Raw genomic sequence first — 57,006 nt, forward strand, 5'->3', positions numbered from 1 at the left:
GGTCAGGCAACGCGCGGGGTGGTCGGCGTTGCAGAACGTGGGGTACATCGTGGCGCCCGCGGCGGCGTGGACGTCGATGCCGGCGTGGTCGCGCTGCATGACGGGGCCGGCGGCCAGGAAGCGGAAGCCAAAACCAAAACGCACGGCGGCGTCCACGTCTTCGGGCGACGCAATGCCACGGTCGATCAGGTCAAACGCTTCGCGCGACAACGCATGCTGCAAGCGGTTGGCCAGAAAGCCCGGCAGGTCCTGCTTGACCTTCACCGGCACGCTGCCGCAACGGCGCATGAAGGCAATCAAGGAATCGGCGCAGGCGTTGTCGCTGGCTTCGCCCAGCACCACTTCCACCAGCGGCACCAGGTGAGCGGGCATGAAGAAATGCAGGCCCAGCATGCGGCCGCGCGTGTCCAGGCCCTGGCTGATGGCGCTGATCGGAAAGCTGGAACTGTTGCTGGCCAGGATGGCGTCGGGGCGCGCGCGCTGCGCCAGGTCCGCGAACAACGCTTGTTTGATGTCCAGGCGTTCCGGGATGCATTCGATGACGAGGTTCACTGTGGACCAGTCCACCTCGTCCAGGCTGGCGGCGGTGGCCAGCAGCGGGGCGTTGGCCTCGCGCCCGATCGTCTTCAGGTTTTCCGCTACGCGCGCGGGCAGGCCCAAAGCGCGCTCCGCATTCGATTCGATCACGGTGGTGCGGCAGGCGGCGCGGGTCAATACCACCGCCACGTCCGCGCCCATCGTGCCGCCACCCACCACCACTGCATGCGCCGCGCCCGGGTTGGGCAGCGCTGTTGCGTCCGTCTGCATGGTTTGCTCCTGTCATTGCATCGTCGTTGGGGGCGAGTGTAGAGAAGGGCGTTTGATAGATGAATCAGATTTTTTGGATAGAATGATCGACAAAACAGATCAATATGACCGGGGTGTAGAGACATGCAGATCAACCTTTCGATGCGCGACATCGATACCACGCTGGTGCTGGGCCGCACGCTGAATTTCCGGCAGGCGGCGGCGCAATTGCACTTGTCGCAATCGGCGCTATCCACGCAAATACAGCGCATTGAAGAGGCCTTGGGCGTGCGCCTGTTCGACCGCACCACGCGCACCGTGCGGCTGACGGCGGCGGGCGAAGTCTTCATGCAGCAGGCCGCGACTTTGCAGGCGGCGTTTCGTGATGCCATCGCGGCGGTCAGCAGCATTACCAGCGCCGAGCAGGGGCAGGTGTCGGTCGCCGCGCTGCCCTCGCTTGCTGCCCGCTTGCTGCCGCGCGTGCTGATGACCTATCGCCAGGCGCACCCGCATGTCGCCCTGAAAGTGCGCGACACCTTGTCGGGCCCGGCCTTCGACCTGGTGCGCGCGGGCGAAGTCGACTTCGCGCTCACCGCCGCCGACCCGCAGCACGCCGACCTGCACTATGTGCCGCTGATGTCCGACAGCTTTCTGCTGCTGATCCCCGAGTCGCATCCGCTGGCCAAGTCCCGTGGCCCGCTGCGCTGGGCCGACACCGCCACGGCCGAGCACGTGTCGATGGTGCAACCCAGCAGCGTGCGGCAATACACGGAATGGGCCTTCCTGCAAAACCGAATCCGCTTCACGCCCGCGTTTGAAGCCGAACACCTGACCACCATTGTGGCCATGGTCGAATGCGGGTTTGGCGTGGCGGCGCTACCCGAGATCGCGGCGGGCGCCGTGGCGCAAACGGGAATCGTGCAACGCCCGCTGATCGGGCCGGTGGCGGAAAGGTCGATTGGGTTGGTCACGTCGCGCAACCGTAGTTTGTCGCCGGCGGCGGCGGCGTTGGTGGGGACGTTGAAGGAATATCTGGCGTTGCAGGGGCGGTGAGTTTGCCACGTCAGCATCCTTGGCCTATACGTACCTTCGTACATCCAAGGAGAAGCTCACATGCGAGTCTTTAAGTTCGGTAGCGGTCTGGCCTTGCGTCTGCCTGACAACGTAGTCGATGCGTTGAGATGGGTAACGCACGCTCATTCTTGCCAGCGCTGAATAATCTATTAAGCACTGCGGAATTTCACGCCCGCAACCGCGTCTGCTCCGACGCCAGATAGGCGTCTCTTGACGGCAGCAAATGATCCCGGCAGATCGCCATCAGCGCGTCCCGGTCGCCCGCGCGTAGGGCCTGGATCATGGCCCAGTGTTCCTGCCTTGCGCGTTCGCGGTAGGCGGGCGCGACCAGCGTGCCGAAACGTATGGGGTGGGTGCGGCGGGCGTATTCCTCAATGGCCTGGCCCAGCACGGCGTTGTCCAGCAGGCCGAAGAACTCGTGGTGAAAGCGTTGGTTGCTGCGGAACACGCGGCGTGCGTCGCCGTCGGTGACGGCTGCGTCGTGTTCGCGCTGCACCATGACCAACGCCGCCAGCCTCGCTTCGGGCACGGGTAGCGGGATCTGGCTGGCAGCGTGTACTTCCAGCACTTCGCGCAGCGCGTACAACTCCATGACTTCGCGCGCGGAAAACGTCCGCACCACTGCGCCGACGTTGCGCTTTTTTTCCACCACGCCCAGCAATTCAAGCTCGGTCAATACTTGCCGTACCGCATGGCGCTTCATGGAAAAGCGCGCCATCAGCTCGTCTTCGGTCAGGCGTTCGCGTGGGTGCAGCCGGCCGAAGACGATGTCTTCTTCCAGGGCCGCCACCGCGGATTGCGTGGCGTCGGGGGCCTCTGCTTGCAGGGCGTCGGGCGTGATGGCGTTCATGTTGGCGGCGTTTGCTTAGTCGGCTTGCTTTGAATCGATTTACTTCTTCGGCACCGTATCATGCGTGACACCAGCGCGCAGGAAATCAAAATCAACGCCCTGGTCGGCCTGCGTCACGGTTTGCAGGAACAGCTTGCGGTAGCCGCGGTCGGCGGTGGGCCGGGTGATGGGCTTTTCCGCCGCGCGGCGCGCCAGTTCGGCATCGTCCACCAGCAGGGCGATTTCCCGGTTGGCGACCGACAGCCGGATGCGGTCGCCATTTTGCACGTAAGCCAGCGGGCCGCCAATCGCGGATTCGGGCGTGACGTGCAGCACGATGGTGCCGGCCGCCGTGCCGCTCATGCGACCATCCGAAATGCGGACCATGTCCTTCACGCCCGCGCGCGCCAGTTTCTTGGGGATCGGCATGTAGCCGGCTTCCGGCATGCCGGGTGCGCCGGTCGGGCCGATGCGCTTGAGCACCAGGATGTCGTCGGCGGTCACGTCGAGCGCGTCGTCGTCGATGCGGCGTGCCATGTCCTCGGCGTCTTCGAACACCACGGCGCGGCCTTCATGCTCCATCAGCTTGGCGTTGGCGGCCGACTGCTTGATGATGGCGCCGCCCGGCGCCAGGTTGCCGCGCAGCACGGCCAGTCCGCCCACGGGGTAGATGGGCTGCTTGGCGGTGCGGATCACGTCCTGCTTGAAGGGCGCGGGGGCGTCGTCCAGTTCCTGGCCCAGCGTGCGGCCGGACACGGTCATCACATCCAGGTGCAGGTAAGGGCGCAGTTCGCGCAGCAGCGCCAGCATGCCGCCCGCGTCGTGGAAGTCTTCCATGTAGTGCTGGCCCGACGGCTTCAGGTCCACCAGCACGGGGGTTTCACGGCTGATGCGGTCCAGGCCCGCCAGGTCGATGTCGATACCCAGGCGGCCGGCAATGGCGGTCAGGTGGACGATGCCGTTGGTGGATCCGCCAATCGACAGCAAGACGCGCAAGGCGTTTTCAATGGACTTGCCGTTGATGATCTGGTCGGGGGTCAGGCGCGATGCCGCCATGGCCACGGCGGTGGCGCCGGTGCGTTCGGCCACGCGCACGCGGTCGGCGGTGACGGCCGGGGCCGACGCGCCGCCCGCCACCATCATGCCCAGCGCTTCGGTGATGCAGGCCATGGTGCTGGCCGTGCCCATCACCGAACAGGTGCCCACGCTGGCGACCAGTTGGTTGTTGACGTCGGCGATTTCGGGGGCGTCGATCTCGTCGGCGCGGTAGCGGCCCCAGTAGCGGCGGCAGTCGGTGCAGGCGCCGACCCGTTCGCCACGGTGCGAGCCGGTCAGCATCGACCCGGTGACCAATTGAATGGCGGGCACGCCAGCGGATGCCGCGCCCATCAATTGCGCGGGCACGGTCTTGTCGCAGCCGCCGATCAGCACCACGGCGTCCATGGGCTGCGCGCGGATCATTTCCTCGGTGTCCATGGACATCAGATTGCGCAGGTACATGCTGGTGGGTTGTGAGAAGCTCTCGTGCACCGAGATGGTCGGGAAGTCCATGGGCAGGCCGCCCGCCAGCATGACGCCGCGCTTGACCGCTTCGATCAGTTGGGGCGCGTTGCCGTGGCAGGGGTTGTAGCTGCTGCCGGTGTTGACGATACCGATGATGGGGCGGGCCAGGGCGTCGTCGGACAAGCCCGCACCCTTGATGAACGCCTTGCGCAAGAACAGCGAAAAGCCCTTGTCGCCGTAGTTCGTGAGCCCGCGCGCCACGCCCTGCGCGGTGGCGCTGTCGCTATCAAAAGGGCCCATCGCGGGCTTGGCGCCCTTGGTCTCGTCCGTCATGTTCAGTCCCGATAATATTATTGATAATCCAGGTCCAAGATCATATCCAGCCTTTGAAAGCGACGGCAAGCGGTTTCTACCTGCGTGAATATTGATCTAAATAAACGATCAGTCGATAGAAAAATTCTGATTCTTCTATCAAGTTCACGCTCCTAAACTGGCGCGGTTGACGAGCCGGGCGTCCGTCCATTCCTATACTCATCCCGGCTGGAGAGAGACCTTATGTCAGACCTGCGTCTGCGGCCGCGCCGTGCCGTCCTGCTATCCCTGCTGGCCTTGTGTGCCGGTGTGTCCGCCCCGGCCATGTCCGCCGATGCCTACCCGGACAAGCCCATCCGCCTGATCGTGCCGTACCCGCCCGGGGGCGCCACCGATGTGATCGGCCGCGTGCTGGCGCAGGAGCTGACGGGCGCGCTTGGCCAGTCCGTGATCGTGGAAAACCGCGCGGGCGCGGCGGGCAACATCGGCGCCGACCAGGTCGCCAAGGCGCAGCCGGATGGCTACACCTTGCTGATGGGCGCGCTGACCAGCCACTCCATCAATGCCGCCTTGTACCGTGGCCGTGTCACGTATGACGTGGAGAAGAGCTTCGCGCCGGTATCCATCGTGGGCACGGTGCCGCTGGTGTTCGTGGTGAACCCGTCGGTGCAGGCCAAGACCTTGTCCGAGTTCATTGCCCTGGCCAAGTCCAAGCCGGGCTACATCACCATGGCGTCGGCCGGCAACGGTTCACCGCAGCATCTGGCGGGCGAAATGTTCAAGCGCGCCGCCGGCGTCGACATCCTGCACGTGCCCTACAAGGGCAGCGGCCCCGCCATGACCGACCTGATGGGCGGCCAGGTGTTGAGCATGATCGAAACCGTGCCTGCCGCGCAGGGCAACATCAAGGCGGGCAAGCTGCGCGCGTTGGCGGTGACGTCTCCCACGCGCGTGGACGCGCTGCCGGACGTGCCGACCGCGGCCGAAGCGGGCCTGAAGGATTTCGAGGTCAGCTCCATGTTCGGCATCGTGGCGCCCGCCAATACCCCGGCACCGGTGATCGACCGCTTGAATGGCGAATTGAAGAAGATCCTGGCCAAGCCAGAGGTGAAGGCGTCGTTGTTGAATCAGGGCGCCATCGCCACCTGGACCACGCCGGCCGATGCAGGCAAGCGCGTGTCGGCGGAAGTTGCCCGCTGGACCAAGGTGATCGACGAAGCCGGCGTGAAGCCAGAGTAAGCCTGATCGCTGCGCCTCTCGGCTGAACCCTTTAAGCCACACGCCGAAGATTTCCGTACGGAGTCTTCGGCGATATTTTTTGTGCATGGGTAAAAGCGGTGGCGCAACAAGACGTTCGTTGCACGGGAACGCGGCGCATCAAAGGGCTCGGCGAAGCCGGCGGGAGGTCTGCCGCCGCAAACTGCCGATGCAATAATCCGTAATACTGGGGTTGTTGCACTGCACATGGGTATTGACCCTGTCCTGCCTAGGCCGTAATGTTCCTTGCGGTCCAGCCTAGGACAGTGGGGGGATACCACGATGACAGAGAATCAAGACGAAAAGTCGATCCTGTACACGCAGTTCGGTACGCACAGCCCTTATTGGCGTCTGTCGGCCGATAGCGACGCCATACAGTTGGCCGCCATCAAGGGGGCGACCAACATCGCATTGGCGCTGCGGCCGGATCAGGCAGACACGGTTCGATCGCTGACGGGGATTACCTCCAGCGTGCGCATCGACATCATGCTGTACGGCGATCTGCTGCGCTTGCACCTGGTGGGCCGCAAGATCAACCCGAACGAATGGGCCGGCACCGCGTCCGCCTATTCCGATACCGAATCCGTCGCCAAGGACCTGGTTGAAGGCCTGTCGTTTGCCGAGACGGTGGTGTCCGAGGCCAATTCGGTGATCGTCATCGTGGACCAGAACGGCCGCGTACAGCGCTTCAACAAGCTCAGCGAGGAATACACGGGCAAGCGCGAACAAGACATCGTCGGGCGCAGCGTGTTCGAAATGTTCATGACGCGCGAAGAAGCCATCGCATCCCGCCGCAATATCGCGGAATTCTACAAACGCGGGCAGTCGTATGAGGTCGAACGGCTGATCAACACGGTCAAGGGCCCGCGGCTATTCCTGTTCCGCAACAAATTCGTCACCAGCGGCAGCGGTGAAAAGCGTGTCTACCTGATCTGCTCGGGCACCGACATCACCGAAGAACGCCAGGCGCAGGAACGGCTGCGCGTGCTGGCCAATACCGACATGCTGACCAACCTGCCCAACCGGCATGCCATCACGTCGCGCCTGAAGGCAGCGTTGGCGGCGGGGCAGGACGGGCGCGGCGGCGTGCTGTTTCTGGACCTGGACAACTTCAAGCGCATCAACGACCACTATGGCCACGGCTTTGGCGACCGCCTGCTCAAGGCCGTGTCGGTGGCGATTTCAACCTGCCTGTCGCCGGGCCAGACGCTGGCCCGCCTGGGGGGCGACGAATTCATCGTGTTGCAGGAACAGGCGCAGGCCTGGGAATTGGAAGCCACCGCCGAACGCATCATCGAACGGCTGCGCGAGCCGTTCCGCCAAGGTTTGATCGAGGTCTACACCAGTTGCTCGATCGGCATCGCCATGTACCCCGACCACGGCGCCGACCTGGACAGCGTGGTGCGCAGCGCCGACATCGCCATGTATGTGGCCAAGGAAGCCGGGCGCCATACCTATCGCGTGTTCCAGCCCGACATGGACCGCCGCAACGCCGACTACGTGTGGCTGGACACGAACCTGCGCAAGGCCTTGGCCGAAAATCACCTGATGCTGCATTACCAGCCCAAGCTGGTGGGCCGCACCGGTGAAGTCCACAGCGTTGAAGCGCTGTTGCGCTGGCGCTCGCCCGATCGTGGCATGGTCTGCCCCGGCACCTTCATTCCTTATGCCGAAGAATCCGGCCTGATCTCGCCGCTGGGCGTGTGGGTGATGCGCGAAGCCGCGCGCCAGGCCGCGGCCTGGAAGCGCGACGGCCTGAACATCCGCATCGCCATCAACATGTCGGCACGGCAGTTGGACGACAAGGGCGTGGTCAGCGACTTCATGCGCGCCATTGGCGATGCGGGTCTTGAGCCCTGCATGCTGGATATCGAGCTCACCGAAAGCTGCCTGATCGAAGACGAGGGCGCCGCCATCGACCTGATCAAGCAGTTCCGCCAATTGGGCGCGCGGGTGCACCTGGACGATTTCGGCACGGGTTATTCGTCGCTATCGCAACTGGCGCGCATTCCGCTGGACGCCATCAAGCTGGACGCCAGCTTTGTGCGCGGCGTGAACGAGAACCCGGTGTCGCAAGCGCTGGCCCGCGCCATCGTGGCCGTGGCCCGCACGCTGGAATTGAAGGTGATTGCGGAAGGCGTGGAAACGCTTGAGGAAGCCGCCTTCCTGGATACGCTGGGCGTGGACGCCAAGCAGGGCTATCTGTATGCCAAGCCCATGCCCGCGACCGAATTCGTTTCCTGGCTGGCCCAGCGGCGCCGGCTGCATCTGATCGCCTGATGCAGCCAGCGCGAGGCGCGGGCGTGTTCAGTGCATGGTGGCTTCCTGCACGGCTTCGCTGCTGACGGCGCTGCGGCGGTTCTGCGCCAGCACCAGGCGCTCCATGTAGGCGCGGTCCTTCGGGTCGATCGAGAACGCGGCCTCGACCCAGTCCTCGGTGATGTCCATCAGTTCGGAACGCGACAGGTTCAGCACGCGCTGGCGGGCGCGCAGCATGGCGCGCATGCCGTTGAGCTTGGGCCGCATCACGTCGATGAAGGTACGCGTGGCACGGTAGGCCTCGCCCGGTTCGAACAGGGTGTCGACCAGCCCCTTGCCGTGGAACCATTCGGCGGTGTGCGATTCGCCCGAGCTGATCAGCTCTTCAGCCAGCTTCATGCCCGAACGGCGCGCCACCAGCGAATAGCCGCCCATGCCCGGGAACAGGTTGAACGCCATTTCCGGAAAGCCCATGCGCGCATTGTTCTGCGCCAGCACGAAGTGGTGCGCCAACGCGGCTTCAAAGCCGCCGCCCAGCGCCGTGCCTTCGATCATGGCCAACGAGATCGCGCCGGTATCGAAGCCGCGCGAGGCCGCATGCACGCAGTCCACGCAAGCGCGCGCATAGGCCCGCAGCGCTTCGCGCTTGCCGGTGCGGATGGCTTCGGCGAAGAAGTTCAAGTCGCCGCCCACGTTGTAGATCTGGGGCACCAGCGAGCCCGTGACCCAGAAATCGATGGGCAGGCCCGAATCCTTCGCGGCGCGCGCCAGGGTCATGATTTCGTCGATGAGTTCGTGGTTGAAGCACGGTCGCGGTTGTGCACGCAGCATCATCCACATGACTCGGCGTCCCTCCTCATAAAAGGCCGAGATTTGCTTCATGTTGCCCGCGGCGGTGAAGGGGTGGCAGTCGGTATGAATGAGTTGATTCATTTGCTTTCGTCCAATCGATCAAGGTGAGTCGGAGTACTGCCGGCTCAGCCTAAACCAGACCTTCCGGGTGCCGTCTCATGCAAACCTCGTCCGGCTGGCCAGACTTGGCCGTAGGTCGAACTGCCGAGTGATTAACGAAAATGTCTTGACGTCAGGGCCAGGGTCTCGGCCGCTCGGGCGAGACGCGCATCGCCGCAATGGATGAGCAAGCTCGCAAATTCGCGAGCTTGCGGGCGATAGGCCAAACGCCTCTCGGGCGGCTTGCCGTCATGCGTTCGGATGAGGATGTTGCAGCACTGCAACAAGATTGAGTCTCATTTGTAAATAGAATCAATTCTCGATAGCATCGCGCCTTTCATTTTCCTGAACCGACGTAAAGGTCTTGCGATGCATCCGCCGTTTGTCCCACGCTCCCTCTCTTTGGCGGTAGCGTTCGCCCTGTCATCCGCCTTGCCGCAGGCAATGGCCCAGACCGCCCAATTGCCCGCCATCAGTGTCGAAGGCACTAACGCCGACGACCCGCGTGTGCCGGAAGTCACCACCGCTACGCGTACGCAGACGCCCGCCCGCTACGTGCCGCAGACCATCGACACGGTCAAGGTCGAAAACGTGCAGAACTACGGCGTCTCGACGATCAGCGATGCGTTGTCGGGCATGCCCAACGTATCCAGCGCGCAAGACACGCGCTTTGACTCGGTGCGTATCCGCGGCTTTGACGCCAGCAGCGATTTCTATCTGGACGGCATCCGCGACGACAGCCAGTACGTGCGCGACCTGCGCAACATTGAACGCATCGAGGTGCTGAAGGGGCCGGCCGCCGTGCTGTACGGGCGGGGCAGCCAGGGCGGTATCGTCAACCGCATCAGCAAGGCGCCGCAGCCCGGCCGGGAATCCAGCATCGAAGCGCAGACCGGCAGTTGGGATTTGCGCAGCGTGTACGGCGACCTCAGCGCCGACCCGAGCGATAACGTCAGCGTGCGCCTGAACCTGGGCCAGGAAGACAGCAACAGCTTTCGCCACAAGATCGGCGGCACGCGTCAACTGGTGGCGCCCGCCATCAACTGGCGCATCACGCCCAACCTGGACTGGCTGGTGCAGTACGAATACAGCCGCTATGACCGCACGCCCGACCGTGGCATCCCCAGCGTCAACGGCCGGCCCGCCGACGTGGGCCGCAGCACCGTCTACGGCGATCCCGACCGCGACTACATCGACGACCGCGCGCAATCGTTCCGCTCGCGCCTGGCCTACACACTGGCGCCCGATTGGCAATTGCGCTACACGCTGGGCGTGTTCAAGCTGGACAGCGATTTCGACAACACCTACCTGACGGGCTACAACGCCGCCACCGGCAAGGTGACGCGCACGCGCTGGCAGCAGGACCTAAGCACGCGCAACATCACCAACAACCTGGAAACCGAAGGGGTGTTCCGCACGGGCAGCGTCGAGCACCGCGTGTTGTTTGGCGTTGAACTGGCCCATCAGGACCGGTCGCCCACCTTGTATTCCGCCGCCACGCGCGGGCCGGGCGCGCAGCCCGTGCCGGCGCTGGATCTCTACGATCCGGACTTGTCCCAGCAGCACAACGGCGCCATGGCGCTCAGCAGCGATGCGCGGCACAAGGTCAAGAGCCAGGGCTACTACGTGCAGGACCAGATCCGGCTGAACGACGACTGGCAGATATTGCTGGGCGTGCGCATGGACCGCTTCAACATCGATTCCACCAACCGTCTGCTGGATGCCTCGGCGTCGCATGACAGCAGCGGCGTCAGCCCGCGCGTGGGCGTGGTGTGGTCGCCGCTGCGCGACCATTCCTTCTATGCCTCGTACAGCAAGACGTTTTCGCCCACGGGCGGCGGCACCATCGGCATCACGCCGAACGCGCGCGGCAACACCAACGAGCTGGCCCCCGAACACACGCGCCAGACGGAAGTGGGCGTCAAGAGCGATTGGCTGGACGGGCAGTTGAGCACCACGCTGTCGCTGTACCAGCTTGAACTCTATAACCGCCGCACTACCGACCCCAACGACCCGACGCTGGTGTTGCTGACCGGCAAGCAGCGTTCACGCGGCATCGAGCTGACCGCCGCCGGCCGGCTGACGGGCAACTGGTATCTGCGTGGCGGGATCGGCCTGCAAAACGCCGCCATCATCGAAGACAACAACGGCATGGCGGGCAACCGCGTCAGCAACGTGGCGCGGCGCAACGGCAGCGTGTTCCTGACCTACAAGCCGGCCGAGGGCCTGTATGGCGAAACCGGGCTGACCTTTGTGGGCGAACGCTACGCCGACAACACTAACCTGACGACGCTGCCGGGCTATGCGCGCTGGGACGCGCTGGTGGGCTATCGCACCGGCAAGTGGGACTGGCGCCTGGCCATGCGCAACATCACCGACAAGACCTACTACGGCTCGGCCACCAGCGCCGGGCAGATCCAGGTGGGCGAGCCGCGCACCGTGGTGGCCACGGCGCAATACCGGTTCTGATACCGCGTTCAGGCCATGCCGCCATTGGCGCGCAGCACCTGCCCATTGACCCAGCCGCTGTCGTGGCCGGCCAGGAATGACACGATGCCGGCGATGTCTTCCGGTTCGCCCAGCCGTTCCAGCGGCGGCATCTTGGCAAAGTGCTCGATCAGTTCGGGGCTCTTGCCTTTCAGGAACAGTTCGGTGGCCACCGGGCCGGGCGCCACGGCATTGACCGTGATGCGGCGCCCGCGCAGTTCCTTGGCGAACACATGCGTCAGGCTTTCCACCGCGGCCTTGCTGGCGATGTAGATGGCGTAGCCCGGCAGGTTGGTCGCCACGGTGGTGCTGGACACGTTGATGATGCTGCCGCCATCGGCCAGCCGCGTGGCGGCTTCGCGCAGCGTGTTGAAGGTACCCCGGGTATTGATGTCGAAGGTCTGGTCGTAGTCTTCGTCGCTGGTCTGCGCCAGCGGCTGCACCTTCAATACCCCGGCGCTGTTGACCAGCGCGCTGATGCGGCCCAATTCCGATTCCACCTTGTCGAACAGGGCGCGCACCTGGGCGGGCTTGGCCACGTCGGCCTGTACCGCCAGTGCGCGGCCGCCGGCCTGGCGGACCTCGTCGGCCAGGGCGTCGGCGTGCGTGGCGCTAGCCGCGTAATTGATGGCGACGGCATAACCGTCCTGGGCCAGGCGGCGCACGATGGCGGCGCCAATGCCGCGCGACCCGCCGGTAACCAGGGCGACGCGTTGCGATGCGTGATCAAGGGCTTGCGTATTCATGTGATGGCTCCAATGAAAGGGGAAGGCAAGGCAGGAAGAAAACCTGCATGGAACGAATCATGAACTATTCCAAACCGAAAATAATTACCCTATATTCGCTAAGTTAATTTCATCTGCATTAATAATCGCTAATAATCGCTACCCGAATCCCAACCCGAATCTCATCCGTAATCCCAGCCCCCATGGACCGATTTCAGGAAATGCAGGTATTCGTCCGCATCGCCGAGCGGCGCAGTTTTTCGCAAGCGGCGGAAGACCTGCGCATCCCGCGCGCCACGGTCACCAACCTGATCAAGCGCATGGAAAAGCGCCTGGGCGCGCGGCTGCTGGAGCGCACCACGCGCCAGGTGCGCTTGACGCATGACGGCGAGGCCTATTACCAGCGTTGTGTGCGCTTGCTGGCGGACCTGGAAGAGGCCGACGGCGCGTTCCTGAACACCGCGCCCAAAGGGTTGCTGCGGGTCAATGCGCAAGGCACGCTGGCCAAATACTTCCTCATGCCGGGCGTGCCCGGCTTTCTGGAGCGCTATCCCGACATCGTCCTGCACCTGGGCGAAGACGACCGGCTGGTTGACCTGGTGCGTGAAGGCGTGGACTGCGTGCTGCGTTCGGGCACCTTGCAGGATTCATCCCTGGCGGGCAGGCAGATCGCCTTGATGCCGCAGGTGACGGTGGCCAGCCCCGCGTATCTGGCGCGCTTTGGCGAACCCACCGGCCTGGACGATCTGGCCGGCCACCGGGCCGTGGACTACATCTCAAGCGCCACCGGCCGCGCCATGCCCCTGGACTTCATGGTGGACGGGCGCAACGTCACGGCGCGGCCGGCGTCGGTGGTCAGCGTGACGGGCGCCGAACTCTACACCAGTGCGGCGCTGGCCGGCCTGGGCCTGGTGCAGGTACCGCGCTATCGGGTCGAGCGCGAATTGGCGGCCGGGCATCTGCGCGTCGTGCTGCCGGATCTGCCGCCCGCGCCCATGCCGGTGTCGGTGCTGTATCCGCAGAACCGGCAGGTGTCGGCGCGGGTGCGCGTCTTCACGCAGTGGCTCACCCAGGTGTTCGCCACCGCGTTCGATCAGACCATGCCGGTCAGGTAGGGCGTTGCGATCGCCATGCAGGCCGCCGGCTGTGGCGGGTGGCAAACATCGGCTTTGTCTTTCTTACGACCCCGCCATCAGCGCCGCCGCCTTGCGAGCCAGGCGCGCCACGCCGAAGCTGCTGGCAAGCTCGTGGCCTTCCAGGTCGGGAAGCGCAATCCAGCGCGCGTCGCGTGCGTCGTCGCCGGCCACCGGTTCGCCGGACTGCCAGCGGCACAGCATGGCAATCAGGATGAAATGACGGCGCAGGGCGCCGGTGTCGTCGCGGTCGAAGACGTCCACCGCGTCGAACACGTGCAGGGGCTCGGCCACGACGCCGGTTTCTTCCAGCAATTCGCGCGCGGTCGCGGCTTCGAGGGGTTCACCGGCGTTGATCTTGCCGCCCGGAAAGGCCCAGCAGTTTTCGTCGGGTGGGTTCGCGCGGCGCACCAGCAGCACGTGGCCGTCGCGGATGACGGCGGCGATGGTGGCGGCAATGGGGGAGGTCATGCGGAAATCTCCAAGGGGTGGCGCTCATCCTAACGTATCGGGCGAGGCCACCCCAAGGCGCTTACTTCTTCACCAGCGGGCAGGTGGATTTGGACAAGGGCATGAAGGCCTGGTCGCCCGGCAGGGTGGCCACCAGCTTGTAATAGTCCCACGGCCGTTTGGATTCAGACGGTTGCTTGACCTCGAACAGGTACATGTCGTGCACCATGCGGCCGTCCTCGCGGATGCGGCCGTTGGTGGCGAAGAAGTCGTTGATGGGCATGGACTTCATCTGCTTCATCACGGCTTCGGGCGCATCGGTGCCGGCTGCCTGCACCGCCTTCAGATAGTGCATGACCGACGAATACGTGCCCGCCTGGCTCATGTTGGGCATTTTCTTCAGCTTGTCGTAGTAGCGCTGCGACCAGGCGCGCGTCTGGTCGTTCATGTCCCAGTAGAACGCTTCAGTCAGAGTCAGGCCGGCGGCGGTGTCCAGGCCCAGGGCGTGGATGTCATTGATGTACAAGAGCAGGCCGGCCATCTTCTGGCCGCCCTGGGTCAGGCCGAATTCGCGGGCCGCCTTGATGGCGTTGACCGTGTCGCCGCCCGCGTTGGCCAGGCCCACCACCTGCGCCTTGCTGGCCTGGGCCTGCAGCAGATAGGACGCGAAGTCGCTGGAACCCAGCGGATGGCGCGATGCGCCCAACACCGTGCCGCCGTTGGCCTTGACCACGTCGGTGGCGGATGCTTGCAGCGTGTGGCCGAAAGCGTAGTCGGCCGTCAGGAAGTACCAGGTCTTGCCGCCTTTTTCGACGTTGGCGCGCGCCGTGGTGTTGGCCAGCGACCAGGTGTCGTAGGTGTAGTGCACGGAATAGGGCGAGCAAAGATCGTTGGTGATGCGTTCGGTGCCGGGGCCGCTGAACACGACGATCTTCTTCTTTTCGCGGGCCACTTCCAGCACGGCCAGCGCGGGCGCGGAACCCGCCACGTCCATGATGGCGTCCACCTTCTCGGTGTCGTACCACTCGCGTGCCTTGGCGGCGGCGATATCGGCCTTGTTCTGGTGGTCCACCACCATCATGTCGATCTTCTTGCCCAGCACCGTGCCGCCGAAATCGGCGATGGCCATCTCGGCCGCGGTGGCGCTGCCCTTGCCGGTCACGTCGGCGTAGACGCCGCTCATGTCCAGGATCAGGCCCAGGCGGACGACGTCGTCAGAGACGGCGGCAGGCTGCGCCCAGGCGGGAGTGGCCGTGACCGCCAGCAGGGCGGATGCGGCGAATAGACGGGTAATCGTGCTGCGGAATTGCATGGAAATCCGGGGCGTGTTGGCGTAAGCCATGGTTTGTCTCCTCTTGTGCCGGATCGGTCTGGAACCTGCTGGCGCTTCAATGGCGCTCTGGTGTCTGGGGCGGCGAAAGTGGGCGTGGCGGTGGGATGGGCTCCTTGGATGGGTCGGAAAGGCGGGGGGTCAGCGTTGGGCCAGCAGGTCGAATTCCATCCGCACTTTGCGAAACGGAAATTCCAGCCGCGCGAAATACACCACGCGGCCGTCAATGCAGGCATAGCGGCGCAGCTCGGCAACGGGCGACGACACGGGAATCTGCAAGGATTCGGCCGATTCCTGACCGGCTTCGATCACGTTCAGCACCTGCCGCGCTTCGCTGATGCGGGTGCCGTAGAACTGGTCCAGCACGGGCGCCACCGTGCTTTTCTGAATGCGGGTGCGATGCTTGCGAAACAGCCCGCTTTCCAGGAACACTTCGCTGTAGCAGAAGGGGCCGGCATCCGTGGTGTGCACGCGTCGCAGGTACTGGAACAGCCCGCCGCGATCCGCCTCGCAAGGCATGCCCAGTGTGTCGGGCAGCGGGGAATCGGCGCTGGATTCCACCAAGGACACCGTGCCCAGCTGATTGCTCAGTTCCACGGTTTCGGCCCAGGTCTTGGGGATCAGCAGCGTGGGGGTTTCCGGCAGTTCCGCATTCACGAACGTGCCCGACCCGCGCGAACGCCGGATCAGGCCGTCCTGCTCCAACAGGCCGAACGCCTGACGGATGGTCGCCCGCGAGATGCCATAGGTTTCCATCAGCGACTCAAGCGGCGGGATCTGTTGCCCTGGCCGCCACGTGCGGTTCTGGATATGGCTGCGGAACAGCGCCGCCGCTTGCAGGTAAAGCGGCTGGGGGCTGCGCGAAAAGAGCTTGCGGGCGGGCATGGGTCAGGGCGTGGGCGGTAAGGATGGATCCGAGAGCATAGCCTCAGCCATGTCGCGCAGCCGGTGTTTCTGGATCTTGACCGAATTGGCGCTTTCCACCGACGGAAAGGCGTCCAGCACGGTGAAGCCGACCGGGGCCTTGAAGCCGGCCATGGTGGCCTTGCAGGCGGCGGTCCAGCCGGCGGGGTCGGCTTGGGCGCCGTCATGCAGCAGCACAAAGGCGTAGGGCACGATCTTGCCGTCGCGCGTGGCCCCCACCACCTGGCAGGCGCGCACGCCGGGCAGGGTTTCGACCACCTGCTCAATTTCCACGGGGTTCACCAGAAAGCCCGACAGGCGCAGGGAATCTCCCATGCGGGTCTGGAACACAAACTGTCGATCGGTCAGTGTGTAGCCCAGGTCACCCGTCTTGAAATAGCCGTCATCCGTGACGGCGTTGCGGGTGGCCTCGGGGTTGTCCAGATAGCCTTGCATCAGGCTGGGCGACAGGATTTCAATTTCGCCCGATTGGCCGTGCCGCAGCACCTGGCCGGTTTCGGGGTCGCGGGCGCGTACCCGCGCCTCGGGGTAGATCAGCGTGCCACCGGGTTGGTGGCGGGCGGACACGTCGCCGTCAGCCGGGTCACGGGGTTGGCCCGCCACCAGCGCGATCAATTCGCTGGAGCCGTACAGGCCGGTCAGCGGCACGCCCGCTTCGCGCGCCAGGTCCAGCATGTTGTCCAGCGCCGGCGTGAAGCTGGCGAAGCCGAACAGCCGCGCCGAGGCGAAGGTGCTGGCGGGCGCGCTTTGCATCATGCCTACCAGCGCCTCGTTATTGGCATAGGTGTGCGTGACTTTGTAGCGTGCTGTCGCGTCGGCCGATTCGGCGGCGTTGAACACCGGCGCGCAGACCACGGGCACGCCTTGCGCCAGACCGCCCGCCAGGGTTGCAAAGCCGAACGCGCCGCAGAACGGCGCGCTGGCCAGCACGCAACTGTGGTCGTCATAGCCAAACGCTTGCGCCACCGTGGCGCCGTGCCGCAGCAGCGTTTGCTGGTCATGCAGCACGAACTTGGGTTTGGACGTGGTGCCCGACGTGGTGAAGCACAGCACCCGGGTGTTGCCCTGCGCGGCGGGCGGCGGCTCCTGGCCTGCCGTCAGGTCAGCGTAGCGATGGGTCGGCTTGCCAGGGATGAATGCGGCGGGCGACGCGGCGGAGGCGTTCGCGATGGCGTCGTTCAGGGTGGTGTCGTTCGCGGTGGTCTCGTTCGGATCCGGCGCGGCGACGGCGATCACGCCTTGCAGGCGTGTCAGTTCCGACGACGGGACGGCGGCCAGGATGCCCGCGAAGTCGATGCCCTTGAAGCCCGGCCAAAACACCAGCCAGTCGGCCTGGCCGCGCCCCAGGATGTCGGCAACCTCTAGTGCGCGAAAGCGCGTGTTGACGGCGAGCACCAGCGCGCCCAGATGCGCGCAGGCCAGGAATGATTCCACCCAGGCGGCGCAGTTGGGCAGCCAGACCGCCACGCGGTGGCCGGGACGCACGCCGATGCGCGCCAGTCCCGCAGCCAAGGCGCGGCTCTGGGCGCGCAGGCGAGCGGCGCTGATGGGCTGGTCTTGGTCGATCAACAGGGTCGCTTCGGGGCGACGGACCGCCAGCGCGTCCAGATGTTCGGCGAAGGTCGAGTAAGGCAAGGACATGGCTTACACCGTGGCGATGGGCGTCACGGGTGAACCGACCGCGCCGGGCATGCGCAAGGGCGGGGCGGTCAACAGGAAGCGGTTGCGTCCGTTGGCATGCAGCCAGTCGGCCAGGTCTTTCAAATACCACAGCTCGGCCAGCGGCACGCCCAGTTTGAAGAGGCAATGGTGGTGCAGCGGCAGGATCGAATGGCCGGGGCCGGAGGTGCGTGCCGGGTAGGATTCCACCGCGTAGTTGTCGGCGCAAATGGCGGCCACGCCGCTGGCGGAGATCCAGTCCAGCAGTGCGCTATCGGCGCCGTCCAGCACCGCGCCGGTCTGCTCCAGCGCGTGCGGGTCCGGCTGCCCGTTCATTTCCACCACGCGCTCGGCAAAGCCCGTGCGCAACACCAGCATGTCGCCGGTTTCCACCACCACGTTCTGTTCGCGCATGGCGGCTTGCAATTGCTCGTGGCCCACCAGCGTGCGGCCGGGGCCGAAGGCGCGCGCCAGATCCACCAGCACGCCGCGCCCCTGCATGCCTTTTTCGGCGTAGCGGCTGACGCTGAGTTTGCGCGCATATGAGCCGCCGGGCGGGCAGCAGGCCTCTGGCGACGTGTCGGGGTCGGCACCGCCAAACACGTCCACCCCGGCGGCATAGCCGTTGTAGTAAACGCGGCGGGCTTCGCCGTCACCTTGAATGTCGAACAGCGCGCCCACGTGGCAAAGGCCGTCCCACTGCGTGGAATATTGCATCGACAGCGTGACCTGGTCGTCGGACAGCACGTCGACGGCCTCGGGCTGCACCTGCGACATCGCAAAGTTCAGGTACGGCGTGCCCTCGCGGAAGGTGGGCTTGAGCGTGGGCGCGTGACGGCGGGGGTTGAGCACGTTGCCGCCCGGCAGGTCCAGCGGCAGCGACAGGCAGAACACCTTGCCCGCCTGCACTTCACGCACCGCCTGCAACACCTTTTCCTCGGTCAGCAGGTTCAGCCGGCCCAGCTCATCGTCCGGCCCGAAGTCGCCCCAGGTGGATCCTTCAGGGCGTTGCGTCCAGCGTTTCATTTGCTTGTCTCCTATCCGATTTCTGTGTTTTTATAACTATAGTACGTATTTACGTACTTTGAGCAGTGATCCATTTCAAGAAGAAATCCGCATGCAGCGGATTCAACAGGAGACAAGTTCATGACCTCATTCGTACCCCCGCGCGCCGGGCGGCGCAGGCTGGCTTTGGCCGCCCTGGCCCTGCTGGCGCTGCCCGTGGCGCATGCCGCGGGCTATCCCGATCATCCCGTCACAGTGGTGGTGCCGTACCCGCCGGGTGGCGGCGCCGACATGTTCGGCCGCGCTATCGCCAATGCGCTGCAACCCGGCCTGAAGCAGACGGTGCTGGTTGAAAACAAGCCCGGCGCGGGCGGCAACATCGGCATGGCTTACGTGGCGCGCGCCAAGGCTGACGGCTACACGCTGGGCCTGGGCACGATCGGCACGCAGACCATCAACCAGTTCCTGTACAGCAACATGGCGTTCGACCCCGAAAAGGATCTGGTGCCGATCGCGCTGGTGTCCACCACGCCGAACGTCATCGCCGTCAGCGCCAAGTCGCCCTACAAGACGGTGGCCGACATCATCAAGGCCGCCAAGCAGTCGCCCGACAAGAAGCTGACCTACGCATCGCCGGGCATCGGGTCGTCGGTGCACCTGACGGGCGCGTACTTCGAGTCGATGGCGGGGGTGACGATGCTGCACGTGCCGTTCAAGGGTACGTCCGCGTCCTTGCCCGCTGTGGCGGGCGGACAGGTGGACCTGCTGTTCGACAACCTGCCCGGCTCGCTGGCGCAGATCAAGGACGGCGGACTGGTGCGCGGGGTGGCCGTCACCTCGGCGCAGCGCGATCCGTCCGTGCCCAATCTGCCCACCGTTGCCGAATCCGGCTTGCCGGGGTTTGACGTCACAGCCTGGTTCGCGCTGTACGCGCCGCGCGGCACACCGGCGCCGGTGGTCAAGCAATTGATCGATGCCGCCCGCAGCGGTCTGCAAGACGCTGCCCTGGCCAAGAATTTCGCCACCATGGGCGCCAAGCCCGGCACGCTGTTCGGCGACGATCTGGCCGCATTCGAACGCGCCGAGCGCAAGAAGTGGGGCGGGCTCATCAAAGACCAGGGGATCACCGCAAAATGAACACGCCCATCGCACTTGTCACCGGCGGCAGCCGGGGTATCGGCCGCGCCATCGTGGCCCGCCTGATCCAGGACGGCTACCAGGTGGTGAATTTCAGCCGGCGGCCGCCCGATGCCCTGCTGCCGGGCGAGACGTTTCGCTCGGTTGACCTGGGCGATGCGGCGGCCACCCGCGAGGCCGCGCGCGAACTGGCGGCCGAGCGGCCTGTGCTGCATCTGGTGAACAACGCCGGCATGATCCAGGTGGCCAACATCGAGGACGTGACCGAGGCGGAGTTGCAGCGCACGCTGGCCTTGAACCTGACCGCGCCCGTGTTGCTGTTGCAGGCGCTGTTGCCCGCCATGCGCGAGGCGCAGTACGGGCGCGTCGTCAATATCGGCAGCCGTGCCGCGCTGGGCAAGGGCGGGCGCACGGTCTACGGTGCGTCCAAGGCCGGCCTGGCCGGCATGACGCGCACCTGGGCGCTGGAATTGGCGGCCGACGGCATTACCGTCAACACTGTGGCGCCGGGGCCGATCGCCACCGAACTGTTCAATCAGTCCAACCCGCCCGGCCAGCCCAAGACCTTGGCGCTGGAAGCGTCCATTCCGGTGCGCCGGGTGGGGCAGCCGGAAGAGGTGGCGCACAGCGTCGCCATGTTCCTGGACAAGCAGGCGGGCTTCATCACCGGGCAACTGCTGTATGTGTGCGGGGGCATGTCGGTGGGGCTGGCGGGGTAGCGCGTGGGGTCAGGGCTCCGGCCTGTCGTGCAAAGGCCCCACGTGTTGCTGGACCGATTTCTTCGACATCTTACCGGTGGCTTGCAACGCGCTGGCGCGCTCCTGGCGCAGCCGCCGCAGCACTTCGGTGGGCGCCACGCCGAAGTGCGCGGCGAACTTGCGCTGGAAGGTGCGGCGCGACATCTGGCAGGCATCTGCCATGTCGTCCACCGACCAGCGTGCCGACAGCTTCGCCTCAATCTTCTCGACCAGATCCCGGAACGGCGCGGCTACACGGTCTTGCAGGCGCAGCGTCTGGCTGTACTGACGCTGGTCGCCATCGCGCCGCATGAACACGACCAGCCGGCGCGCCACTTGTTGCGACAGCGCCGCGCCCACGTCGCGTTCGATCAGCGCCAAGGCCAGGTCGATGCCCGCCGTCACGCCCGCCGATGTCCAGTACTTGCCGCTTTCAATGAAGATGCGGTCGTCTTGCACGCGCAGCGCGGGGTACTTCTGTCGCAGTCGGTCGGCCGAGCGCCAATGCGTGGTGACGGCGCGGCCATCCAGCAGGCCGGCCGCGGCCAGCACGAAGGCGCCGGTACACACGCTGCACGTGCGCGGCGCGCCGACGTCGCGGCGGCGCAACCAGGCCATCGTTTCGGCATGGGCGCTGGCGCGGTCCGCGCCGGGGCCGCCCGGCACCAGCAGCATGTCAATGGGCGCGTCGCCGTCTTGTTCGAAGGTGCCGTCCACCTGCATGCGCAGGCCTTGTTCCCAGGTGCTGACGACCGGCGTGGCGGCGATCGTGCTCAACTGGTAGAGCGGCTGCCCCGCCTCTTCGTTGGCGGAACTGAATGCCTGCCAGGGGCCCGCCAGGTCCAGCGGCTGGAACCCGTCGTACAGCATGAACAACACGCGCCGTGGCGCGGTTTGCCCGCATTCTGGCGCACTGGCGTGGGCGCGTCCGCCTATGCTGGACGCTGGCGTTTCTGAGGGAGCATCGTCATGCATGTGAATTTTCTCTTGTTCGAAGGGCTGACCCAGCTGGACATGACCGGACCCTACGAGGTCTTGGCGAACGCGCCGGGCTTTACCGTGGATTTTGTCGCAAAAACGCGCGAGCCGGTACGGTGCGATCGCGGCCTGCAATTCGTGCCCACGCAAACCCTTGCGTCGGCGCGGCAATGCGACCTGCTGGTGGTGCCGGGCGGGCCGGGCACGGATGATGCCATCGTGGATGCGGACTGGGTGGCGTTCACGCGCACGCAGGGCCTGGCCGCGCAAACCATCTTTGGTATCTGCACGGGGTCGCTGCTGCTGGGCGCGGCGGGCCTCTTGCGCGGCAAGCGCGCGTCCAGCCACTGGCGCGCGCGCGAATTGCTGGCGCGCTTTGGTGCGATTCCCAGCGATGAACGCCTGTGTGTCGACGGCAATATCTACACGGCCGGGGGCGTGACGTCCGGCATCGACATGGGCCTGAAAGTGGTGGCGGCGCTGTGTGGTGTAGACGTGGCCAAGCTGATCCAGTTGCAGATCGAATACGACCCCAAGCCGCCGTTCCCGGGCGGCACGCCGGCCACGTCCGAGCCCGCCGTGGTGGAGCGCTATCTGGCCATGTCAGAAGCGCGCTTCGCGCGGCGGTCGGCGGCGGTGGACCGCGCCGCCGCCGCCATGCCCTAGGCTATCGGGCTGCCTTGCTTGGGCCGCGCGACTTGGGCCCTGCTACTTGGGCCGCGCTACTTGCCGAAGGCGTAGCTGCCTTCATCCACGTCGGTGTCCACGCTCGGGTCCACATTCGGGTCCTTGATCTTCGGGGGCGTGGCGCCGTCTTGCAGCATTTCGGCGGCCGTCAAACCCTTGGTCAGTTCCAGGGCCTGGCGTTCGAACAGGCGCCGATACAGGCCGCCCTGCAAACGGATCAACTGGTCATGGCTGCCTTCTTCGATGATGCGGCCACGGTCCATCACCAGCAGGCGGTCCAGGGCGCGCACGGTCGACAGGCGGTGCGCCACCACCAGCGTGGTGCGGCCCACCATCAGGCGGTCCATGGCCTGCTGGATCAGCACTTCGCTTTCGCTGTCCAGGCTGGAGGTGGCCTCGTCCAGGATCAGGATGGGCGAGTCCGCCAGGAAGGCGCGCGCGATCGCCACGCGCTGGCGTTCGCCGCCCGACAGCTTGATGCCGCGTTCGCCCACCAGCGTGTCGTAGCCCTTGGGCAGCGTCATGATGAAGTCATGCGCGCTGGCCAGCCGCGCCGCCTGCTCGATCTCGGCCTGCGTCGCGCCGGGCCGGGCATAGGCGATGTTCTCAGCCAGCGTGCGGTGAAACAGCACCGGGTCCTGCTGCACGATCGCGATCTGGCTGCGCAACGACGCCTGCTTCACCTGGGCGATGTCTTGCCCATCAATGGTGATGCGGCCGTCGTTCACGTCATACAGGCGTTGAATCAGCTTGATGAACGTGGTCTTGCCCGAGCCCGAATGGCCCACCAGACCGACGCGTTCTCCGGGCGCGATGCGCGCGGAGAAATTCTGGTACAGCGCCGTGTTGTGCGCGCCATAGCGGAAGGTCACGTCTTCAAAGCGGATTTCACCTTCGCGAATGTTGATGGCGCGCGCGCCCGGACGGTCGGCCACGCCCAGGGGCTGGCGTCCCATCGCCACCAGTTCTTCCATGTCGTTGACCGAGCGTTGCAGGTTGCGGATATGCATGCCCACGTCGCGCAGATAGCCTTGCAGCATGAAGAACATCGTCAAGGTGAAAGTGATGTCGCCCACGGTGGCCTGGTTGCGCGACCAGAGCAGCAGGGACGCGCCCAGAATGGCGGCCTGCATCGCCACCAGCATCGCGCCCTGGATACCGCCGTTCAGCGTGGCGCGTACCCAGGTGCGGCGCGTGCGATGGCGCCACTTGTTCACCACGCGATCCAGCCGCGCTTCTTCACGCGCTTCCGCGCCGAAGGCCTTGACCACGGCATTGCAACTGACGGCGTCGGCCAGCGCGCCGCCCATGCGCGTGTCCCAGGCGTTGCCCAGGCGCGCGGCCGGGGCCACATAACCCAGCGACAACGCCGCGGTGACGGCGATATACAGCACCGAACCCAGGCCCACCACCAAGCCCATCAAGGGCCAGTGCGCGCCCAGCAGGGCGGTGGCGCCCACCAGCATCACCACGGATGGCAACAGCGCGATCAGCAGCGTGTCGTTCAGGATGTCCACGGCCCACATGCCGCGCGTGATCTTGCGCACGGTGGAACCCGCGAAGCTGTTGGCATGCCAGTCGGTGGAAAAGCGCTGCACGCGGTAGAAGGCGTTGGACACGATCCCATTCATCATCTTCAACGTAAACGTGATGATGTTCTGGAACACGGCCTGGCGCAGCAGCGTGCCGCCCACGCCCAGCGCCACCAGCAGCCAGAAGGCCGTGATGGCGGCGTCCCAGGCCAGCGCATCGCCGCTCGAGCCCGACGCCACGGCGTCAACCAGGCGGCCGGCATACATCGGCGTCAGGATGTCGGCCACGGCCGACAGCAAGGCCAGCAGCACGATGACCACGGTGCGCCAGGGCTGCAAGACCCAATGCTTGAAGGTAAAGCCCAGGACGTCCTTGAAGGCCTGTCCTCGAAAGTCGATTTTTTTTCTAGCCATAACAATGGCCTGGCGGCACAAGACACGCCAGGATGTCCTTGTGAGGAAAGAGGGATAACAAGCCGGATGCGCGAGGCATCGGCAACTGCGTTTACGGGTGTTGAGCGGGCGCGGTGGACCAGTCGCTAGGTAACGGTCTAGCGATGGATCCGCGCGGGCGACGACTTAATGGCGTCGCGGGGATACGCGCGGGACGGCGGTGAGCATGGGGCAAAACATCATGCGGCCTCCCTGGCGGTAAGTGAAGTGGATGAAAAAGGAATGGGCAAAGGCCCGAATTGCTGATTCTATAGAGATGATGTACGGGAATCAACGGGGCGTTTTGCGTGGGTATTGCCGCTGTGGGTTTTTTTCAACGGCCGGGGCCGCGGGGCTTGAACGCGGCGAACCCCGCCCAACATTGCTGCGTGAATTCGTACAGCGCATCTTGCGCCGCCAGGGGCGTGCGCCCGGCCAGGCGCGCCAGCACGTAATGGCCCTGGCGCTGGCGATCAGGCGGCAGCGGCACTTCCACCAGTCGCCCCGCCTCTTGTTCGCGCCGCGTCACGCAGATCACACCCAGCAGCAGCGTGTCGGTATGCAGCGCCAGGTCGGCCAGCGCATCCAGGTTTTCGCAACGCAGCGTGACCATCTGTTCGGGCGCGCCGCCTGGCCCCAAGGTGTCGGCAAGCCGTAGCGACACCTCCGGGCTCAGCGTGCTGGAGGCCACCGGATACTGCCGCACCTGTTCAATGCCCACGCGCTTGTGCGCCAGGATGGGGTGCCCCTTGCGGCAGACCATGCCCGCGCGCAGCGGCGCCAGCGGGCGGGTGTCGATATCGGCGGCGTCGTACAACATGCGCGCATCGCACACCATGGCATCAATGCGTTCGGCGCGCAGCATGTCGAGCAGCGCCGCCGTGCTGCCAAGTTCGACACCCACGCGTACCTGGGGCCGGTGCGCGGCCATGTGCGCCAAAAAGGGCGACAGCAATAACGATGCCGGGGCGGGGCTCAGGCCGATGGTGAGCGAGCCGGCATCGCCGCCATGCAGCGCCTTCAGTTCGCGTTGCAGCTCGGCTTCTTCAAAGCGCATGCGGCGCGCGCGCTCGGCCACGCAAGCGCCATAAGGTGTCAGGCGGACCCGGCGCGTGCCGCGATCCAGCAGCGGCAGGCCCAACTCGGTTTCCAGCGCCTGGATGCTGCGGCTAAGCGCGGGTTGGGACAGGTTCACCTTTTCCGCCGCCAGCGAAAAAGTGCCGTGTTCGACCACGGCCAGCAGGTGTTTGAGCTTTTGAAAATCCATGAGCTTTACGCATCGAATCCATGACATAAATGCATTGGCATTATAAGTAGCGGCTTCTTATCATGGTCTCCGGACGGCGCCCGCCAGAGGCGCCGCATCCCGCGCTGAAGGTCGCTCGCAAGCATGGCGCGGTTTATCAATTTGGAGACAGAGTCAATGAAGCAGCATTTGTTGTCGGCCGCCATCCTGGCAGCCTGCGCCGGCGTGGGCGCAGCCCCCGCGCAAGCGCAATCCCAGCCGCAATCCCAGCCATCCGTCACCGCCGACGCCCAGCGCCCCGCCGCCCGGCAGGTCACCATCCGCCGCGACGGCTACGGCATGCCCCACGTCTACGCCGACACGGTCTACGGCATCTTCTACGGTTACGGCTACGCGGTGGCGCAAGACCGCCTGTTCCAGATGGAGATGGCGCGTCGCAGCACGCAGGGCCTGGTGGCTGAAGTGTTGGGCGAAAAAATGGTGGCCTTCGACAAATCGATACGCGGCAATTTTTCGCCCGAGCGTATCCAGCGCCAACTGGCGGCGCTGCCCGCGTCCGAACGCCAGATTCTGGACGGCTACGCGGCCGGCATGAATGCATGGATTGCGCGGGTGCGCGCCGAACCCGGCACGCTGATGCCCAAGGAATTCAACGACCTGCAATTCCAGCCGTCCGACTGGACGCCCTATGACGTGGCGATGGTGTTCGTGGGCACCATGGCCAACCGGTTTTCGGACGCCAATAGCGAGATCGACAACCTGGCGTTGTTGACCGCGCTGCAAGACAAGCACGGCGAAGCGCGCGCCATGCAGATCTTCAACCAATTGCGCTGGATGACCGACAGCCGCGCGCCGACCACGGTGCCGGAAGAAGAGGGGGTTTATCAGCCCGCCACCTATCAGCCCGCCGGCCACTCGCGCAACGCTTACCAGCCCGCCACCGCGCGCGCGCCCGCCAAACTGTCCTACGCCTTGCCGCGCTACGACGGCACGCCGCCCATGCTGGAGCGCGTGGCGCGCGACCCGCTAACGCGCGGCGTGCTGCAAGACGCGCCCGCCGACGCGCCCGCCCGCCTGCTGGCGCAGTTCGCGCAAAGCGGCCAGCCCGGCATCGCCGGCTTTCCCACCACCAGCAATATGTGGATCGTGGGCCGCGAGCACGCCAAGGACGCGCGTTCCATCCTGTTGAACGGCCCGCAGTTCGGCTGGTGGAACCCGGCCTACACCTACGGCATCGGCCTGCACGGCGCGGGCTACGACGTGGTGGGCAACACCCCGTTCGCCTATCCCAGCATTCTGTTTGGCCACAACGCGCACGTCACCTGGGGCTCCACGGCAGGCTTTGGCGACGACGTGGACATCTACGCCGAAAAGCTCGACCCCGCCGACCGCACCCGCTATTTCCACAATGGTGAATGGAAGACGATGGAAAAGCGCACCGAGCTTATCCAGGTCAAGGACGGCAAGCCGGTATTGATGGACGTGTACCGCACGGTGCATGGCATCGTGACCAAGTTCGACGACAAGCAACATGTGGCCTATGCCAAGGCGCGCGCATGGGAAGGCTTTGAGTTGCAATCGCTGATGGCCTGGACGCACAAGACGCAGGCGCGCAATTGGGACCAGTGGAAGCAGCAGGCCGCGCGCCATGCGCTGACCATCAACTGGTACTACGCCGACGACCGCGGCAACATCGGCTACGCCCACACGGGCTTTTATCCCAAGCGCAAACCCGGCCATGACCCGCGCCTGCCCGTGCCCGGCACGGGTGAAATGGACTGGGACGGCATGCTGCCGTTCGCCACCAACCCGCAGGTCTACAACCCGCGCCAAGGCTACATCGCCAATTGGAACAACCAGCCCATGCGCGGCTATCCGTCCACCGACCTGTTCGCCATCGTGTGGGGCCAGGCCGACCGCTACGCCGAAATCGAAACGCGCATGAAGGCCATGACGGCCGATGGCGGCAAGATCAGCGCGCAGCAAATGTGGGACCTGATCCGCATCACCAGCTACGCCGACGTCAACCGCCGCCACTTCCTGCCGTTCCTGCAACGCGCCGTGGCGGGCTTGCCAGCTGATGACGCACGCGCGCGGCTGGTGGCCGACTTGTCCACCTGGGACGGCATGGGCACTAGCGACAAACAGCCCGGCTACTACGACAACGCCGGGTCCGCCGTGATGGACGCCTGGCTGCGCGCCATGCTGCGCAGCACGCTGGCCGACGAGATGCCCGCCGACTTCTTCAAGTGGTACAGCGCCACGGGCTATCCCACCCCCGCCACGCCGGCCACCGGTTCGCTCAACCTGACCGTGGGCGTGAAGGTCTTGTTCAACGCCTTGGCTGGCCCCGACGCCGGCGTGCCCCAGCCCTACGACTTCTTCAACGGCAAGCGCCCGGAAGCGGTCAGCCTGGCCGCGCTGGACGAAGCCCTGGCCGCTTTGCAAAAAGCGTATGGCCAGGATCCGGCCACGTGGCGCATCCCCGCGCCGCCCATGGTGTTTGCGCCGAAGAACTTCCTGGGTGTGCCGCAGGCGGACGACAAGGCGGTGCTGAGCTTTGCGGCCACCCAAAACCGGGGCACCGAAAACAACATGACGGTGTTCGACGGCAAGGGCGTGCGCGCGGTGGATGTGGTGGCGCCGGGGCAGAGCGGTTTCGTGGCGCCGGACGGCACGCCGTCTGTCCACACCCGCGACCAGTTCGACCTGTACAACCACTTTGGCAGCAAGCGCGTCTGGTTCACGGATGCGGAGGTGCGCGCCAACGCTACGTCGGTTGAGACGTTGCGCTACTGACCGTGTAGCCGCCCTGGTGGCTGGCCAGGCGCGCATAGGCCCCTTGCTTGCGCAGCAATTGGTCATGCGTGCCGGCCTCGGCCAGCGTGCCGCGGTCCAGCACCAGGATCAGGTCCGCGTTGCGGATGGTGGACAGCCGGTGCGCAATCACCAGGGTGGTGCGGTGCTGCATCAGCGCGTCCAGCGCGGCCCGCACCTGCATCTCGGACAAGGTGTCCAGGTGCGAAGTCGCCTCGTCCAGGATCAGCACCGGCGCGTTTTTCAGGAAGGCCCGCGCAATCGAGATGCGCTGGCGCTGCCCGCCCGACAACTGCATGCCGCGTTCGCCTACGTTGGTGGCCAGCCCGTCGGGCAGTTGCTGTACGAATGCCGTCAGCGCCGCCTGGTCCAGCGCGCGCGCCAAGTCGTCGGGCGTGGCCTCGGGGCGCGCCAGCCGGATGTTGCCCTCCAGCGTGTCGTTGAACAGGTAGGTGTCTTGCGTGACCAGGGCCACGCGTTCGCGTAAGCCGTCCAATTGCAGTTGGCGCACATCCAGACCGTCCAGCTTGACCACGCCCTGGCGCGGGTCCCAGAAGCGCAGCAACAGGCTGGCCACGGTGCTTTTGCCGGCGCCCGAGGCGCCCACGATGGCCACGGTTGCTCCGGCCGGTGCCTTGAAACTCAAGTCCTTCAGCGTGTCTTCCTGTTTGCCGGGGTAGGCAAAACTGACGTGCTCAAACGCCAAGGACAAGCCATGCGTGGCCACCGGCGGCGCCAGCGGGCCGTCGGTGACGGGCTCGGGCTCGTTGCTGACCACGTGCAGGCGGCGCGTGGCGGCGATGGTGTCGGCCAATTGGCGGCTGACCTGCGAAATTTCAGACACCGGCAGGAAGGTCGCCATCGCAATCAAGACCAGCAAGGGCAGCATGCTGGCCGACAGCGCGCCCGCCGACACCTGCAAGGCGCCCACGACCGCCACGGCCAGGCCGCCCAATCCCATGGCCACTTCAAACCAGGCCGTTTGTTTGGACAGGTCGCGCAGGATGTCCAGGCGGCGGATACGGTATTGGTCAGCCACTTTCAGGAACTGGCCCCGGCGGCGGTCGGTGGCCTGGAAGGCGGTCAGGTCGGCCAGGCCCTGGATGGTGTCGGTGGTGTGCGCGCTCATTTCGCCCAGCGCCTGCCGAGCCTTGTCGCCCAGCGCATCGATATGGCGGCGGCCGCGCACGGGCGAGACCAGCGCATAGGCCAGGAAGGGCAGCAGCGCCAAGGCTACGGGCCAGCTATATACGCCCAGAAAGCCCAGCACCGACAGCGGTACCAGCACGGACACGATGGCGGGGGCAATGGTGTGCGCGTAGAAGTACTCGACCATCTCGATGTCTTGCGTGGCCAGCGCGACCAGGTCGCCCGAGCGGCGCTGCAACAGGTAGGCGGGCGCCAGGCGCTCCAGCTTGTCGAACAGCTTCACCCGCATGTCGGCCAGCAACTGATAGGCCATTGCATGCGCCAGCCACGATTCCAGCCAATGGAACAGGGCGGCCAGCGGCGCGCAGATCAAGAGGCCGACGATCAGGGCGGAAACCTCGCGCCCGTCACGGATGGCGGCCACGATCAGCGCGCTGAATACGCCCACGCCGATGAAGGCGGCCACCCGCGCGACGCCCAGCAGGATGGTGGCGGTCAGCGTGCCGCGCCAGGGCTTGACCACGGACAGCAAGGTGCCCAGCGTGGCGCGCCACCCCACGTGTTCGGCATCGACATCCAAGGGCCGCAAGGCGGGGCCTCTTGCGCCGCCGTCACCGCCGTCATCGTCTTCGGGCGTGGCGGCATCCAGCACCGGCGCTGAGGCCAAGGCGGTCGCGCCGGCAGACGGGTTTTGATGCGCCTCGGCCTGCTCGTGCATCAAGCGGTAGTACAGCCCGCGCGCCCGCATCAGTTGCGCATGCGGCCCGGCTTCCACGACGCGGCCCTGATCCAGCACCAGGCTGCGGTCGGCGCCGATGACGCTGGCCAGCCGGTGCGCCAGGATCAGCGTGGTGCGGCCCGCCATCAGGCGGTCCAGCGCCTGCTGGATCAGCGCTTCGTTTTCGGTGTCCACCGATGACAGCGCTTCGTCCAGGATCAGGATGGGCGCGTCGCGCAGCAGCGCGCGCGCGATGGCCACGCGCTGGCGTTGTCCGCCTGACAATTGCAGGCCGCGCTCGCCGATGCGGGTGGCGTAACCGTCGGGCAGCGCCATGATGAAGTCGTCGATATTCGCGGCGCGGGCGGCGGCGCGCACCTGCTCGTACGTGGCGTCCGGCCGGCCCAGCCGCAGGTTGTCGTCGATGGTGCCGTGAAACAGCGTGATGTCCTGACTGACCAGCGCAATCTGCGACAGCAGCGTTTGCGTGTCCAGCGTGTTCACATCGTGCCCGCCCACGCGGATGACGCCCGCTTGCGGCACGCATTCGCGCAACAGCAGCCGCACGATGGTGGACTTGCCCGCGCCGCTGGGGCCGACCACGCCGACCCGTTCGCCCGCCGCGATGCTGAACGCCAGGCCTTGATGCGCGCGGCGCTCGGGCGTGTAGGAAAACGCCACGTTGTCGAATTCGATGGTGGGCGACAGGTGGGTGGGTGCGAGTTGGTTGGGCGCCAGATGGCCGGCCGTGTTGCGCGCGCCCAAGGCTGTGCTGGGCACGGGCGTCAGCGGCTGCGCGTCCATCAGCGCATGGATGCTGACGGCGGCCGACTGGCCCAGCATGCCGCGGTGCAAGACCGAACGCAGGTCGCGCAGCGGCCGGAAGATCTCGGTGCCGGCCATCAGCACGATCAGCAGCGCTTCCACGCTCATGTCGCCCGAGGCCACGCGCCAGGCGCCCAGCGTCAAGGCCAGCGCCGCGCCCAGCGCCACGCCCAGGTCGCTGATGCCGCGCGTCAACAGGCTGACCGACAGCACCCAGAACGTGTTGTCCGACAGGCTGCGGGCACGGGCCGCCAGACGCCGGCCCCAGGCCTTGCCCTGGCCGTAAGACTTCAGCGTGGGCAGGCCTTGCACCGCGTCCAGGAAGTCTTCGCCGAAGGCATTCAGCGCTTGCGTGCGCGCCTGGCTGGCGCGGCGGTCCAGCATGTGCACCGCCATCGGGCCAAACAGCGCGAACAACGCCGCCACCAAAAACACCAGCGCGGTGGGCACGTCCCAGAACGCGATCACGGCGAAGATGGCGAAGGGCGCGGCCGCCGCAATCGCGACTTGCGGCAGGTATTGGCCGAAGAAGGTCTGCAACTGCTCAACGCCGTCCACCACGGTCAGCATGACGCCGCCTGTGCGCTGGTTGGCGAACCATGCGGGTCCCAGGGCGACGATACGGTCATACAGCTTGCCGCGTAGCGTTTGCTGGATTTGCGCCGAGGTGTGGTTGGCCTGCACGGTGCGCCAATGGTCGAACAGCGCGCGCAGCAGCACCATGGCGCCCACGCACAGGGCGGGCACGATCCAGTCTTGCCACGGCGCGCCGTCGAATACACGGGCCAGCAACTGGCCCAGGAAGACATAGCGGGCAATGCCCGCCGCCAGCGCCAGCAGGCCCAGGAAAATGCCGCCCGCCATGCCGGCACGCAATCCCGCCGTCAAGCGCCACAACCGAGAGTCGAAATACATATCAATGCTCCATGCAGAGCCTGCATGGTCGCTGATCCGACGCGGTTGCGATAGCGAGTCTTTTTCAATCTAGGGTTGAGATAAACTCAACTCCATGTCTGATCTGCCCAACCAGAATCCATCCCCCGATCTGCCCACGCACACGCCGCCCCTGGCCGCGCTGCGTGCGTTCGAGGCCGTTGCTCGCCTGGGCAGTCTGAGCCGCGCGGCGGGCGAGCTGCATGTCACCAAGAGCGCGGTCAGCCATCAGCTACGCGCGCTGGAGACGGACCTGGGCGTGCAATTGCTGCGCCGGGGTGGCACGGTGCGCCGCGCCGAAACCACCGAAGCGGGCGCCAAATTGCTGGCTTCCGTACAACAGGCCTTGACCCTTCTGGCGTCCGCTTGCCGCGACGTCCGCGCCACCGCGCGCGGCCGCCGCCGCTACACGCTGAACGTGTCGGCCAACCCCTCGCTGGCCGCGCTATGGCTGGCGCCGCGCATCGGACGCTTCATCGAACTGCATCCCGACATCGGCGTGCAGGTCTACTTGCACGCCAGCCAGGACCCCGCCTGGAAAAGCCAGGACATCGACCTGGCCTTCCTGCACGTGCGTGCGCGCGGCCCGCATTTGGCCGAGCCGGGCGACATTGCGCTGATGACCGAAACCGTGGTGCCGGTGTGCAGCCCCGCGCTGATCGCCGAGGCCGAGCGCGGCGACCCCCGCGTGTTTTTGCGGCACCGCTGGTTGGAGGAAAAGCATATCGACAGCCCCGAAACCGATTGGCGCACCTGGGGCCCGCGCTTGGGGCTGGCGGAATCGGAGTGGCAAGAGCCCATGGTGTTCAGCGGTCTGAGCACGGTGGTGGCGGCGGCCGCGGCGGGCGTGGGCATTGCGCTGGGGCGCGCGCCGCTAATCGATGAAGATCTGGCCAGCGGCCGCCTGGTGCCGCTGATGCCGCAACTGCGCATGCCGGGCTCGTGGGGCTATGTGATGCGCATCCACGCCAACCGGCCGATGGATGCGTCGCTGCCCGCGCTGGTGGAATTCCTGGCCGAAGAAGGCCGCAGCCAGGGGGCCTGGTAGCGGCCAGGCCAGACCCGGTTAGTCGGTCGTCAGCTCCATGCTGCGCGTGACCTCTTCCTGCACCCGTTCCCAGATCGACCGCTTCAATTCCACAAAGCGCGGCGACAACTGCACGTCGGCGCTGCGCGGATGCGGCAGGTCGTTGTGGATGTCTTGCACGATGCGGCCAGGTTTTGAACCCATCACGGCCATGCGGGTGGACAGCGTCAGCGCCTCGTCGATGGAATGCGTGATGAACACAATCGTCTTGCCGCTTTGTTCGTAGATGGACAGCAACTGGTCTTGCAGCACCTGGCGCGTCATGGCGTCCAGCGCGGCGAAGGGCTCGTCGAACAGCATCACGTCGGGGTCATTGGCCAGCACGCGCGCAATCGACACGCGCTGCTTCATGCCGCCCGACAGCGCATGCGGATACTTGTCCGCCGCCGCCTTCAAGCCCACCATCTCGATGAACTTGCGGGCGATGGGGGCACGTTCTTGCTTGGACATGCCACGCATCTTCAAGCCGAATTCCACGTTCTCTTGCACCGTGCGCCACGGAAACAGCGCGTACTGCTGAAACACCATGCCGCAGGCGGCGGTCACATCGGTGACGGTCTTGCCGTTGATGGCCACCGTGCCCGTATTGGGCTGGATGAAGCCGGCCATCAGGTTCAGCAATGTGGACTTGCCACAGCCGGACGCGCCCAGCAGCACCAGGAATTCTCCGCGCTTGACCTCCAGGTTGACCTTGTCCAGCACGGTCACGTCGCCATAGGCCTTGGACACGTCGGTCAACTGGATCATCGTTTCGTTCATCGTTGCCATGCCAGCACCCACCGTTCAAGCAGCCGCAAACACAGATCGGTCACCAGCACGGTGAAACTGATCAGCACCATGCCGAGCACCACGGTGTCGGTCTGGAAGAATTCCTTGCCGTTCATGATCATGAAGCCCAGGCCTTCCCGCGACGCCACCAATTCGGCCGAGATCACGCAGGTCCAGGACAGGCCCAGGATGATCTTCATGCCCGACAGAATCTGCGGCAGGCAGCCGGGAAACAGCACTTCGCGCATGACCTGCCAGCGGTTGGCGCCCAGGTTGCGCGCCGCCCGCACCAGCACCGGATCAATGCTGCGCGAGGCTTCCATCACATACAGCAGCGCCGGCACGAACGAGCCCATGAAGACGATGCTGTACTTCTGCGTTTCGGTAATGCCAAACCACAACAGCGACAGCGGAATCCAGCTCATCGACGGCAGTGGCCGCAGGAACGAGATGATGGGGTCGAAGACGGCGCGCGCCACCTTCGACGTGCCCAGCAAAATGCCCAGCGGTATGGCCACGAAGACAGCCGCCAAAAAGCCCACCATCACGCGGCGCGTGGAGGCCAACACGTTGTAGAACAGCGTGCCCTGGTCGGACATGGACAACGCCCGCGCCAGCACCTGGGACGGCGCGGGCAAGAAGATGGGGTCGACCGCGCCGGCGCGGCACAGGCCTTCCCACAGCAACAGAAAGCCAAGAAGCGAAAACACGCTGACCCAGATCAGCCGTGTTTCCTTTGAAGACGAGCGCGCGGACATGGCGATTGGGTTCCGCGTTTACAGGTACGAGGCCTGGACCCAGTCCTTGACCTGGGGCGCCTTGTCGATCTGCTTGAGCGACACCAGCATCTCGGCCAATTGCTGCATGCCGCTGACGAAGTTGCCCGGGTCCACCATCAAGGCCTTCTGGTCGGCGGCGGAATACCACTGCGTCTGCTTGATGACGGCCAGTTGTTCGGGCCGCGACAGGCCGGTCAGCTCCAACAGCACGCTGGCGGCTTCATCGGGCTGCTCGGTCAGCATGGCGTTGGCCTGGAACACGGCGTGCAGGAATTTCTTCACGGCTTCCGGGTTCTCGCGCCCCAGCTTGGCGTGCGTCAGCAGCACGTCCGGGCCCGGGGTGATGGCGTATTGCTTGTAGAGCGAGAACGCCGTGTCATCCAGCAGCACGTGCGTGCCGGGCACCGCCTTGATGCGGTCGAACGCGGGCGTCCAGGCCACCGCCGCGTCAATCTGCTTGCCCTGATAGGCGGACAGCAGGTTGGTGGCCGGCAGGTTGATGATGGACACGTCGCGTTCGGCGTCCAGACCCGCCTGGCGCAGCACGTCAAGCAGCAGCACGTGCGCGCTGGAAGCGTAGGTGACGCCGATCTTCTTGCCCTTCAGGTCAGCCACCGACTTCACGTCTTCGCGCACCAGCACGCCTTCGGCGCGGCCGAAGTTGTTGGGCGTGGCGATCACCTGGAATTGGCGCGCGCCGGCCGCCATCAAGGCCAGCGACGACACCACGCCGGTGCCGGCCAGGTCGATATTGCCGGCCATCACGGCGCTCATGCGGTCGGACGACGTGGCGAAGCTTTGCCACTTGATGTCCAGGCCTTGCTTGGCGAACAGGCCCGTCTTCATGGCGATGTAGGCCGAATAGTGGCCCAGCCACGCCGAGCCGCCATACGTGTAGGACGCATTGGCGGCGCGGCCGATCATCGGAAAGCCCAGGGCGCTTGCGCCCGCCAGGGCAGCGGTGCGCACCAGCATGGCGCGGCGATTCATGTTCATGTTTTTCCCCTACGTGGATGTAGATTGACGGATAGATTCCATGTCGCCGGCACTCTATGGTGCGGCAGACGAGACTTTCACCCGGCCGCCGCGCGACGCCATGAATATAAGGAGCGGCGATGGTCAAAATTCGCTGCGCTTAAGCAATCCGCTTTCGTCATGCCCTGTTCTTGCCGCGCTTTTATTAAGTATTCGCGATGCTTATATTGCGATCGGCCAAACAACGCAGGTTCACACTCGCGCCACTTGTCCTTGGAGCCTTGTCGTGAAAAGTTATGACGTGATCGTGATTGGTGCCGGCGTGATCGGCAGTTCGGTGGCGTTCCACCTGGCGGAGCTGGGCGCGAAGAACGTGCTGGTGCTGGACCGGGCGACCATCGGCGCGGGCACGACGTCGCAGTCATCCGGTATTTTGCGCACCCATTATTCGGTGCGCGAAAACGTGGAGCTGGCGCAGCGTTCCTGGAACGTGTTCAACCACTTCGCCAGTTACGTCGGAGACGACGAAGCGTCATGCGGCCTGGTCAAGTGCGGTTATCTGATCACCGCTGCTGACGACGACAAGCTGGCGCCCTTGCAGAGCGCGCTGGATCAGCAGCGTGAACAAGGCATTGCGCTGGAATTGCTGAACCCCGCCCAGGCCCGCGAGCTGCTGCCGATTGCCTCGTTCGATAATGCCGCGCTGATCGGCTTCGAACCGGAAGCCGGTTTTGCCGACGCCTATCTGGTGGCCACCAGCTTCGCGCGCGGCGCGCGCCGCCGTGGCGTGACCATCCGCGAAAACGTGGACGTGAAAAAGCTGCTGGTGGAAAACGGCCGCGTGGTGGGCGTGTCCACGTCTGACGGCGATTACGCCAGCCCCGTGGTGATCAGCACGCAGAATATCTGGACCTCCGAACTGGCGGGCTGGACCGGCATCGCCATGCCCGTGGTGCCCGAGCGCCACGCCGTGCTGGCGCTGGAATGCGAGGCCGCGCCCTATACCTATTCCATGCCGGTCTTCAAGGACCTGGCCTCGCCCGGCATGCTGTATTGCCGCAGCTATGGCGGCAACCAGATGTTGGTCAGCGAAGGCATCGTGGGTGAAGCACTGCAAAACAGCGACGCCGAGCAAGGCGATATTCCGCTGGACTATGTGGCCGAAGTGGGCGAGCAGGTGGCAACGCGCTTTCCCGCCTACGAGACGGCGGGCCTGGCCTCGTCGTGGACGGGCGTGTATGACGTCACCCCGGACTGGAACCCCGTGCTGGGTCGCGTGCCGGGCGTGCAGGGCCTGATCGTGGGCTTCGGGTTTTCGGGCCACGGCTTCAAGCTGTCGCCGACCGTGGGCCGCGTGCTGGCGCAGGAAGCGCTGGGGCTGGCCACGGAGGTGTCGCTCAAGCCGTATGACATCGGCCGCTTTGCCAGCGGTGCGTTGCTGACCGGCAAGTACGGCCTTGGCGCCGTCTCGTAACGCGATGCGCGCGCTGCATGCAAGCTGGATGGCGGTCACGCCCGAGCCCTGGAAGAACGGCGGCGGCGTGACGCGCACGTTGTCGGTGGATGCCGCCCAGCAACCGCCGCGCTGGCGGGTGAGCGTGGCGGACATCGACCGCGACGGGCCGTATTCCCGCTTTCCCGGCTATGACCGCGTGTCGGTGGTGTTGTCGGGCGGCGGTGTGGAGCTGGTTGTGGAGGAGGCGGATGTGGCCGACGTGGCCGATGCCGGGCGCATTACGCTTGCACCCGGTGTGGCCACAGCCTTCGTGGGCGATGCGGGATTTCAATCGCGCCTGATGAATGGGCGTGTACGCGTGCTGAACCTGTTTGTGTTGCGCGGCGCGGCGGTGGCCAGCGTCGTGTGCGTGGGCGGCGGGCTTGCTGCGGTAGAGGCGGGTGGGCTGGCGCAAGGCGACGCCACGACGCACACGCTGCGCATCGTCGTTGCGGCGCAGGCGGGGCGCTTGAACCAGGCAGCGGCCGATGCTGGCGTGGCGCTGGAGGCGGGCGACTACGCAGCCGGCGTGTCCTGTGGCATCGATGCACGGCGGGCCTTTACGCCTGCGCAACCCACGGCGCGGGATGGTGTGGCCGCGGTGGTGCTGGACGTGCGCGTGCTGGCGCTTGCTGCCGTGTGACCTGTTCTGTTTTATCCGTTCCATTCGATTCGAAATTCCCTGACCCAGGAGTGTTTGCATGAAGGTATTAACCGCGGTCAAGCGCGTGGTTGACTACAACGTCAAGGTGCGCGTGAAGGCCGATCAAAGCGGCGTGGACATCGGCAACGTCAAGATGTCGATGAACCCGTTCGATGAAATCGCTGTCGAGGCAGCTGTGCGCCTGAAAGAGCAGGGCGTGGCGACGGAGGTTATCGCCGTGTCTTGCGGCCCGGCGCAGTCGCAGGAAACGCTGCGCACGGCGCTGGCCATTGGCGCCGACCGTGGCGTGCTGGTGCAGACCGACGCCGCGCTGCAAGCGCTGGCCGTCGCCAAGCTGCTGCGCGCCGTGGTGCGGAAAGAACAGCCCGCGCTGGTGATCCTGGGCAAGCAGGCCATTGATGATGACGCTTGCCAGACGGGCCAGATGCTGGCCGCGCTGTTGGGCTGGCCGCAAGCCACCAACGCCAGCGCCATCGAGATCGACGGCGGCACGGCGCGCGTCACGCGCGAAGTGGACGGCGGCCTGGAAGTGCTGGACCTGACCCTGCCCGCCATCGTGACGGCCGACTTGCGCTTGAACGAACCGCGCTACGTCACGCTGCCCAACATCATGAAAGCCAAGAAAAAACCCGTGGACATCGAAACGCCCGAGGGCTTGGGCGTGGACCCCGCATCGCGCCTGTCGACCTTGCGGGTGGAAGAGCCCGCGGCGCGCGCGCCGGGCATCAAGGTGGCCGATGTGGCCGCGCTGGTCGACAAACTGAAGAACGAAGCCAAGGTGATTTGATGACGGTCCTAGTTATTGCCGAACACGACAACCACACCCTGAACAGCGCCACGCGCAACGCCGTTGCCGCTGGGGCCAAGCTGGGCATGCCGATCCATGTACTGGTGGCGGGCACGGGCGCGCAAGCCGTGGCGCAGTCTGCCGCGCGCATCGCGGGCGTGGAAAAAGTGCTGGTTGCCGACGCGCCGCATCTGGCCGATGGCCTGGCCGAGAATCTTGCCGCGCAAGCGGTCGCCGCTGCCGGGAATGTCTACACGCATGTATTGATGGCTGCCACCACGCAGGGCAAGAGCGTGGCGCCGCGCATTGCCGCGCTGCTGGATGTGGAGCAGGTATCGGATGTGATCGAGGTGCTGGCGCCGGACACGTTCAAGCGCCCGATCTATGCGGGCAACGCCATTGCCACGGTCCAGAGCGGCTACGCCGTCGTGGTGGCGACGATACGCCCGACCGCGTTCGACGCGGCGGCCGAGGACGGCGGCAACGCCGTGGTCGAAGCCATTGCCGCCGTGGCCGACCTGGGCCTCACGCAATTCAAGCGTCGAGACATCGCCGCGTCGGAACGGCCTGAACTGGGCGGTGCGCGCGTGGTGGTGTCGGGCGGGCGCGGGCTGGGCAGCGCCGAACATTTCAAGCTGCTGGACCCCCTGGCCGAAAAGCTGGGCGCGGCGCTGGGCGCCTCGCGCGCGGCGGTGGACGCGGGCTACGCGCCCAACGACTGGCAGGTGGGGCAGACTGGCAAGATCGTGGCGCCGGCGCTCTACATCGCGGTGGGTATTTCTGGCGCCATCCAGCACCTGGCCGGCATGAAGGATTCCAAGACCATCGTCGCCATCAACAAGGACGGCGATGCGCCGATCTTCGGCGTGGCGGATTATGGCTTGGTGGGCGACCTGTTTGAGGTCGTGCCGGCGCTGACGACGTCGCTGTAAGGGCTGCAAGGGCTGCAAGGGCTGTAAAAGCTTACGCGCCCGCCCGCCTCAACGCCGCATGCTGCGCCAGAGCGTGGCGGGCGGCAAACCGAGGGCCGGCGCGATGTCTTTCTGGATCAGGCGTTCCACCGCCATCAGGATCACGTCGCGCGCCTCGGTGGGCAGCTTGCCCACCTCTTGCTGGCGCGAGGCCAGGTACAGCTTGCGCGACAGGCCGGGGTCATCGGCGCGCGTCACGCCCAGATAGGGCGCCAGCGGCAGCACCCGCAATTGGTCCACGAAATGGCGCGACTGCCAGATGCACAGCGGCGTGCTGATCGCAAAGCCGATGCCCGCCGTCACCAGGCTGAGCAGCGGGTCTGTGTTGTCGAATTCGAAGGTGCGTTCGATCATCACGTCGTGTGCTTCGATCAGGCGGTCGATCTCGGCGCCGATGAACGACCGCGCGCTGTAGCGGATGAACTGCATGCGCTTGCCCAGGTCTTTCAGCGAGCCGATCTTGTCCACGTCCAGCGTGCGCGGCACGATCAGCACATAGGGTTCGCTGAACAGGCTGATCTTGCGGATGGTGGGCTTGCCCGCCACGGCGCTGGTGGTGACGACAAGGTCCAGTTGCCGGTCTTCCAGTTGCTTGTCCAGCACGGGCGTAATACCCGACCACAAACGAATCTGGCGCGATGCGCCGGACAGGCCGTGGATCAAGGTCGGCCCCAAGGTGCCGGCAAACGAATCCACGCAGCCGAAGCGCACGATGTTGCGCTTGGCGCGGCTCAGGTTGCGCACGCTTTCCGTCATGTCGCCGGCTTGCGCCAAGAGGCGCGCGGCGTGATCGAACAGCAGTTCGCCCGCCGGGGTGGGCCGAGCGGGGCGCGTGCTGCGGTCCAGCAGCTCGGTCGACATGGCGGCCTCGAGTTGCTTGACCCGCTGCGACACCGCCGCTTGCGACAAGCCCAACAGGCGCGCCGCGCCGGATACCGACGCGGCTTCCACCACCGCCACCCAGGTCAACAGCAGGCTCCATTCCGGATAGTTTTCCGTCGTGCTGAAGGAAAAGCGGTTCATGCCTGGGGGGTCCTGGATGTGGTGGGGGGAAGGGCTGGCGCCTGGCGTTTATCGCTTGGTGCGTTGCGCTTAACGCGTTGCGCTTAACGCTGGCGCGCCGTGGTCTGCTCCAGCGCGGCCCGCACCATGGCTTCGACCACCGGGATGACGCGGCCGGCCAGGTCGGGGCGATAGCCGTAGGGATGCGTTTCGTCCATGTAGGTGGACTGGCACATTTCCAGTTGGATGGCGTGTACGTTGTCGGCCGGCGAGCCATAGTGGCGCGTGATGTAGCCGCCCTTGAAGCGGCCGTTGACGGCCCAGGTGTAGTCGGTGCAGGGATCCAGTTGCGCCTGCACGGCGGCCAGGATGTCGGGTGCGCAGGCGGCGCCATCGGACGTGCCGATGTTCAGGTCGGGCAGCTTGCCGTCGAACAGGCGCGGCAACACGCTGGCGATGGAATGCGCTTCCCACAGCAGCACGGTGCCGTGCTCGGCCTTGATGCGGTCGATTTCGCTGCGCAGTTGCGCGTGGTACGGCTGCCAATAGGTCTGCAGGCGCTGCGCGCGTTCGGCGTCGGTCAGCGCGGCGTCGTCCTGGTAGAGCGCATCGCCCCGGAAGGTCTGGGTGGGGCAGAGGCCCGTCTTGGTCTGGCCGGGGTACAGGCTTTCATCGTTGGGCGGGCGGTTCAGGTCCACCACATAGCGCGAATAGCGCGCGCCGATCACGGACGCGCCCAGCGCCTGGGCAAATTGGTACAGCGTGTCCAGATGCCAGTCGGTGTCGCCGGACTGCAAGCCCAAGGGCGTCATGAGCGCACGCTGCGCATCGGGAATCTGGCTGCCAAGATGGGGAATGGAAATCAGCAGCGGGGCGGTGCCACGGCTGAAATGAAAGAGGTCGCTCAAGGGAAAACTCCGGGTCACAAAATGAATGCGCGGCTGGGGCAAAGGGGGAACTGACAGGCGCTGCGGGCGGGGCACGACAGCGCCGTGTCGTCGTGGCTGTGCCAGCTATCCAGCTATGCTAGGCAGCGCCAACCGCCACGGCAATTGCATCAGTTTAATGGATGTTGATAATCAGAAAGCCTGATGCTGATGGCGCGGGTAGGGCGACACCGGCAAATGGGTAAGGTAGAGTTCGCTACACAACGCGCGGCGAAGTCCGCGCTTGTTATGCCCGCACTATTTACCCGCTTTTTTTCAGGAGTCCCATGATTGATGACCTGATTGAACTGGCCAAGCTCACCAGCCTTGGCCTGGCGCTGATGCTGCCCCTGGCCAATCCCTTGACCTCCATGACCTTGCTGCTGTCACTGGGCGGGCAGATTCCCTATAAAGAGCGCGAACGCCAGGTGACGCAGGCGGCGTTCTATGTGGTGGGCGTCATGTTGGTGACCTACTACGCCGGCGCGTGGATCATGCATACCTTCGGCATCTCGATTCCGGGCCTGCGCATCGCGGGCGGGCTGATCGTGGTCAGCATCGGGTTCAGCATGTTGTTTCCGCCGGCGGAGCCACGCACGCTGGCCGCGGAAGCGGCGGCCGACGCCCAACAGCGGCAGGTGCCCAACATTGCGTTCGTGCCGTTGGCGCTGCCGGGCACGGCGGGGCCTGGCACCATCGCCATGATCATCAGCGGCGCGGCCTCGGTGGATACCGCCATCACGCCGCAGTATCCGGAGTGGGTGGTGGCTGTCACCCCCGTCATCGTCTTCGTCTTGCTGGGCGTGCTGTTCTGGGTGTGCCTGCGCTCGGCGGGCCGCATCGTGGCCGTGATCGGGCAGAGCGGCGTCGAAGCCATCTCGCGCGTGATGGGCTTTCTGCTGGTGTGCATGGGGGTCCAGTTCGTCATCACCGGCGTGCTGGAAATCGTGAGCCAGCATGCCGGAGGCTAGGCCGGCCGGGGGCAGCGCGCGCTGCGCCGCGGGCTGGCTGTGACGGGGCGGGGGCTGCTTAGGCTGCTGCTGACGCTGATGCTGGCTGCATCCGCCTTGTGGGGCTGCCTGGCGCTGTCTTACCAAGCGCCTGGTGGCGTGTGGGGCAAGGGGGCGGCTTGCCTGGTGTGGACCGCGCTGTGCGTGCGCGCGGTGCTGGCGCTGTGGTGCAAAACGCGGTGGCGCGCAAGCCGGTGGCGGCGGCAAGCAGGGTGGGCCTACCTGGTCGGGTTGGCGCTGTTGTGCGTGTGGTGGCAGAGCCTTGCGCCAAGCAATGACCGCATCTGGGCCGACGACGTGGCGAAGATGCTGCGCGGCACCGTGCAGGGCTCAAGCGTCACGCTGGAAAACGTCCGCAATTTCGACTGGCGCGCAGACGACGACTACACCGTGCGTTGGGAAACGCGGCAGTACGATCTGGACAAGCTTGTGTCCGTGGACATGGCGCTGTCGTATTGGGCAGGCCCCGCCATCGCGCACACGCTGGTTTCCTTCGGCTTTGCCGACGGGCGCCACGTGGTGTTCTCGGTGGAAATCCGCAAGGAACGCGGCGAGCAGTTCTCGGAGATTGGCGGATTCTTCAAACAGTTCGAACTGAGCGTGGTGGCCGCCGAAGAGCGCGACATTCTGTACGTGCGCGCCGGACCGCGTGGCGAAAGCGTGTACCTGTATCCGGTACGCATGCCCGAACGCGCCATGCGTGAACTGTTCCTGTCGTATGTGAATACGGCCAACGCGCTGGTCACGACGCCGCGCTTCTATCACACGGTCACCGCCAATTGCACGACGCTGGTCTACCAGATGGTGAACGCGATTGTGCCGGGCTTGCCGCTGGATCACAGGCTGTTGCTATCGGGCTATCTGCCCGAGTATCTGTACGAGCAGGGCGGGCTGGACGACAGCGTTGCCTTGGAGGCGCTGCGCAAGCGCGCGTCGGTCGGTCCCCTTGCCGCGCCGGGAGAAGACCCCATCGCGTTTTCCAGGCGGATCCGGCAGCAGCCTTGAATCGCGGCTTTGTACCTGCAAACCAAGCCCGGCGACCGCAGCACCTAAGATCGTGGGGACAGATCCCTGACCTGTTTCTCCACGTTACGGAACAGTGTTTTCCAACCGGAAAATGTCGAGTTTCGCTGGGTTTCTGCGGTAAAGTAGCCCGCAAACCCGCCGTATGTGAGTTTTTCGCACACGATTTTTCCTCTGGTTTCCTAGCCGGAATGTTTTTCAAGGAGGGCCGTCAGATGTCCTGGCTGACCCTGGTTATTGCAAGCGTTGCAGTGATCGCCATTGCCGCGGTGCTGTTACGCCACCCCGGAGTTGTCCTTTACGACTGGTTGGCTGCTCGCCGAACCGCCCGCAAAGTTGCCCGCACTGCCGCCGCCCAATCGGCAGTGGCCCTGCCCCGCGCACCAGCGCATGCCGCCAAGCACGTCGAACCCGCGCCGTCGGTCAGCTAGTTTCCCGCAGCGAATTCCCCGCGCGCGCCCGATAGCGCCGCCGCGTCTGCTTGCCCCCTCCAGATAAAAAAAGGCCATCCGATCACGGATGGCCTAAGTACAGATAGGCCGCCCCGACTCTGCTCAGCAGGGGCGGCCCGCAGCCTGTTTAGAAGCGATGGCGGATGCCAGCGCCAACAGTGCTGATCTTGTTGCCGTTGATGAAGGCGGCGCCGTCGGCGTAGGACGCCAGGGCGTACAGGTTGGTGCGCTTGGACAGGTCGTACGTGTAGCCGACGCTGTAGATGTCCATGGCGTACAGGTTCTTGTTCGGGTCAGCACGCTGCCACGACGCGAAGATGTTGCTGGCCGCGCCGATCGGGGCGCTCACGCCAACCATGTACGAGTTGATGCGCAGGCCGTCCCAGGTGAAGCGGCCGTTGGTGAAGCCTTGGCCTTGGGCCGTGCCACCCGCTTGCTCGCGGCCACCCATCAGCGAAAAGTCCTGTCCGGCGAAGACGCCGTCTTCGGAACGGCCATAAGCCAGCGACAGCTTGACCACTTCGAAGTCGTACGCGCCACCGATGATGAACTGCTGCGGTTGCGGCTGGTTCGGCTTGCGGTATTGCACGTCATAGGACAGGGCCAGCTTCAGCGGGCCGTTGTCGTAGCGCACGCCGGCCGTCCAGGCGCGGTTGTTTTCCTTGGTCCTGAAGCTGGTCGGGCCTTCGACGTCGTCCGTCGAGAAGGAGTAACCGACGCCGCCCTGGAAGCCGCTCCAGACCGGGGTCTGGTACATGACCATGTTGTCGTAGCGAACCGTGTTCGCGGCGCTGAAGGCCATGCCCATGTTGGCGTTCAGGTAGTCCAGCGCGAACGGGTCGATGTCGCCGAAGTACTTGGATGCGATGTTGGTCTGGCGGCCCAGTTCCAGCAGACCGAATTGGTCGCTGTTCAGGCCAACCGTGGCCTGGCGGCCGAACAGGCGGTCACCTTGCGAGCGGTTGCCGTTGTTGGCCGTGAAGCCGCTTTCCAGCGTGAAGACCGCCGACAGGCCGTCGCCCAGGTCTTCCGTGCCGCGCAAGCCAAAACGCGAACCGTTCTGGATGCCGTCGTTCATGCCGATCCGGGAGTGGTAGTCGCCGCCATTCACGCCACGGTTTGAATCGGTGGTGCCAACCTTGCCGCGTTGATAGGTGAGCCCCAAGTCAACGATGCCGTACAAGGTGACGGACGTTTCAGCCTGCGCCGCACCGGCCATGCCAGCCAGAATCGCGCCTACGAGCAAAGTTTTTGTTAGTTTCATATCCACATCCGGTTCTAAGGCTTGCGTTGCCTGCTTTCAGGGGAGTGAAAGCAGCCCAGGCCTCAACAATAGGGAAGGCGGATCAAAAACATGAAACTGAAAACTACGTAATGGTTCTGGATATGCATATTGGGGCCGCATTCAGCGCGGTTCCCTCTGACAGCAGGCTGAAGCAGTAAATATCAGTTACCCCGCTCACATACAAAAACGGGGCTCTCTATGGCTTGCTTACAACAGTCTTGGCCATGCTGCGTGGGGGGCAGCCTGCCGGTGCTGCGTCAGGCATTGATCTGATTACGAAAATTGCCGGCCGCCGGGTCGCGTACAAATTGATAAATTGTGTCTGTTATTTCGTTGCGATTTAGACGGAATTCCGCTTGACGCAAGCGGCCCGCCGCTTAGGCCAAGGGTCGCTGCAATCCAAGGTGTCCGCGCAAGGTGCTGTGTTCGTATTCCGTACGGAACAGCCCGCGTCGTTGCAGGACCGGAATGACGTGATCCACGAAATCGTCGATGCCGCCCGGCAATGACGGCGGCATCAGGTTGAACCCATCAGCCCCTTCGTTCTTGAACCAGTGTTCCATCTGGTCGGCTATATGCGCCGGCGTGCCCACCATGGTGCAGTGGCCGCCGCCCGCTGCCAGGCGACCCAGCAATTGGCGCACGGTGGGTTGTTCGGTTTCGATAATCCGCAAAATCGTGGCGTAGCGTCCCTTCGGGCCCTTGAACTCATGCAGGGGCGGCAGCGGCGGCACGGGCGCGTCCAATTCCCACGCGGCGCAATCCTGCAACACGAAAGTGCCCAACTGGCGCAGCGAGGCATCGCTGGGCAGCAATTCGTCCAGCGCGCGTTGCTTGGCGCGCGCCTCGGCCTCGGTCGACCCCACGTAGGTGACCAGGCCCGGCATGATCGGCACAAACGCGCTGCGGCCGGCGGCGCGCACGCGTTGCTTGATATCGCGGTAATAGGCTTGCGCGGCCGGCAGGTCGTAGGCCACGGCGTAGATGGCTTCGGCGCGCCGGGCGGCCAGGTCGCGGCCCTGGTCGGATGCGCCGGCCTGGAACAGCACGGGATGTCCTTGCGGCGGGCGCGGCACGGTGAGGGGGCCGTCCACCAGGAAATGGTCGCCGTGGTGGTGGATCGGGCGTACACGGTCGGGGACGCCGTAGACGCCGTCGCGGTCAATGGCCAAGGCGTCGTCTTGCCACGAGTCGAACAAGCGCAAGGCTACGTCGACAAACTCTTCGGCGCGCGCGTAGCGCCAATCGTGGCCGGGCATGGTTTCAAAGCCGTGGTTGCGCGCTTCGGCGTCGAACATGGACGTGACCACGTTCCAACCCATGCGTCCGCCTGAAATGTGGTCCAGCGACGCCACCATGCGCGCCGCGTGGAAGGGCGTGAAAAAGGTGCTGGATACCGTGCTGATCAAGCCGATGCGATGGGTGGCGCGCGCAATCGCGGCCATGGTCGTCAGCGGTTCCAGATACCAGCGTGGCCCGTCGCCGATGTTGTCGGTGGACTGCCCGTCCGCAAAGAAGATGGCGTCGAGCTTGCCGCGTTCGGCCGTCTGCGCCAGCGCTTCGTAATAGCCGATGTCGCCCAGCCGTTCGGCGGCGGAGTCCGGATGGCGCCACGCGGCGCGGTGGTGTCCGCAGCCGAAGATGAACAGGTTCAGGTGCAGCATGGCGATCAATTCTTGACGAGGCCGCCGTCCACGACCAGGTTCTGGCCGGTGACGCTGCGCGACCACGGGCAGGCGAAGAACAGCACTGCATCGGCAAACTGTTCGGGCGTGGTGACGGTGCGCAAGGGCGTGCTGGCGGCAATCAGGTCGAACACCGCTTCAGGCGTGGCGGCCGATGCGTCGGTGGTGCGCAGCAAGCCGCCCGACACCATGTTGACCGTGATGCCATCCGGACCCAGGTCCTGCGACAGCGTGCGCGTGAATGACAGCAGCGCGGCCTTGGCGGCGGTGTAGTCGTGGTACGGCACCACCGGGTTCTGGACCAGGTTGGTGCCGATGTTGATGATGCGGCCGACGCCGGCGCTGCGCATGCCGGGCAGCGCGGCCTGCGTGGTGTTCAGCGCGCCGCGCACGCAGCCTTCGATCTGCTGATTCAGGTTGTCCCAGGTCAGGGTGTCGGCGTGGGGGCGCGCATCGCCATTGAACTGAAAGGCGGGCAGCGCGTTGTTGACCACCGTGGTCACCGGCATGCCGAAGTGGCTTTGCGCCTGCGCGATCATCCCGGCCACGGCGGCTGCATCGCGCACGTCGGCCTGCACCGCCAACGCGCGCTCGGGCGCGGTGGCGGCCAGCGCCTGGGCGGCATCCGCACTGTTCAGATAATTGATCACCACGCGCGCGCCCTCGCGCAGAAAGGCCCGCGTGATGTGCGCGCCCAATCCACGGGCGCCGCCCGTGACAATAACCAGTTGTTCGTTCAGGGCGGGGGAGCGATGGGCAATGGACATGGTGGGCTCTTTGGTTCACCGGCACGCATGCAAACAGGTGCCGCACGCGGGCGAACTTAGCACGAATCCATGCGTTGACATTGGCCCGCCGCGACCCTAATCTTGCGGCAATTCCTGGGGGAGCCCGTTTGGGCTGAGATTCCGCGTCATGCGGTAACCCTTTGAACCTGATCCGGGTAATGCCGGCGAAGGGAAGGACATCGCACGGTTCGTGCGCCCTCCCTAGACTTTCATCCATCAGCGGCCCCTGTTTCTCACGGGCCGCCGCGTTGCGCGTCCGGCTGTCGGCCGGGCCAGGGAGGACTGTTTTTCATGCTGACCCAAACCACCGCCTTGTTGTGGCTGCTGCTGTTTTCAGGCGGCTTCGCCGTTGCCAGCGTGCTCTATACCCGTCGCAAGCGCGGCACTCTGGAAGACTACATCGTGGCCCGCAACAGCCAGGGCGCGTTCGGCACCATCCTGACGCTGATGGCGTCAACGCTGGGCGCGTGGATTCTGTTCTCGCCCGCACAGGCCGCCACCTGGGGTGGGCTGGCGGCGGTGATCGGCTATGCGCTGGGGTCCATGTCTCCGCGCCTGGTGATGATTCCGCTGGGGCGGCGCATGCGCGAACTGATTCCGCACGGCCATACCCTGACTGAATTCCTGATGGCGCGCTATGGCCGTCCGATGTACGGGCTGGCGCTGTTCATCATGCTGTTCTATCTGTTCATTGCCTTGTCGGCCGAGGTCACGGCGATTGCCAAGCTGGTCACCATGCTGGCGCCCGTGCCGCTGTGGGCCACCGCCGCCATCGTGATGGGCACGACGCTGCTTTACACCACCTACGGCGGGCTGCGTTCGTCGATCTTCACCGACCAGGTGCAGATGATGGTCATTCTGCCGTTGCTGGTGATCCTGTGCGTGGTGGGCTGGCAGGCGGCGGGCGGCGCGCTGCCCACCATCGAAGCGCTGCAAGCCCGCGCACCCCAATTGCTGGACCTGACGGATCCAGTGGGCGTGAAGGCGGGCCTGACGTTCTTCGTGGCAATCCTATTGACGGGCATTTTCCACCAGGGCAACTGGCAGCGCATCTACGCCGCGAAAGACGCGCGGTCGATGCGCAATGGTTTCCTGCTGGGCGGTATTCTTGCCGCGCCGTTCATCTTCCTGATGGGTCTGTTCGGCCTGGCGTTCGTGGGCCTGGCGCCGCAGGGCGACAGCTCTGTCGCGCTGTTCAGCGTCATCATGCCGCACGCGCCGGCTTGGTTCGTGATCGCCCTGATTCCGCTGGGTCTGGCGCTGGTCATGAGCACGGCCGATACGGCGATCAGCGCGGTGTCCAGCATCGTGGCGGTGGACATGCGCCGCCTGATGCCGCACGCCAATGGCCGCGACATGAAGCGCCTGGCCCGCTGGGCCGTGCTGCTGCTGGCGATTCCCGTGATGATCGTGGCCTCGCAAGGCTACAGCGTGCTGTATCTGTTCCTGCTGGCCGACCTGTTGTGCTCGGCGGCGGCGTTTCCGGTTTTCTACGGCCTCTTCAGCCGCAAGCATGATGGCGTGACGGCCACCACGGCAACGGCGGCGGGGCTGGTGGTGGGGCTGTTCTTCTTTCCGGCGCCGGGCGACAAACCCACGTTCCTGCTGGAATCGTTTTTGCTGGCGGCGTTTGTGCCGGTTGTGGTGACGGTGCTGATGCGTTTGGCGCGCCGTGGGGTGCAGGAGTTTGATTTGGCTACGCTGAGCGCGGCGGTGCGGCGGCTGGATAAGGACGCGGTTTGAGTACGCGGTCCATGTAGCCCCGAATACAAAAAAGCCTTGGAACACGTGTTGGTGTCCAAGGCTTTTCCGTCTGGTGTTTGGTGGAGCGGAGGAGGATCGAACTCCCGACCTTCGCATTGCGAACGCGACGCTCTCCCAGCTGAGCTACCGCCCCAATGAAGCAAGAGCAAAACTATACCTGAACTTCAAAGCGCCGCGCAATACGGCGCCAGGCAATTATTTTCAGACGAATTCCAGCGTGGCCACGACCGGTGCGTGGTCCGACGGCTGCTCGTTGCGGCGCGGTTCCTTGTCGATCACGCAGGCCACGCAGCGCTTGACCAGCGGCGCGGACAGCAGCACGTGATCGATCCGCAGGCCGGCGTTGCGGCGGAAGGCGAATTGCCGGTAGTCCCACCACGAAAACGACTTCTCCGGCTGTTCGAACAAGCGGAAGGAATCGGTCAGGCCCAGGTCGAGCAGGGCGCGCAAAGCGGCGCGTTCGGGCTCGGACACCAGCACCTGGCCTTCCCATTTTTCGGGGTTGTGCACGTCTTCATCGGCGGGGGCAACGTTGTAGTCGCCCAGCACGGCCAGACGCGGAAACTGCTTGATCTCGTCGGCCAGCCAATTGCGCATGGCGTCAAACCACGCCAGCTTGTACACGTACTTGTCCGAATCCACCGCCTGCCCGTTGGGGCAATACGCGCACACCACGCGGACATCGCCTTCCGGGCTGGGAAACGTCAGCGCCAGCACGCGCTGCTGCGGGTCTTCATAGCCGGGAATGTTGCGCACCATCGTCGTGCCCGGCACCCGCGACACGATAGCCACGCCGTTATAGGTCTTCTGGCCCGCCCAGACGGCGTGGTAGCCGGCTTCCTTGAAAGCCGCCTCGGGAAACTTGTCGTCCGTCAGCTTCAGTTCCTGGATGCACAGCACGTCAACCGGATTGGCCGCTAGCCAATCCAGTACCTGCTGCAGGCGTACGTTCAAGGAGTTCACGTTCCAGGTGGCGAGTTTCATGATTCTTGTAGACCGTTTGTTTATGCGGTTCTCAGGGGTGCTGCCTTCCAAAAAACCGATCTAGCTACGTAGCTGGCTACGAATCCGGCGGCTCATCCGTGGCGTGGTTGGCGGGCGCCATGGAGAAGGCCAGATGATACCTGCTGATGCTGCGTTCTTCTGCTGGCCACGCTCAATGGGGGATGTGGGGCTCCTCCTGCGGCACGTTAGCCTTAGGGGGGGGCTAGTTTCTTCATCTGCTTGACGTCGGTTGCGCTGAGTTCATAGGTGCCCACGTCTGCGGCGATGCCACGGTTGATGGCTTCGTCCTCTTCCTGAGTGGGAATAATCGTCCCTTGCTTAAGCTTCGGCATACTTCACCCTGATCAACGCTCCGAGCCGCTGTTCAGCATCCGGCTCTTCGCTTTTTCTATATGCGCGCGCATGACGTTGCGGGCGCCGTCGGCGTCTTGTTCCTGGATCAGGCGGTAGATGTGGCGGTGTTCGTCGATGGCGGCGCGGGTGCGTTTCCAGGGTTCGCTGTGTACCAGGTGGCGCATGACGTTGACGGCGTGGCTGACGTCGTATTCCAGCGACTTCAACACTTGCACGAAGCGCTGGTTGCTGGTGGCGGTGGCGATGGCGCGGTGAAAGCCGTAGTCGTAATGGTGGGCGATGGCGCCGGAGGCGTCGGCTTCTTCGTAGCCGGTCAGCATGCGGTCCATCTCGCGCAGGTCGTCGCTGCTGCGGCGCAGGGCGGCCAGGTAGGCGCATTCGGGTTCGATCACCATGCGCAGTTCCAGGCCTTCCAGAATGTGGCCAACGCGGCGTGCCGGGTCGACGGCGGGCATGCCACCCATCAGGTCGGGCTTGGCGCGCACGTAAGTGCCCGAGCCACGGATGGAATCCACCAACTGGTCTTCGCGCAAGCGGTCCAGCGCCTGCCGGACCACCGGGCGGGACACCTCGAACAGCGCGGCCAGTTCCAATTCAGTGGGCAGCTTGTTGCCGGGGGCGATCTTGCCGGTGGCAATCGCGTAGAACAGGCTTTCATACACGCGCTCGGCAAAGCGCTCGGCGCGCACATAGCCCAAGCCCGATGCCACGTCCGCCAGCACGTCCAGTTCGGGACGGGGGCGCGAGGCAGATTCCAGCAGGGAACCCAGTTGGGGGTCACGCACATCGCTCATTGGCGCGTTCCTGAAGAGGTTGAAGAAATCCGAAGGTTGTCAGTCGCCATGACAGAAATCGCGGGTGGCAAACCGGCAGGCAGTGGCTTGATATCTAAGGGATTACCCGAATCCGACGTCAAAAATCCTGAAGCTTAGGAAGAAAGCTGTCAATTCAATTGACAAGTTAGGGGGGCTCCCTTAATTTGCTTTCAGACGTTTGCTCCCGGTGCCTTTGCTCCAGGCCTTTGCCCCAGGCATTTGCCACCCGGCACGCAGCACATCGCATCACTCACATCGCCCGCGCCTTGATGCGCACCCCAGGCCATTCGGCCGCTACTTTACTCCGCACATCGTGACTCAGAAGAACTTTATCGCCAACCAATGGGTGGCCGCTGCCACCGGTGAAACCATCCCCGTCCTGAACCCGTCCGACGGCAAGCCCTTCGAGTCGATCGCCCGCTCGGGCGAGGCGGACGTCGACCGCGCGGTGCAGGCTGCCCGCCAGGCATTCGAAGGCGAGTGGGGCCAGATGGCGCCGGCCGTGCGCAGCCGCCTGTTGATGAAGATTGCCTTCGCGTTGCTGGACCGGCAGGAAGAATTGGCGCAACTGGAATCCGCCGACACGGGCAAGCCCATCAAGCAGGCACGTGCCGATGCCGCCGCCGTGGCGCGCTATTTCGAGTTCTACGCCGGCGCCGTCGACAAGCTGCATGGCGAGACCATTCCCTACACCCCGGGCTTCACCGTGCTGACCCTGCGCGAGGCGCATGGCGTTACCGGCCATATCGTGCCCTGGAACTACCCGCTGCAGATCTTTGGCCGCAGCGTGGGCGCGGCGCTGGCCGCCGGCAATGCCTGCGTGGTCAAGCCCGCCGAAGATGCGTGCCTGTCGCTGTTGAAGCTGGCTGAAATTGCCGCCGAAGTGGGCTTGCCCGCCGGCGCCCTGAACATCGTGACCGGCTATGGCCACGAAGCCGGCGCCGCCTTGTCCGCGCATCCCGGCATCGACCACATCTCGTTCACGGGTTCGCCGCAGACGGGCAAGATGGTGGCCCACGCCGCCGCCGACAACCACGTGCCGGTCACGCTGGAACTGGGCGGCAAGTCGCCGCAGATCGTGTTCGACGACGCGGACCTGGACGCCGCCTTGCCCGTGCTGCTGGCCGCCATCATTCAGAACGCCGGCCAGACCTGCTCGGCGGGCAGCCGCGTGCTGATTCAGCGCGGCGTGTACGAAACCGTGTTGAAGCGTTTGTCGGATGCATTCGCGGCCACGGTGACCGGCCCTGCCGCGCAAGACCTGGACGTGGGCCCGCTGATCAGTGGCCGCCAGCATGACCGCGTGCGCGGCTTCCTGGCCGAAGCCGAAGCTGAAGGCCTGAAAGTGGCCGCGCGCGGCACGCTGAAAGAAGGCTCGCCCGAAGCGGGCTATTACCAGCCGCCCGTGCTGTTCCGCGACGTGCCGCCCAACAGCCGCCTGGCGCAGGAAGAAGTGTTTGGCCCGGTGCTGGCCGCCATGGTGTTCGACACCGAGGAAGAGGCGCTGGAAATCGCCAATGGCACGCTGTACGGCCTGGTGGCCGGTGTCTGGACGCGCGACGGCGGCCGTCAAATGCGCCTGGCCCGCAAGCTGCGCGCCGGCCAGGTCTTCGTCAACAACTACGGCGCCGGCGGCGGCGTGGAACTGCCGTTCGGCGGATCGCGCCAGTCGGGTTACGGCCGCGAAAAGGGCTTTGAAGCGCTGTACGGCTTCACCACCTTGAAGACCATCGCCATCCGTCATTGATGGCAGGGCGGGTGGCGTTCGCCACCCGCCTGCTTCGGGGCGGCGCCTGGCAAAATATCGGTTAACGTTCATGTTTTGCTTCAGGGGCCCGCCGCCCCGTATTCAGGATCCGTATGTTCACCGGTATTGTTCAAGGCACCGCGACGATCGCGAAGATCGCGGATCGCGAAGGCCTGCGCACCTTCACGCTGGATTTCCCCCCTGGTTTCTGTGTTGACCTGGCCATCGGCGCCAGCGTGTCGACGGATGGCGTCTGCCTGACGGTGACCGAGCTGCTGTCCGACACGCAGGCAACGTTCGACGTCATGCTGCAAAGCCTGGCGATCACCACGCTGGGCAGCTACGCCGAGGGCGACCGCGCCAACGTCGAACGGGCAGCAAAAGACGGCGCCGAAATCGGCGGGCATCCGCTGTCGGGCCATGTGGACTTTACGTCTGAAGTCGTCATGGTGAAGTCGTCGGACACCAACCGGCTGATGCGTTTCAGCATCCCCGAAGCATTCCGCAAATATGTTTTCGCCAAGGGCTATATCGCCATCAATGGCGCCAGCCTGACCGTGTCCGAGGTGAACCGCGCCGAAGGCTGGTTTGAAGTGTGGCTTATCCCGGAAACCCGCCGCATGACGGTGTTCGAGGACAAGCAGGTGGGCGATTTCGTGAACATTGAAATCGAACGCAGCACGCAGGTGGTGGTCGATACCGTGCGCGAAACCGTCCAGGAAAGCCTGGGCAAGCTGCAGCCGCTGCTGGAAGCCATCCTGAAGGAAAAGGGCCTGACCCTGGAAGACTTCATCAGCCCCCAGGGCAAGCTGAAATAGCGCGCTGGGGTTTAAGCCCGGGACTTGATCCCGGGCTATCCGGCCAGGTATTACCCATTGAACGGCTTACCCTGAGGCCGCACGCGGATACCCGGCTGCAAGCGTGTCCAGGGCAGATCGGCCGGGTCGGCCTGCATGGGCCCCGGCGCCTTGGCCACCAGCACCTCGTGCGCGATAGGCTGGAAGTCGGCGCGAAAATGCACCGAACTCTTCACGACCAGAATCCCCATTTCCTCGGGCTGCACCCCGCCCACTCGGAACAGGTTGCGGTCCAGCATCTGCGCCTTGCTGGCGCTGACCACCACGCGCACGCCGCCAATCCGCAAGCCGGCCACGGCGCCCAAATCCACATCCATGCCGTGCATCATCGGCCCGTCAAAGCGCAGCTTGCCGGGCGATAGCGTTTCCACCACGAAGTCGCCCGTGAACGGGGCGTCGCCCGCCACGCCCGATTGCCCACCCAAGCTCAGCGTCACCGTCTGTCCGATACCAGCGGCGGTGGCGGCGCGCACGGCGGCGGGGTCATAGACCAGGCCCAGCGCGGCATTCTGCGCATTGGCCTCCACCAGCGCGCGCAGCATGCCCGTGGTGTTGGCGTCGCCACCCGCGCCGGGATTGTCCTGGGTGTCCGCGATCACGATGGGGCGCGATGCGCCCGCCGCCAGCGCCTGGGCCCGGCGCACGGCTTCGGCGGGCTCCAGGAAGTCGGGCGACCATTCCGGCTCAAGCTCCAGCACCTGCTTGTACAGCGTGTCGGTAACGTGTTCCACGGCCGCCGCATCGGTGCCGTAGGCCCACACCACCGGGCCGCATTCCGGAAAATCCGCCGCCGGAAAGCCTGGCGCGAACGACATCGACGTGACCCCCGGCGTCTGCTCCAGTTGGGCCAGCGTTTCGTACACGCCTTGCGACGGTTGCAGCATCGTGCACATGCCGTTGATGGGAATCAGGAAGGGCAGGCGGCGCACGTGCCGGGTCCAGCGCGAGCCGGCCGCGATACGGGCCAGCAGCAGGCGCGCGGCCTGTTCGCCGGTCGCCGCCATGTCCACATGCGGATAGGTGCGAAAGGCGACCAGCGCATCGGCCTCTTGCAGCATCTGCGCGGTGACGTTGGCGTGCAGGTCCAGGCTGGCCACCACCGGCACGTTCGGCCCCACGATCTGGCGGACCCGTGCCAGCAGTTCGCCTTCGCCGTCGTCCAGGTGTTCGGTGACCATCGCGCCGTGCAGGTCCAGGTAGACGGCGTCGTAGCGGCCCGACTGCGCGGCGTCCAGGATTTCGCCGGCAATACGTTCAAACGCATCGCGCGTGACGTGGGCCGACGGGCTCGCCCCGGCCCAGATCACGGGATGCACGCTATGCCCCTGCGCCTGGATGGCGTTGATGAAACCGCCCGCGGGAATGTTGACCGAGCGCAGCGCCAGCACGTCCTGGCCGCGCGCCATGGCGGGAAAGCCTTCGCCCCGCACAAAGTTGTCGTACCCCGCCTTGGAGGGCGCAAAGGTATTGGTCTCGTGCTGGAAGCCAGCCACCAGGATGTGCATGTCGTTTCCTCTTGGTATCGGGTAGGTGAATTTCCCAGTCTGCCGAATTATTGGAGAGGGCGCGGGCTTTCAGCAATAGCGCTGTCCGCGCGCGGGCTCATTCCTTTTGCCCAACGCCGCTTTCGCGGGAAATCCCTGATCAAACTCGCGTTGCGTGTGCCCGATGGGCTCGCTTAGAATATTTTTATGAGCTACGTAAGTATTGCTAAACAATACTTCAAGGCAAGCAAGGCGAACGCGGCATTTATCGGAACGGGGCAAGCGCGCCGGCCGCTTCCGAGCCGAATTCCGTCACACCCAGGCGCATCAAGGTTGCAGGACTTCATGCGGACAGATGAATACGAAGGGCGGGATGGCATGGGCTTGGCCCAACTGTTGGCCCACAACGAAACCACCCCGGCCGAGCTGATGGCATGCGCGCTGGAACTTGCCGACGCGCGCGGCAAGCCCCTGAACGCGCTGACCTATGTGCAGCCCGACACCGGCCGCGGTCTTGCCGCCGAATGGCGCCAACGCGGCGCCTTTCGCGGCATCCCCTTCATCTTGAAAGATTCAGGTCTGCCCAGCCGGCGCTTTCCGTCCAGCCTGGGTTCGCACCTGTTCGACGACACGGCTTATGACATTGACGCCACCTTGGCAGAACGCTTCGAAGCCTCGGGCCTGATCCCGTTCGCGCGCAGCACCGTGTCGGAACTGTGCATGGGGCCGTCCACCGAAGCGCGCCGCAACGGCGGCGCGACGCTGAACCCGCGGGCGTTGGACAGGTCGGTAGGCGGCTCCAGCGGCGGCGCGGCGGTGGCCGTGGCGGCGGGCATCGTGCCGGTGGCGCATGGTAGCGACGGCGGCGGGTCGATCCGGATTCCAGCGGCTTGCTGCGGCGTATTCGGCTTGAAGCCCAGCCGGGGCCGCGTCCCGATGGGGCCGGCGCGTGGCGAAGGATGGGGCGGCATGGCCTGCGAAGGCGTGCTGTCGCGCAGCGTGCGCGATACCGCCGCTGCCTTGGATGGCATCGGTGGCTATGCCCCCGGCGCGCCGTATGCCGCGCCGCCGCAGCCGGGGTCGTACCTGGATTCGGTGCGTGAGCAGCGCCGCGAGCCGCTGCGCATTGCGCTGTGGCGACAGGCGTGGAACGGCATCGCGATTGCGCCGGAATGCCTGGCCGCTGTCGAGCGCACGGCGCGCCTGTGCCGCGAGCTGGGGCACGAGGTGGTCGAGGCCCCTTTGCCTGACCTGGATTACGCCGGTTTCGTGCGCGCGCACGGCACGGTGCTGGCCACCAACATCGTGCTGGCCGTGCAGGCCCGCCTGACGCTGCGTGGACGCGACTTGCGCGACGACGATCTGGAACCGGTCATCCGCGATGGCCTGTCCGTGGGGCGGGGTCTGT

General features: G+C 65.3%; 47 protein-coding genes, 1 tRNA gene and 1 riboswitch (2 of these 49 cut by a window edge). Of the genes, 21 read left to right on the forward strand and 27 right to left on the reverse strand.

Going from position 1 to position 57,006, the window contains the following annotated elements:
- Positions 1-807, reverse strand: the 5' portion of a protein-coding gene (locus P8T11_RS01585; RefSeq protein ID WP_268078644.1) for a 3-hydroxyacyl-CoA dehydrogenase family protein. Its footprint begins 156 nt before the window's first position; 807 of the gene's 963 nt are visible here — the first part of the coding sequence; its start codon is at positions 805-807; its stop codon lies beyond the left edge, outside the window.
- 123 nt (positions 808-930) lie between these two features.
- Here P8T11_RS01585 and P8T11_RS01590 point away from each other — a divergent pair, with 123 nt between their 5' ends.
- A complete protein-coding gene (locus P8T11_RS01590) occupies positions 931-1,839 on the forward strand; it encodes a LysR family transcriptional regulator (RefSeq protein ID WP_268078643.1) in 909 nt (302 codons plus the stop codon).
- 187 nt (positions 1,840-2,026) lie between these two features.
- Here P8T11_RS01590 and P8T11_RS01595 read toward each other — a convergent pair whose 3' ends face one another.
- Both P8T11_RS01595 and P8T11_RS01600 read right to left on the reverse strand, forming a co-directional pair.
- The gene (locus P8T11_RS01595; RefSeq protein WP_268078642.1) at positions 2,027-2,710 is read right to left on the reverse strand and encodes a GntR family transcriptional regulator; all 684 of its coding nucleotides are present in this window, start codon (positions 2,708-2,710) and stop codon (positions 2,027-2,029) included.
- A gap of 39 nt (positions 2,711-2,749) precedes the next feature.
- The gene (locus tag P8T11_RS01600) at positions 2,750-4,525 is read right to left on the reverse strand and encodes an IlvD/Edd family dehydratase (protein WP_268078641.1); all 1,776 of its coding nucleotides are present in this window, start codon (positions 4,523-4,525) and stop codon (positions 2,750-2,752) included.
- A gap of 222 nt (positions 4,526-4,747) precedes the next feature.
- Between P8T11_RS01600 and P8T11_RS01605 the strand changes: the two genes are divergently transcribed.
- Entirely contained in the window at positions 4,748-5,743 is a 996-nt protein-coding gene (locus tag P8T11_RS01605) for a Bug family tripartite tricarboxylate transporter substrate binding protein (RefSeq protein WP_268078640.1), read from the forward strand.
- A gap of 300 nt (positions 5,744-6,043) precedes the next feature.
- Entirely contained in the window at positions 6,044-8,041 is a 1,998-nt protein-coding gene (gene pdeR / locus P8T11_RS01610) for a cyclic di-GMP phosphodiesterase (protein WP_268078639.1), read from the forward strand.
- Positions 8,042-8,068: 27 nt separating this feature from the next.
- Here the strand turns inward: pdeR and P8T11_RS01615 are convergent, their stop codons facing one another.
- The gene (locus P8T11_RS01615) at positions 8,069-8,953 is read right to left on the reverse strand and encodes a crotonase/enoyl-CoA hydratase family protein (protein ID WP_230695541.1); all 885 of its coding nucleotides are present in this window, start codon (positions 8,951-8,953) and stop codon (positions 8,069-8,071) included.
- A 387-nt stretch (positions 8,954-9,340) separates the two neighbouring features.
- Between P8T11_RS01615 and P8T11_RS01620 the strand changes: the two genes are divergently transcribed.
- Positions 9,341-11,440 (forward strand): TonB-dependent receptor, encoded by a 2,100-nt coding sequence (locus tag P8T11_RS01620; protein WP_326494503.1) that lies wholly within the window; start codon positions 9,341-9,343, stop codon positions 11,438-11,440.
- A gap of 8 nt (positions 11,441-11,448) precedes the next feature.
- On the opposite strand, the gene P8T11_RS01625 is transcribed toward P8T11_RS01620, so the two are convergent.
- Entirely contained in the window at positions 11,449-12,204 is a 756-nt protein-coding gene (locus P8T11_RS01625; protein WP_268078637.1) for an SDR family oxidoreductase, read from the reverse strand.
- A gap of 182 nt (positions 12,205-12,386) precedes the next feature.
- Here P8T11_RS01625 and P8T11_RS01630 point away from each other — a divergent pair, with 182 nt between their 5' ends.
- Positions 12,387-13,298: a LysR family transcriptional regulator gene (locus P8T11_RS01630; RefSeq protein ID WP_268078636.1), complete on the forward strand. Its 912-nt coding sequence runs from the start codon at positions 12,387-12,389 to the stop codon at positions 13,296-13,298.
- Positions 13,299-13,361: 63 nt separating this feature from the next.
- Here P8T11_RS01630 and P8T11_RS01635 read toward each other — a convergent pair whose 3' ends face one another.
- The 5 genes from P8T11_RS01635 to P8T11_RS01655 form a co-directional block, all read right to left on the reverse strand.
- Entirely contained in the window at positions 13,362-13,787 is a 426-nt protein-coding gene (locus tag P8T11_RS01635; protein ID WP_268078635.1) for an NUDIX hydrolase, read from the reverse strand.
- Between the two features lie 61 nt (positions 13,788-13,848).
- Positions 13,849-15,108: an ABC transporter substrate-binding protein gene (locus P8T11_RS01640; protein ID WP_268078634.1), complete on the reverse strand. Its 1,260-nt coding sequence runs from the start codon at positions 15,106-15,108 to the stop codon at positions 13,849-13,851.
- A 129-nt stretch (positions 15,109-15,237) separates the two neighbouring features.
- Positions 15,238-15,981 (reverse strand): GntR family transcriptional regulator, encoded by a 744-nt coding sequence (locus P8T11_RS01645; protein WP_050447974.1) that lies wholly within the window; start codon positions 15,979-15,981, stop codon positions 15,238-15,240.
- A 3-nt stretch (positions 15,982-15,984) separates the two neighbouring features.
- A complete protein-coding gene (locus P8T11_RS01650) occupies positions 15,985-17,661 on the reverse strand; it encodes an AMP-binding protein (RefSeq protein ID WP_268078633.1) in 1,677 nt (558 codons plus the stop codon).
- Positions 17,662-17,664: 3 nt separating this feature from the next.
- Positions 17,665-18,705, reverse strand: coding sequence for a cyclase family protein (locus P8T11_RS01655; protein ID WP_268078632.1), 1,041 nt, complete (start codon positions 18,703-18,705; stop codon positions 17,665-17,667).
- Between the two features lie 120 nt (positions 18,706-18,825).
- Between P8T11_RS01655 and P8T11_RS01660 the strand changes: the two genes are divergently transcribed.
- Both P8T11_RS01660 and P8T11_RS01665 read left to right on the forward strand, forming a co-directional pair.
- On the forward strand, positions 18,826-19,821 hold the full coding sequence (locus tag P8T11_RS01660) for a Bug family tripartite tricarboxylate transporter substrate binding protein (RefSeq protein ID WP_268078631.1): 996 nt from the start codon (positions 18,826-18,828) through the stop codon (positions 19,819-19,821).
- On the forward strand, positions 19,818-20,540 hold the full coding sequence (locus P8T11_RS01665; protein ID WP_268078630.1) for an SDR family oxidoreductase: 723 nt from the start codon (positions 19,818-19,820) through the stop codon (positions 20,538-20,540). The genes P8T11_RS01660 and P8T11_RS01665 overlap by 4 nt, the downstream gene beginning before the upstream one ends.
- A gap of 9 nt (positions 20,541-20,549) precedes the next feature.
- Here the strand turns inward: P8T11_RS01665 and P8T11_RS01670 are convergent, their stop codons facing one another.
- Positions 20,550-21,437 (reverse strand): GlxA family transcriptional regulator, encoded by an 888-nt coding sequence (locus P8T11_RS01670; protein WP_268082469.1) that lies wholly within the window; start codon positions 21,435-21,437, stop codon positions 20,550-20,552.
- A gap of 90 nt (positions 21,438-21,527) precedes the next feature.
- On the opposite strand from P8T11_RS01670, the gene P8T11_RS01675 reads away from it, so the two are divergent.
- Positions 21,528-22,202, forward strand: coding sequence for a DJ-1/PfpI family protein (locus P8T11_RS01675; protein WP_268078629.1), 675 nt, complete (start codon positions 21,528-21,530; stop codon positions 22,200-22,202).
- Positions 22,203-22,258: 56 nt separating this feature from the next.
- Here the strand turns inward: P8T11_RS01675 and P8T11_RS01680 are convergent, their stop codons facing one another.
- Complete coding sequence (locus P8T11_RS01680) at positions 22,259-24,169, reverse strand: ABC transporter ATP-binding protein (RefSeq protein ID WP_268078628.1); 1,911 nt, start codon at positions 24,167-24,169, stop codon at positions 22,259-22,261.
- 352 nt (positions 24,170-24,521) lie between these two features.
- Positions 24,522-25,454 carry a LysR family transcriptional regulator gene (locus P8T11_RS01685; protein WP_230695533.1) on the reverse strand — a complete coding sequence of 311 codons (933 nt, stop codon included), beginning with the start codon at positions 25,452-25,454 and terminating at the stop codon, positions 24,522-24,524.
- A 156-nt stretch (positions 25,455-25,610) separates the two neighbouring features.
- On the opposite strand from P8T11_RS01685, the gene P8T11_RS01690 reads away from it, so the two are divergent.
- Positions 25,611-28,232 carry a penicillin G acylase gene (locus tag P8T11_RS01690; RefSeq protein WP_268078627.1) on the forward strand — a complete coding sequence of 874 codons (2,622 nt, stop codon included), beginning with the start codon at positions 25,611-25,613 and terminating at the stop codon, positions 28,230-28,232.
- Here P8T11_RS01690 and cydC read toward each other — a convergent pair.
- A complete protein-coding gene (cydC, locus tag P8T11_RS01695) occupies positions 28,204-31,857 on the reverse strand; it encodes a thiol reductant ABC exporter subunit CydC (RefSeq protein ID WP_268078626.1) in 3,654 nt (1,217 codons plus the stop codon). The genes P8T11_RS01690 and cydC overlap by 29 nt on opposite strands.
- A gap of 94 nt (positions 31,858-31,951) precedes the next feature.
- On the opposite strand from cydC, the gene P8T11_RS01700 reads away from it, so the two are divergent.
- Positions 31,952-32,923: a LysR substrate-binding domain-containing protein gene (locus tag P8T11_RS01700; RefSeq protein WP_268078625.1), complete on the forward strand. Its 972-nt coding sequence runs from the start codon at positions 31,952-31,954 to the stop codon at positions 32,921-32,923.
- A gap of 18 nt (positions 32,924-32,941) precedes the next feature.
- On the opposite strand, the gene P8T11_RS01705 is transcribed toward P8T11_RS01700, so the two are convergent.
- The 3 genes from P8T11_RS01705 to P8T11_RS01715 are packed head-to-tail and all read right to left on the reverse strand — an operon-like array spanning position 32,942 to position 35,505.
- Positions 32,942-33,730, reverse strand: a complete 789-nt coding sequence (locus P8T11_RS01705; protein WP_050447955.1) for an ABC transporter ATP-binding protein — start codon at positions 33,728-33,730, stop codon at positions 32,942-32,944.
- Positions 33,718-34,488: an ABC transporter permease gene (locus P8T11_RS01710; protein ID WP_100855280.1), complete on the reverse strand. Its 771-nt coding sequence runs from the start codon at positions 34,486-34,488 to the stop codon at positions 33,718-33,720. Before P8T11_RS01710 ends, P8T11_RS01705 begins: the two co-directional genes overlap by 13 nt.
- Positions 34,489-34,506: 18 nt before the next feature.
- Positions 34,507-35,505: an aliphatic sulfonate ABC transporter substrate-binding protein gene (locus tag P8T11_RS01715; RefSeq protein ID WP_268078624.1), complete on the reverse strand. Its 999-nt coding sequence runs from the start codon at positions 35,503-35,505 to the stop codon at positions 34,507-34,509.
- Between the two features lie 265 nt (positions 35,506-35,770).
- Between P8T11_RS01715 and P8T11_RS01720 the strand changes: the two genes are divergently transcribed.
- Genes P8T11_RS01720 through P8T11_RS01735 form a run of 4 tightly spaced genes read left to right on the forward strand, consistent with a single transcriptional unit; the run spans position 35,771 to position 39,362 of the window.
- Entirely contained in the window at positions 35,771-36,958 is a 1,188-nt protein-coding gene (locus tag P8T11_RS01720; RefSeq protein ID WP_268078623.1) for an NAD(P)/FAD-dependent oxidoreductase, read from the forward strand.
- A complete protein-coding gene (locus P8T11_RS01725; RefSeq protein ID WP_268078622.1) occupies positions 36,942-37,622 on the forward strand; it encodes a HutD/Ves family protein in 681 nt (226 codons plus the stop codon). The genes P8T11_RS01720 and P8T11_RS01725 overlap by 17 nt, the downstream gene beginning before the upstream one ends.
- A 58-nt stretch (positions 37,623-37,680) precedes the next feature.
- Entirely contained in the window at positions 37,681-38,430 is a 750-nt protein-coding gene (locus P8T11_RS01730; protein ID WP_268078621.1) for an electron transfer flavoprotein subunit beta/FixA family protein, read from the forward strand.
- Positions 38,430-39,362 (forward strand): electron transfer flavoprotein subunit alpha/FixB family protein, encoded by a 933-nt coding sequence (locus P8T11_RS01735; RefSeq protein ID WP_268078620.1) that lies wholly within the window; start codon positions 38,430-38,432, stop codon positions 39,360-39,362. The genes P8T11_RS01730 and P8T11_RS01735 overlap by 1 nt, the downstream gene beginning before the upstream one ends.
- A gap of 48 nt (positions 39,363-39,410) precedes the next feature.
- Here the strand turns inward: P8T11_RS01735 and P8T11_RS01740 are convergent, their stop codons facing one another.
- Entirely contained in the window at positions 39,411-40,424 is a 1,014-nt protein-coding gene (locus tag P8T11_RS01740) for a LysR family transcriptional regulator (protein WP_268078619.1), read from the reverse strand.
- 83 nt (positions 40,425-40,507) lie between these two features.
- Complete coding sequence (gene hutG / locus P8T11_RS01745; protein ID WP_268078618.1) at positions 40,508-41,311, reverse strand: N-formylglutamate deformylase; 804 nt, start codon at positions 41,309-41,311, stop codon at positions 40,508-40,510.
- 305 nt (positions 41,312-41,616) lie between these two features.
- Between hutG and P8T11_RS01750 the strand changes: the two genes are divergently transcribed.
- The 3 genes from P8T11_RS01750 to P8T11_RS01760 all read left to right on the forward strand — a co-directional run bounded on the left by P8T11_RS01750 (position 41,617) and on the right by P8T11_RS01760 (position 43,793).
- On the forward strand, positions 41,617-42,300 hold the full coding sequence (locus P8T11_RS01750; RefSeq protein WP_277549496.1) for a MarC family NAAT transporter: 684 nt from the start codon (positions 41,617-41,619) through the stop codon (positions 42,298-42,300).
- Positions 42,301-42,378: 78 nt separating this feature from the next.
- Positions 42,379-43,344 carry an Lnb N-terminal periplasmic domain-containing protein gene (locus P8T11_RS01755; RefSeq protein WP_278072162.1) on the forward strand — a complete coding sequence of 322 codons (966 nt, stop codon included), beginning with the start codon at positions 42,379-42,381 and terminating at the stop codon, positions 43,342-43,344.
- 233 nt (positions 43,345-43,577) lie between these two features.
- Entirely contained in the window at positions 43,578-43,793 is a 216-nt protein-coding gene (locus P8T11_RS01760; RefSeq protein WP_268078616.1) for a hypothetical protein, read from the forward strand.
- Positions 43,794-43,941: 148 nt separating this feature from the next.
- On the opposite strand, the gene P8T11_RS01765 is transcribed toward P8T11_RS01760, so the two are convergent.
- From P8T11_RS01765 to P8T11_RS01775, 3 genes are all read right to left on the reverse strand, one after another.
- The gene (locus P8T11_RS01765) at positions 43,942-45,078 is read right to left on the reverse strand and encodes a porin (protein ID WP_268078615.1); all 1,137 of its coding nucleotides are present in this window, start codon (positions 45,076-45,078) and stop codon (positions 43,942-43,944) included.
- A 398-nt stretch (positions 45,079-45,476) separates the two neighbouring features.
- Positions 45,477-46,763 carry an LLM class flavin-dependent oxidoreductase gene (locus tag P8T11_RS01770; RefSeq protein WP_268078614.1) on the reverse strand — a complete coding sequence of 429 codons (1,287 nt, stop codon included), beginning with the start codon at positions 46,761-46,763 and terminating at the stop codon, positions 45,477-45,479.
- Between the two features lie 5 nt (positions 46,764-46,768).
- On the reverse strand, positions 46,769-47,551 hold the full coding sequence (locus tag P8T11_RS01775) for a 3-oxoacyl-ACP reductase (RefSeq protein ID WP_268078613.1): 783 nt from the start codon (positions 47,549-47,551) through the stop codon (positions 46,769-46,771).
- Between the two features lie 106 nt (positions 47,552-47,657).
- Positions 47,658-47,762: riboswitch (TPP riboswitch) on the forward strand.
- Between the two features lie 101 nt (positions 47,763-47,863).
- Between P8T11_RS01775 and P8T11_RS01780 the strand changes: the two genes are divergently transcribed.
- On the forward strand, positions 47,864-49,315 hold the full coding sequence (locus tag P8T11_RS01780) for a sodium:solute symporter family protein (RefSeq protein ID WP_268078612.1): 1,452 nt from the start codon (positions 47,864-47,866) through the stop codon (positions 49,313-49,315).
- 78 nt (positions 49,316-49,393) lie between these two features.
- Here P8T11_RS01780 and P8T11_RS01785 read toward each other — a convergent pair.
- From P8T11_RS01785 to P8T11_RS01800, 4 genes are all read right to left on the reverse strand, one after another.
- A tRNA-Ala gene (locus P8T11_RS01785) sits at positions 49,394-49,469 on the reverse strand.
- 68 nt (positions 49,470-49,537) lie between these two features.
- On the reverse strand, positions 49,538-50,320 hold the full coding sequence (gene xth / locus P8T11_RS01790; protein ID WP_268078611.1) for an exodeoxyribonuclease III: 783 nt from the start codon (positions 50,318-50,320) through the stop codon (positions 49,538-49,540).
- Between the two features lie 212 nt (positions 50,321-50,532).
- A complete protein-coding gene (locus P8T11_RS01795; RefSeq protein WP_268078610.1) occupies positions 50,533-50,673 on the reverse strand; it encodes a hypothetical protein in 141 nt (46 codons plus the stop codon).
- A gap of 12 nt (positions 50,674-50,685) precedes the next feature.
- Positions 50,686-51,489: a FadR/GntR family transcriptional regulator gene (locus P8T11_RS01800; RefSeq protein WP_268078609.1), complete on the reverse strand. Its 804-nt coding sequence runs from the start codon at positions 51,487-51,489 to the stop codon at positions 50,686-50,688.
- A 331-nt stretch (positions 51,490-51,820) separates the two neighbouring features.
- Between P8T11_RS01800 and P8T11_RS01805 the strand changes: the two genes are divergently transcribed.
- Together P8T11_RS01805 and P8T11_RS01810 are read left to right on the forward strand one after the other, a co-directional pair.
- On the forward strand, positions 51,821-53,257 hold the full coding sequence (locus P8T11_RS01805; protein ID WP_268082467.1) for an aldehyde dehydrogenase family protein: 1,437 nt from the start codon (positions 51,821-51,823) through the stop codon (positions 53,255-53,257).
- Positions 53,258-53,370: 113 nt separating this feature from the next.
- Positions 53,371-54,075, forward strand: coding sequence for a riboflavin synthase subunit alpha (locus P8T11_RS01810; RefSeq protein ID WP_268078608.1), 705 nt, complete (start codon positions 53,371-53,373; stop codon positions 54,073-54,075).
- 50 nt (positions 54,076-54,125) lie between these two features.
- Here P8T11_RS01810 and P8T11_RS01815 read toward each other — a convergent pair whose 3' ends face one another.
- A complete protein-coding gene (locus P8T11_RS01815; protein WP_268078607.1) occupies positions 54,126-55,619 on the reverse strand; it encodes a M81 family metallopeptidase in 1,494 nt (497 codons plus the stop codon).
- 324 nt (positions 55,620-55,943) lie between these two features.
- On the opposite strand from P8T11_RS01815, the gene P8T11_RS01820 reads away from it, so the two are divergent.
- Positions 55,944-57,006: the 5' portion of an amidase gene (locus tag P8T11_RS01820; protein ID WP_268078606.1), read on the forward strand. The gene runs 371 nt beyond the window's last position; 1,063 of the gene's 1,434 nt are visible here — the first part of the coding sequence; the start codon lies at positions 55,944-55,946; the stop codon falls past the right edge of the window.

The organism is Achromobacter spanius (assembly GCF_029637605.1).
Lineage (GTDB): Bacteria > Pseudomonadota > Gammaproteobacteria > Burkholderiales > Burkholderiaceae_B > Achromobacter > Achromobacter spanius_E.

Excerpts from the sequence above, each read along its gene's own strand:
- P8T11_RS01615 (WP_230695541.1), bottom strand. The coding sequence starts at position 8,953 with ATGAATCAACTCATTCATACCGACTGCCACCCCTTCACCGCCGCGGGC.
- P8T11_RS01625 (WP_268078637.1), bottom strand. The coding sequence starts at position 12,204 with ATGAATACGCAAGCCCTTGATCACGCATCGCAACGCGTCGCCCTGGTT.
- P8T11_RS01595 (WP_268078642.1), bottom strand. The coding sequence starts at position 2,710 with ATGAACGCCATCACGCCCGACGCCCTGCAAGCAGAGGCCCCCGACGCC.
- P8T11_RS01600 (WP_268078641.1), bottom strand. The coding sequence starts at position 4,525 with ATGACGGACGAGACCAAGGGCGCCAAGCCCGCGATGGGCCCTTTTGAT.
- pdeR (WP_268078639.1), top strand. The coding sequence starts at position 6,044 with ATGACAGAGAATCAAGACGAAAAGTCGATCCTGTACACGCAGTTCGGT.
- P8T11_RS01700 (WP_268078625.1), top strand. The coding sequence starts at position 31,952 with ATGTCTGATCTGCCCAACCAGAATCCATCCCCCGATCTGCCCACGCAC.
- P8T11_RS01735 (WP_268078620.1), top strand. The coding sequence starts at position 38,430 with ATGACGGTCCTAGTTATTGCCGAACACGACAACCACACCCTGAACAGC.
- P8T11_RS01710 (WP_100855280.1), bottom strand. The coding sequence starts at position 34,488 with ATGTCCGCGCGCTCGTCTTCAAAGGAAACACGGCTGATCTGGGTCAGC.
- P8T11_RS01810 (WP_268078608.1), top strand. The coding sequence starts at position 53,371 with ATGTTCACCGGTATTGTTCAAGGCACCGCGACGATCGCGAAGATCGCG.
- P8T11_RS01815 (WP_268078607.1), bottom strand. The coding sequence starts at position 55,619 with ATGCACATCCTGGTGGCTGGCTTCCAGCACGAGACCAATACCTTTGCG.
- P8T11_RS01665 (WP_268078630.1), top strand. The coding sequence starts at position 19,818 with ATGAACACGCCCATCGCACTTGTCACCGGCGGCAGCCGGGGTATCGGC.
- P8T11_RS01590 (WP_268078643.1), top strand. The coding sequence starts at position 931 with ATGCAGATCAACCTTTCGATGCGCGACATCGATACCACGCTGGTGCTG.
- P8T11_RS01645 (WP_050447974.1), bottom strand. The coding sequence starts at position 15,981 with ATGCCCGCCCGCAAGCTCTTTTCGCGCAGCCCCCAGCCGCTTTACCTG.
- P8T11_RS01755 (WP_278072162.1), top strand. The coding sequence starts at position 42,379 with ATGCTGGCTGCATCCGCCTTGTGGGGCTGCCTGGCGCTGTCTTACCAA.
- P8T11_RS01605 (WP_268078640.1), top strand. The coding sequence starts at position 4,748 with ATGTCAGACCTGCGTCTGCGGCCGCGCCGTGCCGTCCTGCTATCCCTG.
- P8T11_RS01770 (WP_268078614.1), bottom strand. The coding sequence starts at position 46,763 with ATGCTGCACCTGAACCTGTTCATCTTCGGCTGCGGACACCACCGCGCC.
- P8T11_RS01795 (WP_268078610.1), bottom strand. The coding sequence starts at position 50,673 with ATGCCGAAGCTTAAGCAAGGGACGATTATTCCCACTCAGGAAGAGGAC.
- P8T11_RS01740 (WP_268078619.1), bottom strand. The coding sequence starts at position 40,424 with ATGAACCGCTTTTCCTTCAGCACGACGGAAAACTATCCGGAATGGAGC.
- P8T11_RS01690 (WP_268078627.1), top strand. The coding sequence starts at position 25,611 with ATGAAGCAGCATTTGTTGTCGGCCGCCATCCTGGCAGCCTGCGCCGGC.
- P8T11_RS01680 (WP_268078628.1), bottom strand. The coding sequence starts at position 24,169 with ATGGCTAGAAAAAAAATCGACTTTCGAGGACAGGCCTTCAAGGACGTC.
- P8T11_RS01630 (WP_268078636.1), top strand. The coding sequence starts at position 12,387 with ATGGACCGATTTCAGGAAATGCAGGTATTCGTCCGCATCGCCGAGCGG.
- P8T11_RS01685 (WP_230695533.1), bottom strand. The coding sequence starts at position 25,454 with ATGGATTTTCAAAAGCTCAAACACCTGCTGGCCGTGGTCGAACACGGC.
- P8T11_RS01655 (WP_268078632.1), bottom strand. The coding sequence starts at position 18,705 with ATGAAACGCTGGACGCAACGCCCTGAAGGATCCACCTGGGGCGACTTC.
- P8T11_RS01660 (WP_268078631.1), top strand. The coding sequence starts at position 18,826 with ATGACCTCATTCGTACCCCCGCGCGCCGGGCGGCGCAGGCTGGCTTTG.
- P8T11_RS01760 (WP_268078616.1), top strand. The coding sequence starts at position 43,578 with ATGTCCTGGCTGACCCTGGTTATTGCAAGCGTTGCAGTGATCGCCATT.
- P8T11_RS01650 (WP_268078633.1), bottom strand. The coding sequence starts at position 17,661 with ATGTCCTTGCCTTACTCGACCTTCGCCGAACATCTGGACGCGCTGGCG.
- P8T11_RS01675 (WP_268078629.1), top strand. The coding sequence starts at position 21,528 with ATGCATGTGAATTTTCTCTTGTTCGAAGGGCTGACCCAGCTGGACATG.
- P8T11_RS01750 (WP_277549496.1), top strand. The coding sequence starts at position 41,617 with ATGATTGATGACCTGATTGAACTGGCCAAGCTCACCAGCCTTGGCCTG.
- P8T11_RS01800 (WP_268078609.1), bottom strand. The coding sequence starts at position 51,489 with ATGAGCGATGTGCGTGACCCCCAACTGGGTTCCCTGCTGGAATCTGCC.
- cydC (WP_268078626.1), bottom strand. The coding sequence starts at position 31,857 with ATGTATTTCGACTCTCGGTTGTGGCGCTTGACGGCGGGATTGCGTGCC.
- P8T11_RS01635 (WP_268078635.1), bottom strand. The coding sequence starts at position 13,787 with ATGACCTCCCCCATTGCCGCCACCATCGCCGCCGTCATCCGCGACGGC.
- P8T11_RS01715 (WP_268078624.1), bottom strand. The coding sequence starts at position 35,505 with ATGAACATGAATCGCCGCGCCATGCTGGTGCGCACCGCTGCCCTGGCG.
- xth (WP_268078611.1), bottom strand. The coding sequence starts at position 50,320 with ATGAAACTCGCCACCTGGAACGTGAACTCCTTGAACGTACGCCTGCAG.
- P8T11_RS01620 (WP_326494503.1), top strand. The coding sequence starts at position 9,341 with ATGCATCCGCCGTTTGTCCCACGCTCCCTCTCTTTGGCGGTAGCGTTC.
- P8T11_RS01640 (WP_268078634.1), bottom strand. The coding sequence starts at position 15,108 with ATGGCTTACGCCAACACGCCCCGGATTTCCATGCAATTCCGCAGCACG.
- P8T11_RS01775 (WP_268078613.1), bottom strand. The coding sequence starts at position 47,551 with ATGTCCATTGCCCATCGCTCCCCCGCCCTGAACGAACAACTGGTTATT.
- P8T11_RS01765 (WP_268078615.1), bottom strand. The coding sequence starts at position 45,078 with ATGAAACTAACAAAAACTTTGCTCGTAGGCGCGATTCTGGCTGGCATG.
- P8T11_RS01705 (WP_050447955.1), bottom strand. The coding sequence starts at position 33,730 with ATGGCAACGATGAACGAAACGATGATCCAGTTGACCGACGTGTCCAAG.
- P8T11_RS01780 (WP_268078612.1), top strand. The coding sequence starts at position 47,864 with ATGCTGACCCAAACCACCGCCTTGTTGTGGCTGCTGCTGTTTTCAGGC.
- P8T11_RS01730 (WP_268078621.1), top strand. The coding sequence starts at position 37,681 with ATGAAGGTATTAACCGCGGTCAAGCGCGTGGTTGACTACAACGTCAAG.